54 protein-coding genes and 1 pseudogene (1 of these 55 cut by a window edge) are annotated in these 51329 nt (G+C 67.0%); 47 read left to right on the forward strand and 8 right to left on the reverse strand.

Annotated features, from left to right (window positions below; genetic code table 11):
- The 3 genes in view from modC to modA are tightly spaced (each overlapping or abutting the next) and all read right to left on the reverse strand, a layout consistent with a single transcriptional unit that may run on beyond the window.
- Nucleotides 1-685, reverse strand: the 5' portion of a protein-coding gene (gene modC / locus OC159_RS08945; RefSeq protein ID WP_265500801.1) for a molybdenum ABC transporter ATP-binding protein. The gene continues 323 nt to the left of window position 1, outside the view; 685 of the gene's 1008 nt are visible here — the first part of the coding sequence; the start codon lies at nt 683-685; its stop codon lies off the left edge, out of view.
- Nucleotides 682-1377, reverse strand: coding sequence for a molybdate ABC transporter permease subunit (gene modB, locus OC159_RS08950; RefSeq protein ID WP_265500802.1), 696 nt, complete (start codon nt 1375-1377; stop codon nt 682-684). The genes modC and modB overlap by 4 nt, the downstream gene beginning before the upstream one ends.
- On the reverse strand, nt 1367-2122 hold the full coding sequence (gene modA / locus OC159_RS08955; RefSeq protein WP_265500803.1) for a molybdate ABC transporter substrate-binding protein: 756 nt from the start codon (nt 2120-2122) through the stop codon (nt 1367-1369). Before modA ends, modB begins: the two co-directional genes overlap by 11 nt.
- A 198-nt stretch (nt 2123-2320) precedes the next feature.
- Here modA and rpmG point away from each other — a divergent pair, with 198 nt between their 5' ends.
- The 3 genes from rpmG (at nt 2321) to OC159_RS08970 (ending at nt 3978) form a co-directional block, all read left to right on the forward strand.
- Nucleotides 2321-2488 carry a 50S ribosomal protein L33 gene (gene rpmG, locus OC159_RS08960; protein ID WP_265500804.1) on the forward strand — a complete coding sequence of 56 codons (168 nt, stop codon included), beginning with the start codon at nt 2321-2323 and terminating at the stop codon, nt 2486-2488.
- A gap of 123 nt (nt 2489-2611) precedes the next feature.
- A complete protein-coding gene (locus OC159_RS08965) occupies nt 2612-3445 on the forward strand; it encodes an XdhC family protein (protein ID WP_265500805.1) in 834 nt (277 codons plus the stop codon).
- On the forward strand, nt 3442-3978 hold the full coding sequence (locus OC159_RS08970; RefSeq protein WP_265500806.1) for a nucleotidyltransferase family protein: 537 nt from the start codon (nt 3442-3444) through the stop codon (nt 3976-3978). The genes OC159_RS08965 and OC159_RS08970 overlap by 4 nt, the downstream gene beginning before the upstream one ends.
- 84 nt (nt 3979-4062) lie before the next feature.
- On the opposite strand, the gene OC159_RS08975 is transcribed toward OC159_RS08970, so the two are convergent.
- The 3 genes from OC159_RS08975 to OC159_RS08985 all read right to left on the reverse strand — a co-directional run bounded on the left by OC159_RS08975 (nt 4063) and on the right by OC159_RS08985 (nt 7499).
- On the reverse strand, nt 4063-5433 hold the full coding sequence (locus OC159_RS08975; RefSeq protein WP_265500807.1) for an aspartate aminotransferase family protein: 1371 nt from the start codon (nt 5431-5433) through the stop codon (nt 4063-4065).
- Between the two features lie 11 nt (nt 5434-5444).
- Complete coding sequence (locus OC159_RS08980) at nt 5445-6905, reverse strand: NAD-dependent succinate-semialdehyde dehydrogenase (protein WP_265500808.1); 1461 nt, start codon at nt 6903-6905, stop codon at nt 5445-5447.
- Nucleotides 6906-7019: 114 nt separating this feature from the next.
- Complete coding sequence (locus OC159_RS08985) at nt 7020-7499, reverse strand: Lrp/AsnC family transcriptional regulator (protein ID WP_265500809.1); 480 nt, start codon at nt 7497-7499, stop codon at nt 7020-7022.
- A gap of 72 nt (nt 7500-7571) precedes the next feature.
- On the opposite strand from OC159_RS08985, the gene ehuR reads away from it, so the two are divergent.
- From ehuR to cysE, 40 genes are all read left to right on the forward strand, one after another.
- Complete coding sequence (gene ehuR / locus OC159_RS08990) at nt 7572-8945, forward strand: MocR-like ectoine utilization transcription factor EhuR (RefSeq protein ID WP_265500810.1); 1374 nt, start codon at nt 7572-7574, stop codon at nt 8943-8945.
- A 188-nt stretch (nt 8946-9133) separates the two neighbouring features.
- Entirely contained in the window at nt 9134-10144 is a 1011-nt protein-coding gene (locus tag OC159_RS08995) for a TRAP transporter substrate-binding protein (protein WP_265500811.1), read from the forward strand.
- Nucleotides 10145-10214: 70 nt separating this feature from the next.
- Nucleotides 10215-10868, forward strand: a complete 654-nt coding sequence (locus tag OC159_RS09000) for a TRAP transporter small permease (RefSeq protein ID WP_265500812.1) — start codon at nt 10215-10217, stop codon at nt 10866-10868.
- Nucleotides 10865-12160, forward strand: a complete 1296-nt coding sequence (locus OC159_RS09005) for a TRAP transporter large permease (RefSeq protein WP_265500813.1) — start codon at nt 10865-10867, stop codon at nt 12158-12160. The genes OC159_RS09000 and OC159_RS09005 overlap by 4 nt, the downstream gene beginning before the upstream one ends.
- Entirely contained in the window at nt 12160-12864 is a 705-nt protein-coding gene (locus OC159_RS09010) for a maleate cis-trans isomerase family protein (RefSeq protein WP_265500814.1), read from the forward strand. The genes OC159_RS09005 and OC159_RS09010 overlap by 1 nt, the downstream gene beginning before the upstream one ends.
- Nucleotides 12858-13805 (forward strand): hydroxyectoine utilization dehydratase EutB, encoded by a 948-nt coding sequence (eutB, locus tag OC159_RS09015; RefSeq protein ID WP_265500815.1) that lies wholly within the window; start codon nt 12858-12860, stop codon nt 13803-13805. The genes OC159_RS09010 and eutB overlap by 7 nt, the downstream gene beginning before the upstream one ends.
- Nucleotides 13802-14758: a cyclodeaminase gene (locus OC159_RS09020; RefSeq protein ID WP_265500816.1), complete on the forward strand. Its 957-nt coding sequence runs from the start codon at nt 13802-13804 to the stop codon at nt 14756-14758. Before eutB ends, OC159_RS09020 begins: the two co-directional genes overlap by 4 nt.
- The gene (doeA, locus tag OC159_RS09025; RefSeq protein ID WP_265500817.1) at nt 14759-15955 is read left to right on the forward strand and encodes an ectoine hydrolase DoeA; all 1197 of its coding nucleotides are present in this window, start codon (nt 14759-14761) and stop codon (nt 15953-15955) included.
- Nucleotides 15952-16932, forward strand: coding sequence for a N(2)-acetyl-L-2,4-diaminobutanoate deacetylase DoeB (gene doeB / locus OC159_RS09030; RefSeq protein ID WP_265500818.1), 981 nt, complete (start codon nt 15952-15954; stop codon nt 16930-16932). Before doeA ends, doeB begins: the two co-directional genes overlap by 4 nt.
- A gap of 211 nt (nt 16933-17143) precedes the next feature.
- Nucleotides 17144-18025: a LysR family transcriptional regulator gene (locus tag OC159_RS09035; RefSeq protein WP_265500819.1), complete on the forward strand. Its 882-nt coding sequence runs from the start codon at nt 17144-17146 to the stop codon at nt 18023-18025.
- An 88-nt stretch (nt 18026-18113) separates the two neighbouring features.
- Entirely contained in the window at nt 18114-18587 is a 474-nt protein-coding gene (locus OC159_RS09040; protein WP_265500820.1) for a formate dehydrogenase subunit gamma, read from the forward strand.
- On the forward strand, nt 18584-20101 hold the full coding sequence (locus OC159_RS09045) for a formate dehydrogenase beta subunit (RefSeq protein WP_265500821.1): 1518 nt from the start codon (nt 18584-18586) through the stop codon (nt 20099-20101). Before OC159_RS09040 ends, OC159_RS09045 begins: the two co-directional genes overlap by 4 nt.
- Nucleotides 20098-23025, forward strand: a complete 2928-nt coding sequence (gene fdhF, locus OC159_RS09050; RefSeq protein ID WP_265500822.1) for a formate dehydrogenase subunit alpha — start codon at nt 20098-20100, stop codon at nt 23023-23025. Before OC159_RS09045 ends, fdhF begins: the two co-directional genes overlap by 4 nt.
- A gap of 3 nt (nt 23026-23028) precedes the next feature.
- On the forward strand, nt 23029-23853 hold the full coding sequence (fdhD, locus tag OC159_RS09055) for a formate dehydrogenase accessory sulfurtransferase FdhD (RefSeq protein ID WP_407674080.1): 825 nt from the start codon (nt 23029-23031) through the stop codon (nt 23851-23853).
- Nucleotides 23843-24043, forward strand: coding sequence for a formate dehydrogenase subunit delta (locus OC159_RS09060; RefSeq protein WP_265500823.1), 201 nt, complete (start codon nt 23843-23845; stop codon nt 24041-24043). The genes fdhD and OC159_RS09060 overlap by 11 nt, the downstream gene beginning before the upstream one ends.
- A 66-nt stretch (nt 24044-24109) precedes the next feature.
- Entirely contained in the window at nt 24110-25060 is a 951-nt protein-coding gene (locus tag OC159_RS09065; RefSeq protein WP_265500824.1) for a diacylglycerol/lipid kinase family protein, read from the forward strand.
- Nucleotides 25061-25063: 3 nt separating this feature from the next.
- Nucleotides 25064-25855, forward strand: a complete 792-nt coding sequence (locus tag OC159_RS09070; protein ID WP_265500825.1) for a metallophosphoesterase family protein — start codon at nt 25064-25066, stop codon at nt 25853-25855.
- A gap of 187 nt (nt 25856-26042) precedes the next feature.
- On the forward strand, nt 26043-27722 hold the full coding sequence (rpsA, locus tag OC159_RS09075) for a 30S ribosomal protein S1 (RefSeq protein ID WP_265500826.1): 1680 nt from the start codon (nt 26043-26045) through the stop codon (nt 27720-27722).
- A 235-nt stretch (nt 27723-27957) separates the two neighbouring features.
- The gene (gene ihfB, locus OC159_RS09080) at nt 27958-28242 is read left to right on the forward strand and encodes an integration host factor subunit beta (protein ID WP_265500827.1); all 285 of its coding nucleotides are present in this window, start codon (nt 27958-27960) and stop codon (nt 28240-28242) included.
- A gap of 68 nt (nt 28243-28310) precedes the next feature.
- Nucleotides 28311-28709: a LapA family protein gene (locus OC159_RS09085; RefSeq protein WP_265500828.1), complete on the forward strand. Its 399-nt coding sequence runs from the start codon at nt 28311-28313 to the stop codon at nt 28707-28709.
- Nucleotides 28710-28712: 3 nt separating this feature from the next.
- The gene (locus OC159_RS09090) at nt 28713-29345 is read left to right on the forward strand and encodes a phosphoribosylanthranilate isomerase (protein ID WP_265500829.1); all 633 of its coding nucleotides are present in this window, start codon (nt 28713-28715) and stop codon (nt 29343-29345) included.
- 282 nt (nt 29346-29627) lie between these two features.
- Nucleotides 29628-29987 carry a permease gene (locus OC159_RS09095; protein WP_265500830.1) on the forward strand — a complete coding sequence of 120 codons (360 nt, stop codon included), beginning with the start codon at nt 29628-29630 and terminating at the stop codon, nt 29985-29987.
- A complete protein-coding gene (locus OC159_RS09100; protein WP_265500831.1) occupies nt 29926-31281 on the forward strand; it encodes a DNA-packaging protein in 1356 nt (451 codons plus the stop codon). Before OC159_RS09095 ends, OC159_RS09100 begins: the two co-directional genes overlap by 62 nt.
- 78 nt (nt 31282-31359) lie before the next feature.
- Nucleotides 31360-32544: a phage portal protein gene (locus tag OC159_RS09105; RefSeq protein ID WP_265500832.1), complete on the forward strand. Its 1185-nt coding sequence runs from the start codon at nt 31360-31362 to the stop codon at nt 32542-32544.
- Nucleotides 32545-32547: 3 nt separating this feature from the next.
- Entirely contained in the window at nt 32548-32778 is a 231-nt protein-coding gene (locus OC159_RS09110) for a GTA head formation protein, RCAP_rcc01685 family (RefSeq protein ID WP_265500833.1), read from the forward strand.
- A gap of 3 nt (nt 32779-32781) precedes the next feature.
- The gene (locus OC159_RS09115; RefSeq protein ID WP_265500834.1) at nt 32782-33312 is read left to right on the forward strand and encodes an HK97 family phage prohead protease; all 531 of its coding nucleotides are present in this window, start codon (nt 32782-32784) and stop codon (nt 33310-33312) included.
- A gap of 99 nt (nt 33313-33411) precedes the next feature.
- Nucleotides 33412-34575 carry a phage major capsid protein gene (locus OC159_RS09120; RefSeq protein ID WP_265500835.1) on the forward strand — a complete coding sequence of 388 codons (1164 nt, stop codon included), beginning with the start codon at nt 33412-33414 and terminating at the stop codon, nt 34573-34575.
- Nucleotides 34576-34769: 194 nt separating this feature from the next.
- Nucleotides 34770-35384: a head-tail connector protein gene (locus OC159_RS09125; RefSeq protein WP_265500836.1), complete on the forward strand. Its 615-nt coding sequence runs from the start codon at nt 34770-34772 to the stop codon at nt 35382-35384.
- Nucleotides 35385-35395: 11 nt separating this feature from the next.
- Complete coding sequence (locus OC159_RS09130; protein WP_265500837.1) at nt 35396-35719, forward strand: head-tail adaptor protein; 324 nt, start codon at nt 35396-35398, stop codon at nt 35717-35719.
- Nucleotides 35716-36135 (forward strand): DUF3168 domain-containing protein, encoded by a 420-nt coding sequence (locus OC159_RS09135; protein WP_265500838.1) that lies wholly within the window; start codon nt 35716-35718, stop codon nt 36133-36135. The genes OC159_RS09130 and OC159_RS09135 overlap by 4 nt, the downstream gene beginning before the upstream one ends.
- Before the next feature lie 12 nt (nt 36136-36147).
- Complete coding sequence (locus tag OC159_RS09140) at nt 36148-36561, forward strand: phage major tail protein, TP901-1 family (RefSeq protein WP_265500839.1); 414 nt, start codon at nt 36148-36150, stop codon at nt 36559-36561.
- On the forward strand, nt 36561-36875 hold the full coding sequence (locus OC159_RS09145; protein ID WP_265500840.1) for a gene transfer agent family protein: 315 nt from the start codon (nt 36561-36563) through the stop codon (nt 36873-36875). The genes OC159_RS09140 and OC159_RS09145 overlap by 1 nt, the downstream gene beginning before the upstream one ends.
- On the forward strand, nt 36872-37123 hold the full coding sequence (locus tag OC159_RS09150) for a rcc01693 family protein (protein WP_265500841.1): 252 nt from the start codon (nt 36872-36874) through the stop codon (nt 37121-37123). Before OC159_RS09145 ends, OC159_RS09150 begins: the two co-directional genes overlap by 4 nt.
- A complete protein-coding gene (locus tag OC159_RS09155; RefSeq protein WP_265500842.1) occupies nt 37110-37757 on the forward strand; it encodes a phage tail tape measure protein in 648 nt (215 codons plus the stop codon). The genes OC159_RS09150 and OC159_RS09155 overlap by 14 nt, the downstream gene beginning before the upstream one ends.
- Before the next feature lie 11 nt (nt 37758-37768).
- Nucleotides 37769-38401 (forward strand): DUF2460 domain-containing protein, encoded by a 633-nt coding sequence (locus OC159_RS09160; protein ID WP_265500843.1) that lies wholly within the window; start codon nt 37769-37771, stop codon nt 38399-38401.
- Nucleotides 38398-39225, forward strand: a complete 828-nt coding sequence (locus tag OC159_RS09165) for a DUF2163 domain-containing protein (protein ID WP_265500844.1) — start codon at nt 38398-38400, stop codon at nt 39223-39225. The genes OC159_RS09160 and OC159_RS09165 overlap by 4 nt, the downstream gene beginning before the upstream one ends.
- On the forward strand, nt 39218-39658 hold the full coding sequence (locus OC159_RS09170; protein ID WP_265500845.1) for an NlpC/P60 family protein: 441 nt from the start codon (nt 39218-39220) through the stop codon (nt 39656-39658). The genes OC159_RS09165 and OC159_RS09170 overlap by 8 nt, the downstream gene beginning before the upstream one ends.
- 21 nt (nt 39659-39679) lie before the next feature.
- Nucleotides 39680-43561 carry a baseplate multidomain protein megatron gene (locus OC159_RS09175; protein WP_265500846.1) on the forward strand — a complete coding sequence of 1294 codons (3882 nt, stop codon included), beginning with the start codon at nt 39680-39682 and terminating at the stop codon, nt 43559-43561.
- On the forward strand, nt 43551-44261 hold the full coding sequence (locus OC159_RS09180) for a DUF2793 domain-containing protein (RefSeq protein ID WP_265500847.1): 711 nt from the start codon (nt 43551-43553) through the stop codon (nt 44259-44261). Before OC159_RS09175 ends, OC159_RS09180 begins: the two co-directional genes overlap by 11 nt.
- Nucleotides 44262-44338: 77 nt before the next feature.
- The gene (cysE, locus tag OC159_RS09185; RefSeq protein WP_265500859.1) at nt 44339-45166 is read left to right on the forward strand and encodes a serine O-acetyltransferase; all 828 of its coding nucleotides are present in this window, start codon (nt 44339-44341) and stop codon (nt 45164-45166) included.
- Here the strand turns inward: cysE and OC159_RS09190 are convergent.
- Complete coding sequence (locus OC159_RS09190) at nt 45163-46221, reverse strand: quinone-dependent dihydroorotate dehydrogenase (RefSeq protein WP_265500848.1); 1059 nt, start codon at nt 46219-46221, stop codon at nt 45163-45165. The two genes, cysE and OC159_RS09190, sit on opposite strands and share 4 nt — an antisense overlap.
- On the reverse strand, nt 46218-46553 hold the full coding sequence (locus OC159_RS09195; protein WP_265500849.1) for a DUF952 domain-containing protein: 336 nt from the start codon (nt 46551-46553) through the stop codon (nt 46218-46220). Before OC159_RS09195 ends, OC159_RS09190 begins: the two co-directional genes overlap by 4 nt.
- Nucleotides 46554-46675: 122 nt before the next feature.
- Between OC159_RS09195 and OC159_RS09200 the strand changes: the two genes are divergently transcribed.
- The 4 genes and pseudogenes from OC159_RS09200 (at nt 46676) to OC159_RS09215 (ending at nt 51224) form a co-directional block, all read left to right on the forward strand.
- Complete coding sequence (locus tag OC159_RS09200; RefSeq protein WP_265500850.1) at nt 46676-48277, forward strand: bifunctional metallophosphatase/5'-nucleotidase; 1602 nt, start codon at nt 46676-46678, stop codon at nt 48275-48277.
- Nucleotides 48278-48329: 52 nt separating this feature from the next.
- On the forward strand, nt 48330-48923 hold the full coding sequence (locus OC159_RS09205) for a nicotinate-nucleotide adenylyltransferase (protein ID WP_265500851.1): 594 nt from the start codon (nt 48330-48332) through the stop codon (nt 48921-48923).
- Nucleotides 48923-50308, forward strand: a complete 1386-nt coding sequence (dacB, locus tag OC159_RS09210; RefSeq protein WP_265500852.1) for a D-alanyl-D-alanine carboxypeptidase/D-alanyl-D-alanine endopeptidase — start codon at nt 48923-48925, stop codon at nt 50306-50308. The genes OC159_RS09205 and dacB overlap by 1 nt, the downstream gene beginning before the upstream one ends.
- Nucleotides 50309-50395: 87 nt before the next feature.
- Nucleotides 50396-51224: pseudogene (locus OC159_RS09215) on the forward strand (transposase).
- The last annotated feature ends 105 nt before the right edge of the window (nt 51225-51329 follow it).

Genomic DNA, 51329 nt, shown 5'->3' on the forward strand with positions numbered 1-51329 from the left:
CAAGGGTGACGCCCGGCGCGGCGTGGTCCAGAACCTCGGACGGGGTGCCCTGCGCGGTAACGCGGCCCCGGTCCAGCCGCACGACCGTGGTGGCCAGCCGCGCGATCTCCTCGGCCGAGTGGCTGACATAGAGGATGGGGATGCGCGTCTGGTCGCGCAGCCGCTCGAACCAGGGTAGGATCTCGGACTTGCGGGCCTGGTCCAGCGCGGCCAGAGGCTCGTCCAACAGCAGCAGGCGCGGGCGGGCCAGCAGCGCCCTGCCAAGCGCCACGCGCTGCGCCTCGCCCCCCGACAGAGCGGCCGGTCGACGGTTCAGCAGGGCGCCGAGGCCCAGAAGGTCAGCGACCTCGGCCAGCTCAGGTCCGCCGCCCCTCGCGAACCACCGGCCATAGAGCAGGTTCTGCCGCACGTTCAGATGCGGGAACAGCCGCGCGTCCTGAAAGACATAGCCCGCCCGCCGGCGGTGGGGCGGCAGGTCGATGCCCGCCCGGCGGTCCAGAAGCACGGTGCTCCCGACCTCGATCCGCCCGGCATCCGGGGTCAGCAGCCCCGCCACGGCGTTCACCACCGTGGTCTTGCCCGCCCCCGACGGGCCAAAGAGCGCCGTCACCCCCGGCGGCGCCTGGAACGCGGCATTCAGGCGGAACACGCCCAAGCTGTGGGCAAGACTGACCGACAGGCTCATGCGCCGACCCGGCGGGCGGCGGCGCGGGCCAGCCATTCCGACAGCAGCAGCGCCGCAATCGACACGCCGATGGCGACCAGTACCAGCCGCCCGGCCTGCGCCTCGGCCCCCGGGATCTGCAACTGGGTGTAGATGGCCGAGGGCAGGGTCTGGGTCTGGCCGGGGATGTTCGACACGAAGGTGATCGTGGCCCCGAATTCGCCCATCGCCTTGGCAAAGGCCAGGACCGACCCGGCCAGCACGCCCGGCAGGATCAGCGGCAGCGTCACCGTCGCGAAGACCCAGGGACGGGACGCGCCAAGCGTTGCCGCCGCCTGTTCAAGACGCGGGTCCACGGCCTCGATCGACAGGCGGATGGCGCGGACCATCAGCGGAAAGGCCATGACGGCGGCGGCCAGCGCCGCGCCGGTCCAGCGAAAGGCGAAGACGATCCCCAGCGGCTCCAGCCATTGCCCGATCAGCCCGCGCCGCCCGAAGGCCAAAAGCAGCAGGTATCCGGTCACGACCGGCGGCAGGATCAGCGGCAGGTGGACCACCACGTTCAGCGCCTGCCGCCCCGGAAAGCGCCAGCGCGCCAGCGCATGCGCGGTCAGGATGCCAAGCGGCAGGCTGCAGAGGACCGCCCAGAACGACACCCGAAGGCTGAGCGCCACGGCCTGCCATTCGTCGGCGGACAGCCAGTCAGCGGGCAAGGGCGAAGCCCTGGTCGCGGAAGACCTGCTGCGCGGCAGGGTCCGACAGCGCATCGAGGAAGGCGCGGTCGGCGGGATCGGCCGCGCCGGTCAGCAGCGCCACGGGGTAGGTGATCGGCGGGTGGCTGGCCGACGGGAAGCGGCCAACGACCGTCACCCCGGGATCAGCCGCCGCGTCGGTCGCATAGACTATGCCAAGCGGCGCCTCATCCGTCGCCACCAGCGCCAGCGCCGCGCGCACGTTGTCGGCCTGCGCCACGCGGTCGGCGACGCTGTCCCATAGCCCCAGGCTGGTCAGCGCCGCCTTGCCATATTGCCCCGCCGGCACTGAATCGACCAGCGCCATCGCCAGGCGCCCGTCGCCCAGCAGCTGCCGCAGGTCCAGCCCCGGGCCCACCTCGACCGTCTGGCGGTCGGGGTTGCCCGAGACCAGCACCAGGTCGTTGCCCAAAAGGTCGGCGCGGGTGCCCGGCACGACCAGCCCCTCGGCCTCGACCACGTCCATCCACTGGGGCGAGGCCGACAGGAACACGTCGGCCGGCGCCCCTTCGGAAATCTGCCGCGCCAAGAGGTTCGACCCCGCAAAGACCAGCGTCACGTCGTGCCCCGTCCGGCTCTCGAAGTCTGCGGCGATCCGGTCCAGCGCCGTCTTCATCGAGGCGGCCGCGAAGACCGTGACCTCTTCGGCCAGCACCGGGCCGGCCAAGGTCAGCGTCGCGGCGGTGCAAAGGGCGGCAAGCTTCATCGGCGCGGCTCCGTTTCGTTATGTCCGGGCGGAAACATCGTCTCGAAAGACGCCGCGGGCAAGTCCTTTCTGGCGCCCATGTTGACGAATTGGCCGCTTTGGAGGTTGACTCTGGTGTGGGTGCGTATAGAAGGCGGCACTCATACGAATTCCACGGGGTTTGCGGCGCGCGATTGCCCCGAAGCAGGAGCGATTACCATGGCGAAGCCGACCACCATCAAGATCCGGCTGAACTCGACCGCCGGCACCGGCCACTTCTACGTGACCAAGAAGAACGCCCGCACGATGACGGAAAAGATGACCGTGAAGAAATACGACCCTGTCGTCCGTCAGCATGTCGACTACAAGGAAGGCAAGATCAAGTAAGGTCTGCCCCAGCTTGTGCCTGCGAGGCCGCGTCCCGCCGAGGACGCGGCCTTTCGGTTTTTCGGGGAACGAATCCGGCCCGAACGCGTTGCCAAGGCTGCGCCTTGACCACGGACAGTTCCCATGACGATTTCCTCCCCTGTTGCCGCCTTGCCCCTGTGCCCGGTCAAGGCACTTCTGGCGCGCCCCGGCGGCGCTCTGGCCCTGCTGACGGGGTCCAGCGGCGGCTTTCCCCGGCGTCCCGGGGCGATGATGGCGCTCTGGCCTGATGGCGGGCGCGTCGGGCGGCTTGGTGCCGGCTGCATCGACGCCGACATCGCAACGCATCTGGATCGTCCCGGTCCGGTGACCCGGCTGGTTTATGGCCAGGGTGGGCCGGTGGACCTGCCGCTGCCCTGCGGCGGGCAGGTGCAGATCGCGCTGATCCACAGGCCGGACCCCGATTGGCTGGGCGCGATCTGGGACGACCGCATCCGTCGCCGCACGGGGGAATGGTGCCTCGATTTGCAGACGGGGACACTCTGCCGCGACAGTGCGGGGGGGCCGGGCAACTTCCACCTGCGCCTTCCGCCTCCGCCCGCGTTCCAGATCCATGGCGAGGGCGACGAGGCGCAGGCGCTGACCGCGCTGGTGGCGGCGCTGGACCTGCCCTCCATCGGGGCCGAGGCGCAACCGGATGCCTTCAGCGCAGTGGTGACGCTGTTCCACGACCACGACCGGGAACTGCCCGCCTTGAAGCGCGCGCTGTCGTCCGAAGCCTTCTATATCGGAGCGCTGGGGTCCACACGGGCGCAGGCGGCGCGGCTGGCTTCTCTGACGGATGCCGGCATCCCACCCGAGGCGCTGTCGCGGCTTCGCGGTCCGATCGGCGTCACCGCACCCGCCCGCGACCCGCGCCTGATCGCGGCCTCGGCCCTGACCGAGATCCTGGCCGCCTACGAGGCCGTCACCGGATGATCCGCACCGGCCTGCTGCTGGCGGCGGGCGCATCGCGGCGTTTCGGGCCTGCCGACAAGCTGCTGGCCCTGGTGTACGGGCGGCCGCTGGTGCAGCATGCCGCCGATGCCATGCGCCGCGCACCGCTTGATCACCGCATCGCCGTCATCGCCAACCCGGCGCTGCGGCCGCTGCTGACCGGGTTCCGGATCGTCGAGATCATCAGCAAGGAGCAGTCCGACAGCCTGCGCGCGGGCCTGGCCGAGGCAGGCCAGCCCGACCGGCTAGTTATCGCGCTTGGCGACATGCCTGATGTCACGCCGGATCTGCTGGCGCAGGTTCTGGATCGTACGACCCACGAGAGCCCCGCCGCCAGCCACGACGGGCAGCGGCCGATGCCGCCGGCCTGTTTTCCCCGCGCCTGGTTGCCCCGGTTGGCGACCTCATGTGGTGACCGGGGTGCCGCAGGGCTGCTGCGCGACCTGCCGGAACGTCGGCTCGTTCATGCCCCGGCGCTGCTTCGGGACGTCGATCTGCCGAACCAGATCGTCTGACGTCGTCGGAGCGATCACCAGAAGCCGGGCGACGGCGGGGGGTGCGGGGGGACGCCCAGTCCCCCCGCCGTCGCGGGACGCAAATCAGCCCAGCACCTCGGCAATCGACTCGGCCGTGACCTCGACGATACGGTCGGCTTCGTCGCGCGTCAGGCACAGCGGCGGGGCGAAGCCCAGGATATCGCCCTGCGGCATGGCCCGGGCGATGACGCCGCGCTTCAGCATTGCCGCCACGACCTTTGCGCCCTTGCCCTCGGACGCGGCAAAGAAGCGCCGTGCATCGCGATCCGCGACCAGTTCCACCGCACAGAGCATTCCTTCTCCGCGCACTTCGCCCACATGGGCGTGGTCGCCCACCGCCGCCTGCATCCGGTCATTCAGATAGGCGCCGACGGTGCCCGCGTTCTCGACCAGGCCCATGCTGTCGATCAGCTTGAGGTTGGCGATCCCCGCCGCCGCGCCGATCGGATGGGCCGAATAGGTCCAGCCGTGGCCCAGGACGCCGTTCTCGTCCGTGCCACGCTCCAGCACGTCCCACATCTTCTGACCGACGATCGACGCCGACAGCGGCGCATAGGCGCTGGTCAGGCCCTTCGCGCTGGTGATCAGGTCCGGCTTCATGCCGTAATGGTCAGAGCCGAACATCGTTCCAAGCCGCCCAAAGCCGGTCACGACCTCGTCGGCGATCAGCAGGATGTCATGCGCCTCCAGCACCGCCTGGATGGCCTTCCAGTAACCGGCCGGGGGCGGGACGATGCCGCCCGTGCCCAGCACCGGCTCTCCGATGAAGGCGGCGATGGTGTCGGCGCCCTCGGCCTCGATCAGCGCCTCCAGCTTCTCGACGCAATAGCCGACGAAATCGCCCTCGGACATCGAGGCGTCGGGACGGCGGAAGTAATAGGGCGCCTCGGTGTGGATCACCTGGTCCAGCGGCAGGTCGAACTTCTTGTGGAACAGCTCTAGCCCGGTCAGCGACCCGGTCATCAAGCCAGATCCGTGATATCCCCGCCAGCGGCTGATGATCTTCTTCTTCTTCGGACGGCCCAGGATGTTGTTGTAATACCAGACCAGCTTGATGTTCGTCTCGTTCGCGTCCGAGCCGCCGAGGCCGAAATAGACCCGCGCCATGCCCTCGGGCGCGCGGTCCATGACCATTTTGGCCAAGGTGATCGACGCCTCGGACCCGTGGCCCGCATAGGCGTGGTAATAGGACAGTTCGCGCGCCTGCGTGGCGATGGCTTCCGCGATCTCCTGCCGACCATAGCCGACGTTCACGCAGTAAAGTCCCGCAAAGCCGTCCAGCAGGCGATTGCCGTCGCGGTCCTGAATGTAGACTCCTTCACCCCCGGTGACGATGCGCTGCGGCGCCTCGCCCCGCGCAAATTGCGCCAGATGGGTCGAGGGGTGCATGAAGCTTTCGCGGTCCCATTTCGCCAGTTCGTCATTCGTCAGCATCGCATCTCTCCTCATGCCCAATCGCGGCAAACATACTTGATTTCGGTAAAGGCCTCGAGGCCCTGGCGCGCGCCCTCGCGGCCCAGCCCGGACTGTTTCATCCCCCCGAAGGGGATCGGCGCGCCGGTGACCTTGGTGCGGTTCACGGCGACCATGCCGTATTGCAACGCCCGGCTGACCCGATAGATCCGGCGCGGGTCCTGGCTGTGGACATAGGCGATCAGCCCGTATTCGCTGGCATTCGCGCGGGCGACGACCTCCTCCTCGGTATCGAAGGGCGACAGCGCCGCGACGGGCCCAAAGGTTTCCTCGCGCATGATGGCGGCATCGTCCGTGACATCGGCAAGGACGGTCGGCTTGAAGAACAGCGGGCCCAGATCGGCCGCGACCTCGCCGCCGGTCAGGATGCGCGCGCCATGCGCCACCGCGTCCCGGACATGCGCCAGCTGCTTGGCCACCTGACGCTCATGGATCAGCGGACCCAGGTCCGCGTCCTGCATCCCCGGCGCCAGGGTCAGCCTGTCGACAGCCGCCGTGAACCGTGCGCAGAAGTCGTCATAGACATCGCGGTGGATATAGAAGCGGTTCGCGCCCAGGCAGTCCTGACCCGAGGTCGCGAACTTGGCCTTCACGGCCTCGGTCACGGCGCGGTCCAGATCGGCGCTTGGAAAGACGATGAACGGCGCGTGCCCGCCCAGTTCCATCACCAGCCGCTTCACAGTGTCGGCGGATTGCCGATAGAGGAGCCGTCCAACTTCCGTGGACCCGGTGAAGGACAGCGCCCGCACCCGTGCATCGGCGGTCCATTCGCCCACGATGGTCGCGGCGTCGCCGATGACCGTGTTCACGACGCCCGCCGGAAACCCCGCCCGCTGCGCCAGAACCGCCAGCGCCAGCGCCGACAGCGGCGTCTCGGCCGAGGGATGGATGACGACCGTGCAGCCCGCACCTAGGGCGGCGGCGGCCTTGCGGGTGATCATCGCGCAGGGAAAGTTCCAGGGCGTCACCAGTGCGGCCACGCCCACGGGTTCGCGCCACAACTCCATCTCGGCATCGGGCAGGTGGCTGGTCACGCCTTCGATGTTGGGGCGCAGCGCCTCCTCGGCATAGAACTGCACGAAGCTGGCGGCATAGTCGATCTCTCCGCGCGCTTCGCTGATGGGCTTGCCCTGTTCGGCGACCATGATCCGGGCCAGGTCCTCCTTTGCCTCAAGGATCAGCGCGTGCCAGCGGTGCAGGATGTCGGCGCGGTGCTGCGGCAGCATGGCGGCCCAGGATGGGAACGCCGCCTGCGCCGCATCGACCGCCTTGCGCGCACCGTTGGCGTCGCTGACCGCAACCTGCGCCACAAGGCCGCCGGTGGCCGGGTCGCGCACCGCCAGCCGTCCCTCGGCCGGAAAGTCGCCGCGGCCGGGCAGCAGGCCGTTGTCGCACAGGCGTTCGGGCAGCGGGCTGTGATGGTCGTCGAACATGGTCACCTCCTTGTCGGGGCAAGGATGGTGCGGGCAGGGCAGGGGATTTGCCTGAAGGTGCGGGCCGGGGCAGAGGATTCCTCTGTTCGCCGCGCCAAGGGCCGAGGGTTTCTCCTAGAGAAGCGCGCTGGCCGGGGGTTCGTCCTTAACCGGCTTGGTGACGATATAGCTGAAATACCGCCTGACGCCCGCGCGGCTTTCCAGCAAGCCGTCCATCAGCCCCTGAAAGGCGGCCACGTCGCGCGCCACCACCTGCATCAGGTAGTCGTAGCCCCCGCCGATGGCCCAGCAGCCGGTCACGGCCTCCATCCGCGCGACCGTGCGTTCGAAGACCTGAAAGCTTTCGGCGCGGTGACTGTCCAGTTCGACGGTGACGAAGACCTGCACATGGGGGCCAAGGGCGGCCAAGTCGATCTGCGCGCGGTATCCGCGGATCAGGCCCGCCTGTTCCAGCCGCTTCATGCGGTCCCAGCAGGGCGTCGGCGACAGGTTCACGCGGGCGGCCAGTTCGGTCTTGGCGATGCGGCCTTCGCGCGACAGGGTCGCAAGGATCGCGATGTCGCGGTCGTCGAGGCGGAGGGCGCGCTGTGTCATTCCCCGCTTGTTCCCGCCGCCGCACCCGTTGTCAATCTGGACAACCGGCGCTTGCGCGGTGATCTTGCGGCCATGTCGCACTGGCCCCTCCGACGCGAGGACATCTCTCGCCCCGCCTATCGCAGCCTTGCCCAGGGAATCGCTGCGGCCATCGACGCGGGCAGCCTGCGGCCCGGCCAGCGCCTGCCGCCGCATCGCGACCTGGCCTGGCAGCTGGGCGTCAGCGTGCAGACCGTCAGCCGGGCGTATGAGGAGCTGATCCGCGCCGACCTGATCTCGGGCGAGGTGGGGCGGGGCAGCTTCGTGAAGTCGGGGCCGCGAGAAACGATCGAGGTCCCTTGGTTCCGCGCCCCCACCGACCGCCCGCCGATCGACCTGTCGATGATGACCCCCGTGCGCCTGCCGCAGATCCGCACGGCCTGGTCCGAGACGCTGGTGCGGCTGGCCGACCGGTTGCCCGACCCCGCAATGCTATCCTTTCGGCCGCGCCAGACCATGTCGCTCTATGGCGGGATGGCGGCGGCGTGGCTGGCGCGTTGCGGGCTGGTGGTGCCGGCGCAGCGCATCCTGATTACCAACGGCACCACACCCGGCATGTTCGTCGCGCTGATGACGGTGGCCCAGCCCGGCGACATCATCGCGACCGAATCCGCCACCTGCCACACGCTGCGCCCCGCCGCGCAGGCGCTGCATCTGCGGCTGAAGGGCGTTCCCGGCGACGACCGCGGCATGGACCCCGACGCGCTGATTGCGGCGGCGCGGGCGTCGGGCGGGCGGATGCGGGCGGTCTTCCTGCTGCCGTCGGGCGGGGGGCCGCACGCGCGGATCATCGACCGCGAGCGGCGCGAGGCGCTGGCGCAGGCCGCCGCCGTGGCGGGGCTGATGATCCTGGAGAGCGATCCGACGGGGCCGATGCCGCCCCGTCGCCCGCCGGCATTGTCCAGCTTTGCGCCCGAACGCAGCTTCTATTTCACCGGCCTGTCGAAATGCCTTTCGCCGGGGCTGCGGCTGGGTTTTCTTGCCATGCCCGAAGATTGGGCAGAGGTCGCGCTGAACCGGCACCTGTCGATGGCCTGGATGGCGACGCCCCTGATGGCCGAGATTGCGCAGGACTGGATCTCCGGCGGTACGGCCGACGCGTTGCTGGCGGCGCAGCGGGCGGAGCTTGCCGCCCGCAACCGGCTTGCGACCCGCGTGCTGGGACCGCGTGCGCAAGGGTTCCTGCACGGCCTGCACCGATGGCTGCCGCTGCCGGATGGTTGCGACGAGGCCGTCGTGCTGGCCGAGGCCCTGTCGCACCAGGTGGCGCTGGCCCCCGGCGCGGGCTTTGCCGTGCTGCCGTCGGGACCGGCGCTGAGGATCACTCTGGGTGGTGCGCCCATGCGCGATCTGGAACAGGCGCTGCGCATCGTATCGGCAATCCTGCCGCCCGACAGCCGCATCTGAAACCGCTGTTTCCGGTCACCGGTTTGACACCCCCCGTCAGAATTGTCATGATTTAATCTAGGAATTGACTTGGAATCCGCTTCGCCCGAACTCTCGGGCCAAGCGGGAACGGGCCGGACGGGCCCGAATCCGCAACCCCAGGGGCCGATGGCGCAACCGCCGGAACGGTCCCGAAGCAGGAGGTAACCATGACCATCAAGACCCTGACGACCGCCAGCCTTGCAGCCCTGATCCTGGGATCGGGCACGGCAATGGCAGACACCTGGCGCTATGCCTTCGAGGAGGCGCTGGACGAGGTGCAGGGCGTCTTCGCCCAGAAGTTCAAGGAGGAGGTCGAGGCGAATTCCGACCACGAGGTGCAGCTGTTCCCGTTTGGTACGCTGGGCGAATCCGACAACATCCTGGAACAGACGCAATCGGGCATCCTGCAGTTCGTGAACCAGTCGCCCGGCTTTACCGGCGCCCTGATCCCCGAGGCGCAGGTCTTTTTCGTGCCCTACCTGCTGCCCGAGGACCAGGACCAGCTGGTCAGCTTCTTCCGCAACTCGGAAACCATCAACAACATCTTCCCCGAGCTTTACGCCGAGCAGGGGCTGGAGCTGTTGACCATGTACCCCGAAGGCGAGGTCATGCTGACCACCGACCAGCCGGTCCAGTCGCCGGAGGACCTGAACGACGTCAAGGTCCGCGTGATGACCAACCCGCTGCTGGTCGAAAGCTATCAGGCCTTTGGCGCGACGCCCACCCCGCTGCCCTGGGGCGAGGTCTATGGCGGGTTGCAGACCGGCATCATCGACGGTCAGGAAAATCCCGCCTTCTTCATCGAATCCACGCGCATGTACGAAGTCACCGACCACATCACGCGCCTTGGCCACAACAACTTCACCACCGCGCTGATGGCCAACAAGGACTTCTATGACGGTCTGCCCGATGAGGACCAGCAGGTCATCGACAATGCCACCCAGGCGGCCTTCGACCACATCATCGAATACCAGCAGGGCCTGACGCAGGAGTCGCTGGACAAGATCATGGAGGCCAAGCCCTCGATGACGGTCACGACGCTGACCGAGGAGCAGCGCGCCCCCTTCCGCGAAACCGCCGGAGAGGTCGAGAACACCTTCCTGGAAATCGGCGGCCCGCGGGCGCAGGAGGTGCTGGACCAGATGAAGGCCGACCTGGAGGCCGCCGCAAACAGTTGATTGCGGGTTCGCAGGGAACCGGCCGCCCGCGCGACCGGTTCCGCTGACACATCCAGATGGACAGGTGGCCATGCAGCCAGACACAAACCCGCGTGATGCCGGGTCCGACGATCCCCGCCACTCAGAGCCGGCAACGGCACCCGACGATATCGACGACTCGCTCTATCGTTCGGACCTGCCGGGGCCGCTCGGGGCGCTGGACCGAGGCATCGCGCGGGTCGAGGCGGTGATGCTGGCCTTCGGCGTGCTGGCGATGGCCACCAACACCGTGGCCAACGTGGTGGGGCGCTTCGGCTTCGGCCGATCTCTTTATTTCTCGGAAGAGGTGAACCAGGCGCTGATCGTGCTGATCACTTTCGCGGGCCTGTCCTACGCCGCGCGGCATGGGCGCCACATCCGCATGTCTGCGATCCTGGACGCGCTGCCCCATGGCGTGCGCAAAGCCGGGATGGTCATCATCTCGGCCCTGACGGCGGCGCTGCTGCTGCTGCTGGCGTGGTACGCCTTCACCTATGTTCAGACGCAGGCCAGCCGCGGCCGGGTGCTGCCCGCGCTGCGCATCCCGCAGTGGTGGATCATCGTCTGGGTCCCGGCGGGGTTCTTTCTGACCGGCCTGCAATACGCGCTGACGGCGCTGAAGAACCTGACGCATGACGGCATCTGGCTGTCGACCGGCACGCAGGACGGCTATGACCCCGTTCCCGAAGAGGAGACGCGCCCATGACCGCCGCCATCCTGGGCACGATGGTCGTGCTGCTGTTGCTGGGATTTCCGATGATGGTGCCGCTGATCGTCGGGTCGATGGTCGGCTTCGTCGGGATCTTCGGCGGATTGGGGCAGCTGGAGACGCTGGTCCAGCAGGTGATCGCCGGCATCCAGCCGGCAAGCCTCGTGGCCGTTCCGATGTTCATCTTCGCCGCCGACCTGATGACGCGGGGCCAGTCGGCCGAGCGTCTGATCGACCTCGTGATGTCCTTCCTTGGCCACATGAAGGGCGGACTGGCCATTTCCACCGCAGGCGCCTGCACGATGTTCGGCGCGGTGTCGGGGTCGACGCAGGCGACCGTCGTCGCCGTCGGCGGGCCGCTGCGGCCGCGGCTGCTGAAGGCGGGCTACAGCGACAGCTTCACGCTGGCGCTGATCGTCAACGCCTCGGACATCGCCTTCCTGATCCCGCCATCCATTGGCATGATCATCTATGGCGTCGTGTCGGGAACATCGATTTCCGAACTGTTTCTGGCGGGGATCGGGCCGGGGCTGCTGATCCTGCTGCTGTTCTCGATCTATTCCTACATCTACGCCGTCCGCCACGACGTGCCGGTCGAGGAGCCCGCGACCTGGGCCGAACGCGGCCGCGCCATGCGCCGCGCGCTGTGGCCGCTGGGGTTCCCGGTCATCATCATCGGCGGCATCTATGGCGGCATCTTTTCCCCGACCGAGGCGGCTGCGGCCTGCGTCCTTTACGCGCTGGTGCTGGAATTGATCATCTTCCGTGAACTGAGCCTGAAGCAGCTCTATTCCACTGCGAAGTCCACCGGCCTGATCACGGCGGTCGTCTTCATCCTGGTCGGCGCGGGCACCGCCTTCAGCTATGTCATCAGCTTCGCGCAGATCCCGCAGGCGATCCTGGGCGGCATCGGCATCGACGGGATGGGCCCCTATGGGGTGCTGTTCACGATCTCGATCGCGTTCTTCATCGGCTGCATGTTCGTCGACCCGATCGTTGTCATCCTGATCCTGGTGCCGATCTTCGCGCCGGTGGTGCAGGACGTTGGTCTGGATCCGGTCCTTGTCGGCACGATCATCACGCTGCAGGTGGCCATCGGCAGCGCGACGCCTCCCTTCGGCTGCGACATCTTCACCGCCATCGCCGTCTTCAAGCGCCCCTATTGGGAGGTGATCCGCGGCACGCCGCCCTTCATCGCGATCCTTCTGGGGGTGTCGGTGTTGCTGATCTTCGTGCCGCAGATCGCGTTGTTCCTGCGCGACCTGGCCATCGCGCAGCCGGGGGCGTGATGCGGGACGAGGCTTTGCAACGGTTCGGGCTGGTCGCGCTGGCGACCGACATGACGATCGAGGGCGATGCGGTGCGCCTGATGCCGCCGGGCACGCGGCTGCACGTCACGCGCATCGCCTTCGACAACCCCACGACCGAGGAAAACCTGCGCGACACCGGGCCGCGGCTGCGGGCGGCGGTCGACCTGATCGTGCCGGGGGTCGAGCTTGCGGGGATAGGCTTTGGTTGCACCTCGGCCTCGGCCGTGCTGGGCAGCAGCATCGAGGCGCTGGCGGGCGGGCGCGCGCCCGTGACCACCCCGGCCGGGGCGGCGCTGCGGGGGTTCGGCGCCCTGGGCCTGGACCGCGTGGCGCTGATGACGCCCTATCTGGAGGCGACGACGGATCTGGTCGGCGACCATTTCCAGGCCCGTGGCATCGACGTCGTGCGCCGCAGCAGCATGGGTCACGCCGACGACCGCGACATGGCGCGTCTTGGTGCGGCCGAGATCATCGAGATGGCCGAGGCCAGCGACCACCCCGAGGCGCAGGCGCTGTTCATTTCCTGCACCGCACTTCCGGCGGTCGACGTCATCGACCGGATCGAGGCACGTCTGGGCAAGCCGGTCCTGTCGTCGAACCAGGCGTTGTTCTGGTCCATGATGGACCAGGTCCGCATCCCGGCGGCGGGGCCCGGCGCATTGTTCAGGTGCCGGACATGGTGACGCTGGACGACATCCTGGCCGCGCGCGACCGCATCGCGGGGCAGGTGCTGGAAACGCCGGTCGTGGGTTCGGCAAGCCTGTCGGGGCTGGCGGGTGGTCCGGTCTGGCTGAAATGCGAATACCGCCAGACGACCGGCGCATTCAAGCTGCGCGGGGCCTCGAACGCTGTGGCCCGGCTTGGGACGGTGGCGGGCGTCACGACGGCCTCGACCGGCAACCACGGGCGGGCGCTGGCCCATGCGGCGCGGACGCGGGGGCTGCCAGCGGTCATCTGCATGTCACGGCTGGTGCCCGGCAACAAGCTGGACGCAATCAAGGCGCTGGGGGCCGAAGCGCGTATCGTCGGCGACAGCCAGGACGACGCCTTCAAGGAGGCCCGCCGCCTGCAGCGCGACGAAGGCTTTGCCCTGATCCCGCCCTTCGATCACGCGGACGTGGTGGCGGGCCAGGGCACGCTGGGGCTGGAGATCCTGGACCAGGTCCCGGACGCCGCCGCCATCGCCGTGCCGTTATCCGGTGGCGGGCTATTGGCCGGTGTCGCGGCGGCGGCCAAGGCGCGACGACCCGACATCCGCATCGTCGGCATCAGCATGGAGCGTGGCGCCGCGATGGCCGCCAGTCTCGCCGCCGGAGAACCCGTCGAGGTGACCGAACTGCCGACCCTGGCCGACAGCCTGGGCGGCGGCATCGGCATGGGCAACCGGCTGACCTTTCCGATGGTCCGCGACCTGATGGACGAGCTGATCCTGCTGACCGAGGACGATATCGCCGGCGGTCTGCGCCATCTGGCCCGCGAAGGCCACGTCGTCGAAGGCGCCGCCGCCGTCGGAGCCGGCGCGATTCTTGCGGGAAAACTGCGCAGCAACGGTCCGCTGGTCCTGATCCTGTCCGGTGGCAATATCGATCCCGCGCTTCACGCCAGCCTGCTGGAGACCACATGACGCCGCTGATCCTGTCGGAAACCGAATTGCGCGACCGCGTGCCGCTGGACCTTGCCGCCGTCGACGTGGTCGAGGCCGGCTTCCGGCGGCTGGCCGAGGGCGGCGTGGTCATGCCGCCGGTCCTGTCCATGCACCTGTCCGAAGTGAACGGAGAGGTGGACGTCAAGACGGCTTTTGTTCCGGGGTTTGAGGGCTTTGCGGTCAAGATCTCACCGGGGTTCTTCGGCAATCCAGCTTTGGGGCTGCCGTCGACATCGGGGATGATGGTGGTGCTGGACGCCAAGACCGGACAGGTGCGCGCGGTGCTGCTGGACAACGGCTGGCTGACTGATGTGCGGACTGCCGCGGCCGGCGGCGTGGCCGCGCGGTGGCTGTCGCGCCCCGATGCCAGCCGTGTCGCGATTTTGGGCGCGGGGCTTCAGGCGCGGATGCAGTTGCAGGCGCTGCGGCTGGTCCGACCCATCTCCAGCGCCGTGATCTGGGCCCGCGACCTGTCCCGCGCGCAGGCGCTGACGGATGAAGTCACCGGCATCGACATCCGCGCCACCGCGGACGCGGAGGAGGCCGTGACGCAGGCCGACATCATCGTGACCACCACGCCCGCAACCCTGCCGATCCTGCAGGCCGAGTGGCTGCGCGAGGGTCAGCACGTCACCGCCATGGGCAGCGACCAGCCCGGCAAGAACGAGTTGCACCCCGACTGCCTGGCCCGCGCCGACCTCTATGTGGCCGACCGCGCCAGCCAGACCCGCCTGATGGGAGAGTTGCGCGCCGCCATCGAGGCCGGCACCCATTCCGGCAACCACGTTCCCGAACTGGGCGACATCATCGCCGGGAAACATCCGGGCCGGACCGATCAACAGCAGACGACCATCTGCGACCTGACCGGCACGGGCGTCCAGGACACCGCCATCGCCACCCACGCGCTTGCCGCGTTTTCGAAAGCCACGTGAATGCCAGAACTGCAAAGGACGCCCGAACGCTTCTCGACCGCCGAATACGAGGAGCGGTTGGCCAAGACCCGCGCCAGCATGGAGAAGCTGGGACTGGACCTGCTGATCGTCAGCGACCCGTCGAACATGGCCTGGCTGACCGGCTATGACGGCTGGTCCTTCTATGTCCACCAATGCGTGATCGTGGGGCCGACCGGTTCGCCCATCTGGTTCGGGCGCGGGCAGGATGCGCAGGGCGCGCTGCGCACGGTCTGGATGACCGACGACCACATCATCGGCTATCCCGACTATTACGTGCAGTCGGTGGAACGGCACCCGATGGATTACCTGTGGGCGACGCTGGCCGACAAGGGCTGGCACACCGGCTTCATCGGCGTCGAGATGGACAATTACTGGTACACGGCCAAGGCGCATGAACGGCTTGTCCACGGCCTGCCCGAGGCGCAGATCCTGGACGCGACGGGCCTGGTGAACTGGCAGCGGGCGATCAAGACGCCCAAGGAGCTGCAATACATGCGCAAGGCCGCGCGCATCGTGGAACGCATGCACCGCCGGATCGCGGACAAGATCGAGGTCGGCATGCGCAAGTGCGATCTGGTGGCGGAGATCTATGACAGCGGGCTGCGCTATGACGAATGGTCGGGGCATGGCGGCGACTATCCCGCCATCGTGCCGCTGCTGCCTTCGGGTCCCGATGCCGCCGCGCCGCACCTGACCTGGGACGACCTGCCGATGAAGCAGGACGAGGGCACGTTCTTCGAAATCGCCGGTTGTTACCAGCGATACCACGTGCCCCTGTCGCGCACGATCTTCCTGGGCACGCCGCCCAAGGAGATGCTGGAGGCCGAGAAGGCCGTGCTGGAGGGGATGGAGGCCGGTCTTGCCGCCGCCCGCCCCGGCAATACCTGCGAGGATATTGCCAACGCCTTCTTCACGGTTCTGGACCGTCATGGCATCGTCAAGGACAACCGCACCGGCTATCCGATCGGTCTGTCCTATCCGCCCGACTGGGGCGAACGCACCATGTCCCTGCGCCGCGGCGACCGGACCGAGCTGAAGCCCGGCATGACGTTCCACTTCATGACAGGCCTCTGGATGGAGGGCTGGGGCTATGAGACCACCGAATCGCTGGTCATCACCGAGCGCGAGCCGGAACTGTTCTGCTCGATCCCCCGGCGGATGCTGGTGAAGCCATGAACCCGATCCGGCCCACGATCCCGCTGGATGCGCCCGGCAAGCACCACGGCTTCCTCCGGCTGCCCTATTCGCGCAACGACAGCGCCTGGGGCAGCGTGATGATCCCGCTGACGGTGATCGGCAATGGCGACGGGCCGACGGCGCTGCTGACCGGCGGCAACCACGGCGACGAATACGAAGGGCCCATCGCGCTCCAGCAGCTGGCATGGGAGCTGGAGCCGGGGGACATCACGGGGCGCGTCATCATCGCGCCCTACCTGAACTACCCCGCCTGTCGGGCAGGGACGCGGGTCAGCCCGATCGATCAGGTCAACATGAACCGCTGCTTTCCGGGGCGCGCTGACGGCACGGTCACACAGAAGATTGCGCATTACTTCGACAGCGTGCTGGTGCCGATGGCGGATGTCGTGCTGGACTATCATTCGGGCGGCAAGACGCTGGACTTCCTGCCCTACGCGGCCGCGCACTATCTGGACGACGCGGACCAGCAGGCGGCCTGCGTGGCGGCCATGCAGGCCTTCGGTGCGCCATGGTCGATGATGATGCGAGAGATCGACGCCGTCGGCATGTTCGACACGGCGGTCGAGGAGAAGGGCAAGGTTTTCGTCACCACCGAACTGGGCGGCGGCGGCACGGCCACGGCGGCATCCGCCCGGATCGCCATTCGCGGAGCGCGGAACGTGCTGCGCCATGCCGGCATCCTGGCCGGAGAGATCGAACAAGGCGAGAGCCGCATGCTGGACATGCCGGGCGACGACTGCTTCCACTTCGCCACGCGCGACGGGCTGCTGCATCCGCTGGCGGATCTGGGTGAAGACGTGATCGAGGGTCAGTCCATCGCCCGCATCTGGCCCACCGACCGCACCGGGGTCGCGCCGGTCGAGGTTGTCGCCAACCGCGCCGGCCTGATCGCCGCGCGCCACTTCCCGGGGCTGGTGCAGACCGGCGACTGCCTTGCGGTGATCGCCGTCGGTTGACGGCGCTGCCGAACCTTGGGCAGGCGTTCCTGACATCGCTTGCCCTTGAGTGCCCGCACCTGTGGTTGAGCGATTGCTGCCCGCATCGCTTGTCGCATGGTCCCACGACCCGCCGTGCCGGATCGACAGCCACTGGGATCTGTGCGACGGCAACGGCGATACGCTTGACCGAGGCAGGTGGCTCGGTGTTGATGCCGCCGAAGGGGGCGTCATGATCGACAAACTGGAAATGTTCCTCGCGGTCGCCAAGGAAGGCCATTTCGGCCGTGCGGCGCAGTCGCTGGGGATCACCCAGCCGACGCTGTCGGCCGGGATCAAGCAGCTTGAGGAAACCCTTGGCGTTCTGCTGATCTTTCGCGGGTCGCGCTATGGCGGCCTGACGCCCGAGGGGCAGTCGGCGCTGGTCTGGGCACGGCGCATCGTCGGCGACACCCGTCAGCTGCGGGACGAGATGCGCGCCACCCGTCACGGCCTGTCCGGACGGCTGCGCATCGCGGTGGTGCCCACGGCGCTTACCTGGGCTGCGCGGTTGGCTGCGCGGTACGGAGAGGCGCATCCGAATGTCGGGCTGACAATCCTTTCGCGCAGCTCCAGTGCCATCCTGCAGATGATCGAGGACCTGGAGGTCGATGCGGGCATCTCTTACCTGGATAACGAGCCGCTGGGAAAGGTCAGCGCCGTTCCTCTTTATGATGAAACCTACACGCTGGTCGCACCGCACGGGCATCCGCTGGCGCGCGGCGGCCCGGTGGCATGGTCGGCGCTGAACGGCCAGCGGCTGTGTCTGCTGACGCCCGACATGCAGAACCGCCGCATCATCAACCGACGCCTGGCCGATGCGGGGGTCAATCCGCTGGCGATGGTCGAGAGCAACTCGACCGTGGTGCTGGTGTCGCAGGTGCTGAACGGCGATTGGCTGACGATCCTGCCGCAGGACGTTGCCCGCTTTCTGGCGCAGGGCAAGCCGCTGTCGCTGGTCCCGCTGGAAAACGTCGGGCCGGGCCATGCCGTGGGCCTGATCGCGCCCTGGAGAGAACCGCACACGCCGGTGCTGGAGGCGCTGCTGACCGAGGCGCGGCGGATGGTTCGATAGGAAATTCCTATCAACTGACGGAACTGCGATATTGATTTGCGGATGAAACGGCTGTTCCGTAAGAGACCGGACTTCCGAAAGGCCAGCCATGATCGATCACGCGCCAGCCCCCTCTGCGGACGAGATCCGCGATGTCGTCCTGCCCCTGACCGGGCTGGAGGGGCCGCTTCTGCCGATGCTCCACGCGATTCAGGAGGTGTGGGGTCATGTTCCGCAAGCGGCCGTCCCGGTCCTGGCCGACGTGCTGAACCTGGGCCGGGCCGAGGTGCACGGCGTCATCAGCTTCTATCACGATTTCCGCGATCATCCCGCCGGGCGGCGCGTGCTGAAGATCTGCCGGGCAGAGGCCTGCCAGTCGGTCGGCGGCGCGGGTGTCGCGGCGGAAACGCTGGCGCGGCTTGGCATCGACTGGCACGGCACCACGCCGGACGGTGGGGTGACGGTCGAGCCGGTCTATTGCCTGGGCCTCTGCGCATGCGGGCCGGCGGCGATGCTGGACGGCCGGGTGATCGGCCGGGTCGATGCGGACCGGCTGACGGCCGAACTGGAGGCCGCGCGATGAAGATCTGGGTTCCGATGGACAGCGCCGCCAAGGCGCTTGGCGCCGACCAGGTGGCCGAGGCGCTGGCGCGAGAGGCCAAGACGCGCGGGATGGACGTGCAGATCGTTCGCAACGGTACGCGCGGGATGGTCTGGCTGGAACCCCTGGTCGAGGTCGAGACGCCTGGGGGGCGGATCGCCTATGGGTCTGTCGCGCCTGCCGATGTGCCGGCTCTGCTGGATGGCAAGGCGAATGGGCTGGGACCGGTCGAGGATCTGGAGTGGATGAAGCGCCAGACGCGGCTGACCTTCGCCCGCTGCGGCGTGATCGACCCGCTGGACCTGGACGATTACGCCGCGCATGGCGGTCTGGCCGGTCTGCGTCGCGCGCTGGGCATGAGCAAGGCCGAGATCGTGTCCGAGGTCACGGCCAGCGGGCTGCGCGGCCGTGGCGGCGCGGGCTTCCCCACCGGCATCAAGTGGAAGACTGTCAGCGAGGCCGTCGCGGACCAGAAATACATCGTCTGCAACGCCGACGAGGGCGACAGCGGCACATTCGCCGACCGGATGATCATGGAGGGCGATCCCTTTACCCTGATCGAAGGCATGGCAATTGCGGGTCTGGGTGTCGGCGCGACGCGCGGCTATGTCTACATGCGCAGCGAATACCCGGACGCGATTCGCGTGATGGAGGCGGCGGTCGTCATCGCCCGGAGCCGCGGTGTGCTGGGGCCGGACGTTCTGGGCAGCGGGCGCGCCTTTGACATGCAGGTCCGCACCGGCGCGGGCGCCTATGTCTGCGGCGAGGAAACGAGCCTCTTGAACAGTCTGGAGGGCAAGCGCGGTACGGTGCGCGCCAAGCCGCCCCTGCCTGCGCTGGAGGGGTTCCTTGGCAAGCCCACCGTCGTCAATAACGTGATCAGCCTGGCGACCGTGCCGGTGATATTCGAAAAGGGTGCGCAGCACTACGCCGATTTCGGCCTTGGCCGGTCGCGCGGCACCGTGACGCTGCAGATCGCCGGGAACGTGCGACACGGCGGGCTGTTCGAGACAGCCTTCGGCATGACCCTGGGCGAGGTCGTGAACGACATCGGCGGCGGCACCCTGTCGGGCCGGCCGGTCAAGGCGGTGCAGGTGGGCGGGCCGCTGGGCGCCTACATGCCGGTCAGCAAGTTCGATACGCCGATGGGATACGAGGAGTTCGACCAGAAGGGCGGGCTGATCGGCCATGCCGGTCTGGTCGTCTTCGACGACACGGCCGACATGCTGCAGATGGCGCGATTTGCCATGGAGTTCTGCGCAGTGGAAAGCTGCGGCAAGTGCACGCCCTGCCGCATCGGCGCCGTGCGCGGGGTCGAAACCATCGACCGCATCGCGGCGGGCGACGCTGCCGCGGCCGATCTGCTCACGGACCTGTGCGAGACGATGAAGGACGGCTCGCTTTGTGCGCTCGGGGGCTTTACACCTTACCCGGTGATGTCGGCCCTGACGCAATTCCCCGATGATTTCGCCACCCACAAGGAGGCAGCGGAATGAAAGACTTCGTCATCCCCCAGTTCGCACCCGGCGACGACCGCGACATGGGCACGCCCGCACGCAACGGCGCCCCGGTCAGCCTGACCATCGACGGCTTCGAGGTGACGGTGCCCGAAGGCACGTCCGTCATGCGCGCCGCCTTCGAGGCGGGGATCGACGTCCCCAAACTGTGTGCCAGCGACAACATGGAGGCTTTCGGGTCCTGCCGCCTGTGCGTGGTCGAGATCGAGGGGCGGCGCGGCACGCCCGCCAGCTGCACGACGCCCGTGGTCGAAGGGATGGTGGTCCACACCCAGTCCTCGAAGGTCCGCAAGATCCGCAAGGGCGTGATGGAGCTTTACATCAGCGACCACCCGCTGGACTGCCTGACCTGCGCGGCCAACGGCGATTGCGAGTTGCAGGACGCGGCGGGGCAGGTGGGCCTGCGCGACGTGCGCTATACGCCGGGCGACAACCACTTCGACCCCAAGGGCATCGGCGCGCGGTCCCAGTCCGAGGCGCGGCTGCGCGAGGGGCCGGGCAATCCGCAATACCTGCCCAAGGACGACAGCAACCCGTATTTCAGCTATGACCCCAGCAAGTGCATCGTCTGTTCGCGTTGCGTCCGCGCCTGCGAAGAGGTGCAGGGGACGTTCGCACTGACCATCGAAGGCCGCGGTTTCGACAGCCGTGTCAGCGCCGGAACCGGGTTCGACAATTTCCTGTCCAGCGACTGCGTCAGCTGCGGGGCCTGCGTGCAGGCCTGCCCGACGGCGACGCTGCAGGAGAAATCGGTGGCCGAACTAGGCACGCCCACGCGATCGGTCATCACCACCTGCGCCTATTGCGGCGTCGGCTGCAGCTTCAAGGCCGAGATGAACGGCGACACGCTGGTCCGCATGGTGCCCTGGAAGCACGGCAAGGCGAACCGGGGCCACAGCTGCGTCAAGGGCCGCTTTGCCTATGGCTATACCGCGCACAAGGACCGAATCCTGAACCCGATGATCCGCGATACCATCGACGAGCCGTGGCGCGAGGTCAGCTGGGACGAGGCGTTGTCCTTCGCCGCCGGGCGCATGAAGGCCATTCAGCAAAAGCACGGGCGCCGTTCGGTCGGGGTCATCACCTCGAGCCGCTGCACCAACGAGGAAAGCTATCTGGTCCAGAAGCTGACTCGCGCGGTCTTTGGCAACAACAACACCGACACCTGCGCGCGCGTCTGCCATTCGCCCACCGGCTATGGCCTGGGCAAGACCTTCGGAACCTCGGCCGGAACGCAGGACTTCGACAGCGTCGAGCATACGGATGTCGTGCTTATCATCGGCGCGAACCCGACTGACGGCCACCCGGTCTTTGCCAGCCGCCTGAAGAAGCGGCTGCGGCAGGGGGCGAAGCTGATCGTGGTCGATCCGCGCCGCATCGACATGGTTCGGTCCGCCCATATCGAGGCAGCCCATCACCTGCCGCTGCGTCCGGGCACCAACGTCGCCGTCGTGACGGCGATGGCGCACGTGGTCGTGACTGAAGGGCTGATGGACGAGGCCTATATCCGCGAGCGCTGCGACTGGGACGAGTTCCAGCACTATGCCGAGTTCGTCAGCGACCCGCGCCACGCCCCCGAGGCGATCGAGAGCCTGACGGGCGTTCCGGCCGAGGAACTGCGTGCGGCTGCACGGCTGTTCGCGACGGGCGGCAACGGCGCGATCTACTACGGCCTGGGCGTGACGGAACACAGCCAGGGCTCGACCACTGTCATGTCCATCGCGAACCTGGCGATGCTGACCGGCAACGTGGGCCGTCCGGGTGTGGGCGTGAACCCGCTGCGGGGCCAGAACAACGTGCAGGGATCGTGCGACATGGGGTCCTTCCCGCACGAGCTGCCGGGATACCGCCACGTCAAGCTGCCCGATGTCCGCGCGATCTTCGAGAACGCCTGGGGCGTCGAGATCGACCCCGAGCCTGGCCTCCGCATCCCGAACATGCTGGACGCGGCCGTGGAAGGCACGTTCAAGGGGCTGTACTGCCAGGGCGAGGACATCCTGCAGTCGGACCCGGACACGCATCACGTGGCGGCCGGCCTGCGGGCGATGGAATGCGTCATCGTCCACGACCTGTTCCTGAACGAGACCGCGAACTATGCCCATGTCTTCCTGCCGGGGTCGTCCTTCCTGGAGAAGGACGGCACCTTCACCAACGCGGAACGGCGCATCAACCGCGTCCGCAAGGTGATGCAGCCCAGAAACGGCTATGAGGACTGGGAGGTCACGCAGCTGCTGGCCAACGCGATGGGGGCGAACTGGCGCTATACCCATCCGTCCCAGATCATGGACGAGATCGCGGCCACCACGCCGAGCTTCGCCGGCGTCAGCTATGAGCGGCTGGAGGAGATGGGGTCGGTGCAATGGCCCTGCAACGAGGATGCGCCGGCGGGCACTCCGCTGATGCATGTGGACGGGTTCATGTCGGGCAAGGGCCACTTCATCATCACAGAGTATGTCGCGACCGAGGAACGGACGGGTCCGCGCTTCCCGCTGCTGCTGACGACGGGGCGTATCCTGTCGCAGTACAACGTGGGCGCGCAGACCCGCCGGACCGAGAACACCGTCTGGCACGATCAGGACGTGCTGGAGATCCATCCCCACGACGCCGAGGTTCGCGGCGTGACTGACGGGGACTGGGTGCGCCTGGCCAGCCGGACCGGGGAAACGACGCTGCGGGCGGTGCTGACCGACCGGGTGTCGCCGGGCGTGGTCTATACGACCTTCCACCACCCGGCCACGCAGGCCAACGTGGTGACGACGGACTTTTCGGACTGGGCGACGAACTGCCCGGAATTCAAGGTCACCGCCGTGCAGGTCAGCCCGTCGAACGGGCCGTCCGAGTGGCAGGAGACCTATAACGAGCAGGCGGAGCGGTCGCGGCGGATCCTGTCGGCTGCGGAGTAGCCGATGGCCCTGCCGCCGCCCGTCCGCCTGGCGGACGCCATGCACCTTCGTCCGGGCAGCCGTGTCGCGGTGACGCGCACGGTGCCCGAGGAAACGCCGGTGGCGATGGTCTATGGCGGCTCGACCCAGGCCGTCATGATGGCGACGCCCGCGGACCTGGCGGATTTCGCGATGGGCTTTTCGCTGACCGAGGGGATCGTCGCCGACCCGTCGCAGATCGAGCGGCTGGAGATCCTGGACCACCCCAAGGGCGCCGAGGCGCAGATGTGGTTGGCCGAGGACCGGGCCGAGGCGCTGGCGGCGCGGCGGCGGTTCATGGCGGGTCCGGTGGGCTGCGGCCTCTGCGGCATCGACAGCCTTGACGAGGCGGTACGGGCCTTGCCGGACCTCTTGGGGGTCGGCACGGCGCTGACGCCCGACCAGGTCGCCGGGGCGACCGAGGATCTGCGCAGCTGGCAGCCGCTGCACGACCAGACCCGCGCGGTCCATGCGGCAGGCTTCCTGCTGCCGGGCCAGGGGATCGTCCTGGCGCGAGAGGATGTGGGCCGCCACAACGCGCTGGACAAGCTGATCGGCGCGATGGCGCGGCAGGGGCTGTTGGCGCGTGACGGGGCCTTCGTGCTGACCAGCCGCGTCTCGGTCGAGATGGTGCAGAAATGCGCCATGGCCGGGTCCGGCATCCTGATCGCCGTGTCGGCGCCCACCGCCCATGCCCTGCGCCTGGCCGAGGGCGCCGGCATTACCCTGGCCGCCTTTGCGCGCGGCGAGGGGTTCGATTTGTTTTCCCATCCCGAACGGCTGCGTGCCGAGGTATCAGATGTCGCCTGAAAAGATGGTCATGATGGCCAACCAGATCGCCACCTTCTTCGACAGCCAGCCCGGCAACGCGCCCGACAAGATCGCGGACCACCTGCGCGACTTCTGGGAACCACGAATGCGCGCGCAGCTGCTGACTTTTATGGAGGCGGGCGGCAAGGGGCTGCTGCCGTCGGCCGAAGAGGCGGCCCGAAGGCTCTGATGCAACCGGTTGGCCGGTTCGTGGGTTTCCTGCCGGGAACGTCAGGACAGCGGGAACAGGGCCTTCATGCAGCAACAGAAATTCGACCTGGGTGCGGCCCGGGTCTGCGTCATCATGAACCGCGGATCTGGCAAGAAGAAGCACCGGGACATCGTGGCGCAACTGGACGAGCGGCTGAAGCCCGTCTGCGGCAGCTATGAGCTTCGCCAGAGCCGCAAGGGCAGCGACCTGCCCGCACTGGCGCGGCAGGTGGCGGGCGAAGGGTTCGACCTGGTCATCGCGGCCGGCGGCGACGGGACACAGTCGGCGGTCGCCGGGGCGCTGACAGAGACCGGCATCGCCATGGGAGTGCTGCCGGGCGGGACCTTCAACTATCTCGCCCGGGACCTTGGCGTCGGTGAGACGATCGAGGATGCGCTTGACACGCTGCTGGACGCGCGTGTCGACGATGTCGACGTCGGAGAGGTCAACGACCTGATCTTCCTGAACAACGTCAGCCTCGGCGCTTACCCGCAGATCCTGAAGACGCGCGAAGGGATCTACAAGCGGTGGGGGCGGTCGCGCGTGGCCGCCTATTGGTCGGTCATGGTGGCGCTGCGCCGCCTGCGCCGCCCGATGCAGCTGGTGGCGCGTGTGGACGGGGATGCGCGGCGCTTCGAGAGCGCGTTGGTCTTCGTCGCCCGCAGCGCCTACCAGATCGAGAGTTTTGGCCTTGAAGGGGCGGATGCGATCCGGCAAGGCAAGTTTGCCGTGCTGATCGCCAAGGCGCGACAGCCGCTGCCGCTGATGCGGTCCGCGCTGCGGCTGGCCTTCGGACACAGCGCCAAGGACAGCGATTTTGACCTTATCCTGTCGGATCACCTGCAGATCGAGACGCCCAAGCGCCGGCAGCTGGTCGCCCATGACGGTGAGAAGACCGTGCTTTACAGTCCGTTCCGCCTGCAGGTGCGCCATGGTGGGCTGCGGGTGCTGGTGCCGGCCGACGGGGTCAGCAAGACCGAACGTCTCGGGTCGTGACGCATGGCGCGGATCCTGCATCTCTCTGACCTGCATTTCGGCTTTCACCGCAGGGGGCTGGTCGCCCCGCTGCTGGCGAGGATCGGGGACGCGCGGCCGGATCTTGTGGTGGTCACGGGCGACATGACCCATCGTGCGCTGCCGGGGCAGATGGCCGAGGCCCGCGCCTTCCTGGACCGTATCGAGGCGCCGCTGCTGCTGGTCCCGGGCAACCACGACATTCCGACCTTCAACCCGGTGGCGCGGCTTTTCTGGCCGTTCGCGGGATATCGGAAGCGCTTTGGCCGGAGGCTGGCGCCGGCGGGGCAGGCGGGGGACGTCCGGGTCCTGGGGATCAACAGCGCCGACCCCTATCGCTGGCAGCGCGGCAAGTTCCGCAAGGGCGAGATCAGGCGGCTGGTCAAGGGCCTTGACCGCGACGGGTTCAACATCATTGCGCTGCACCACCCGCTGGAGCAGCTGCCGCAGATGGACAAGCAGCCGGCCCGACGCGCCGACGAGGCGATGGCGCGGCTGCAGGCGGCCGGCGTGCGGATCGCGCTGTCGGGGCATCTGCACCGCTATAACGTCGATGCGCTGATCGAGACGGGCAAGTGGCCGGGCGTGCTGCAGCTGCAGGCGGGAACGGCGCTGTGCGCGCGGATCACCGACGGGCAGAACGAATACGCGGTCCTGGAAATCGACGGAGACGACCTGCGGCTTGAACGGCACGTCGCGCCGATGACGCTCGAGGGCTTTCTGGACCCCGAGATCGCATATTACCGGCGCATCTCGGGCAGGTGGGGGCGCGTTTAGCCGTTGAATTTGCCGTCGATCGGCGGTAAGGGAACACCAGTCAATCGGGCGACATGGTCAGAACAGACCGCTTACAAACGGGTCGGGCGCATTGCCACGACCCTTTGTCGTTGCCGGAAAGGCGTCATAAAGACCGGCGGAGCCAACCGTCAGGCCGGAAAACAGACACAAAGGAAACTGAACACGCATGTGCGCTAAAGCGACCATGGAGGAATTCGAGGCCCTCCTGAACGAAAGCCTCGAGATCGACACGCCGGACGAAGGTTCGGTGGTCAAGGGCCGGGTCATCGCCATCGAGGCGGGCCAGGCCATCATCGATGTCGGCTACAAGATGGAAGGCCGCGTCGATCTGAAGGAATTCGCGAACCCCGGCGAAGAGTCGAACCTGTCGGTCGGCGACGAAGTCGAGGTCTATCTTGACCGCGTGGAGAACGCCCGCGGTGAAGCCAGCATCAGCCGCGAAAAAGCCCGCCGCGAGGAAGCCTGGGATCGCCTGGAGAAGGCCTATGGCGCCGAGGAGCGCGTCGAGGGCGCCATCTTCGGTCGCGTCAAGGGCGGCTTCACGGTCGACCTGGGCGGCGCCGTCGCGTTCCTGCCGGGTTCGCAGGTCGACGTGCGCCCCGTGCGCGATGCCGGTCCGCTGATGGGTCTGAAGCAGCCGTTCCAGATCCTGAAGATGGACCGCCGCCGCGGCAACATCGTCGTGTCGCGCCGCGCCATCCTGGAGGAAAGCCGCGCCGAACAGCGCGCCGAGGTCATCGCCAACCTGACCGAAGGTCAGACGGTCGACGGCGTGGTCAAGAACATCACCGAATACGGTGCGTTCGTCGATCTGGGCGGTGTTGACGGCCTGCTGCACGTCACCGACATGGCCTGGCGCCGCGTCAACCACCCGTCCGAGATCCTGGCGATCGGCGAGACCGTCAAGGTCCAGGTCATCAAGATCAACAAGGACAGCCACCGCATCAGCCTGGGCATGAAGCAGCTGCAGGCCGATCCGTGGGATACGGTCGCCGACAAGTTCCCGATCGGCAGCGTTCACCAGGGCCGCGTGACCAACATCACCGACTATGGCGCGTTCGTCGAGCTGGAAGCCGGTGTCGAGGGTCTGGTCCATGTCAGCGAGATGAGCTGGACCAAGAAGAACGTCCATCCGGGCAAGATCGTGTCGACCTCTCAGGAAGTCGACGTGATGGTGCTGGAGATCGACGAAGCCAAGCGCCGCGTGTCGCTGGGTCTGAAGCAGACCATGCGCAACCCGTGGGAAGTCTTTGCCGAGACCCATCCGACCGGCACCGTCATTGAGGGCGAAGTCAAGAACATCACCGAATTCGGTCTGTTCGTGGGCCTGGAAGGCGACATCGACGGCATGGTCCACCTGTCCGACATCAGCTGGGACACGCGTGGCGAAGATGCGATCCAGGACTTCCGCAAAGGCGACGTCGTCAAGGCCGTCGTTCAGGACGTGGATGTCGAGAAGGAACGCATCAGCCTGTCGATCAAGTCGCTTGAGAACGAGCACATGGCGGAAGCCGTGGATGGCGTGAAGCGCGGCTCGATCGTCACCGCCGAGATCACCGCGATCGAGGATGGCGGCATCGAGGTCGAGTACAACGGCGTCAAGTCCTTCATCCGCCGCAGCGATCTGGCCCGCGACCGTCAGGACCAGCGCCCCGAGCGCTTCCAGGTCGGCGACAAGGTCGATGCGCGCGTGACCAACGTCGACACCAAGACCCGTCGTCTGGGCCTGTCGATCAAGGCGCGCGAGATCGCGGAAGAAAAGGAAGCGATCGACCAGTATGGCAGCTCGGATTCGGGTGCGTCGCTTGGCGACATCCTGGGCGCCGCGCTGAGCCGCAACAACTGATCCGGTCCAAGACCGATCCATGCCCGTCCCGGTTCGTCCGGGGCGGGCTTTTTCTTGCCAACGGCGGCGGCGCGGTCCCGCAAGGCGCTTGCGCGACCTTGGCAAAGCTGGCAACGCTATGAAACCAGTGACTTCTGTCGGGCGTTGACTTGCCTGAGAGGCGGCTTGGCCGGGTTTGTTTGCTCCGGGGTGGTCGACGCGATGGCAGCTACGGTCCGTCCATTTGGGGGAAAGCATGATTCGATCGGAATTGATCCAGAAGATTTCAGACGAAAACCCCCACCTGTTCCGACGGGATGTCGAGAGGATCGTGAACACCGTCTTCGAGGAGGTCATCGACGCTATGGCGCGTGGGGACCGGGTCGAGTTGCGTGGATTCGGCGCGTTCTCGGTGAAGAAGCGCGATTCTCGGACTGGGCGGAATCCTCGCACCGGCGAGGCGGTCGATGTCGAGGAAAAGCACGTTCCGTTCTTCAAGACCGGCAAGCTGTTGCGCGACAGGTTGAACGGCGAGGCGTGAGCGTCGTAAAAGGCTAACGACGGGGCGGACCCTGCTTCGGGGCCCGCAACTAATCGAGGAAACTGTTCATGCGCTTCATCCGGTTGATCTTCGTCGCGCTTCTTGCGCTGATCCTGGTGGGGATCGCCCTGGCGAACCGCGAGATGGTCGTGCTGTCGCTGTTCCCGGCGAATTTCGGGCAGTTCCTAGGCGGGACCTGGTCACTGAGCGTGCCGCTGTTCGTAGTAATCTTTGGCGCCTTCGCCATCGGAATGCTGGCAGGGCTGCTTTGGGAATGGATGCGCGAGGCGAATTATCGCCGCGAGGCGAAGCTGCGCCACGCAGAGGTGTCGCGGCTTGAGAGCGAAGTCGACCACCTGCGCGACCGTCATGCCGCACCCCGGGACGAGGTTCTGGCGATCCTGGATGAGCCGGCGACCCGTCGTCCGGTGGCCGGCACCGGCACGCTGCTGCCGGCGGCTCACTGAGCCGTGGCTGACGTCAAGATCTGCGGCCTGAGGGAGGCGGCGCATGTCGCTGCCGCCGTCGAGGCCGGGGCGCGATATGTCGGCTTTGTTTTCTTCGAGAAGTCTCCTCGGTCGGTGACACCCGAGGAAGCCGCGAACCTGTTGGCCGCCATTCCGGCGGGCGTGGCGAGCGTCGGCCTGTTCGTCGATCCCGACGACACGTTGTTACGCCGTGTGCTGGCGGTCGTGCCTTTGGACGTCATTCAGCTGCACGGCAACGAGAGCCCCGAGCGCGTGGCCGCGGTCAAGGAACTGACCGGGCTGCCGGTCATGAAGGCGGTGGGGATCCGGGACGCCAACGACCTGGCGCAGTTGACGGAGTATGGGTTGGTTGCCGACATGCTGCTGATCGATGCAAAGCCCGCCGAAGGGGCGGCGCTGCCGGGGGGAAACGGGCTGGCTTTCGATTGGCAGCTTCTGGTCGGGCGGCGCTTCTTGCGGCCTTGGATGCTGGCGGGGGGGCTGACGCCAGAGAACGTGGCCGAGGCAGTGCGGCTGACGGGGGCGCAGGTGGTCGATGTCAGTTCGGGTGTCGAGTCGGCGCCCGGTTGCAAGGATGTTGCGCGGATCGGAGCGTTCCTGAAGGCCTTGCAGTAGGTCGCGGCAGGGGTGTTGCGCAGCGCTCTGCGCGGTGTTGCGTAGGCTAAGTTATTGCATGCGCAGAGATTTCTGAAATGCACGTGCGACCGGAGCGATAGTGATTGACTTGGCGAACGCCTTAAAGTAGAACGTATACATGCTGGGAGAAATGGGCAAGCGGCCGGGGGTAACCCTAGGTCGCTTTTTCGTTTCTTGGCTCGTGCGGACAGGTCACGAGGCGGGGCAGATTGCATGAACGATATGAACTGGGGCGGGGTCGGTGATCCCGAAGGACCTTTCATGGCCAAGAGCCAGCTTGCAGGGGTCGGTCTTCAGGCGCCGGATATCGCCGAGGGCGAGGACGAGATCGACGTCCTGCGCTGGCTGTTCTGGGACTATGTGAAGGACCTTCGGGGACACCAGGCCGAGCTTGAGGCGGTCAAGGCGGCGGAGATCGATCCCGCCAAGCTGAAGAAGGCCATGGAGACGGCGAAAACGGTCCGCGAGGCCGTGCAGCTGTTGATGGCGGAGAGGAGCAAGGTTGACAAACTTCGCAAGGACATTGCGGGCGGGGTCGGAGGGGGCAGCCTCGACCTCGATGCCGCACGAGACGAGGTCGGGCGCCGCCTGGCTTGCCTGCGCCGGGCCGGAGGAGGTTGAGGAGTTCCTGGGCGGACTGTCGGAAAATGCGCTGATGAGCCTGCCCTGGCTGTTCGAGTTCTGGGCGCTACCCCACCAGTTGCCCCCCGAGGGTGACTGGAAGTCCTGGGTGATTATGGGCGGGCGCGGCGCGGGCAAGACCCGCGCCGGGTCCGAATGGGTGCGGCGGATGGTCGAGGGACCGACCGCCGCCGCACCCGGGCAGTGTCATCGCGTGGCCCTGGTCGGGGAGACCTTCGACCAGGTGCGCGAGGTGATGGTGTTCGGGGAAAGCGGGATCCTGGCGTGTTCGCCCCCCGACCGGCGTCCGGTCTGGGAGGCGGGGCGGCGCCGGCTGGTCTGGGCCAATGGCGCCACGGCCACGGTCTATTCGGCGCATGAGCCGGAGGCGCTGCGCGGGCCGCAGTTCGACGCGGCCTGGGTGGACGAACTGGCGAAGTGGAAGAAGGCGGAGGATGTCTGGGACATGCTTCAGTTCGCGCTGCGGCTTGGCGAGCATCCTCAGCAGGTGGTGACGACGACGCCGCGGAACGTGGGTGTGCTGAAGCGCATCCTGGGCAATGCCAGCACGGTGGTCACCCATGCGCCGACGGATGCGAACCGGGCCTATCTGGCCGAGAGCTTTCTGGCGGAGGTCGAGAGCCGTTATGGCGGGACGCGGCTGGGGCGGCAGGAACTTGACGGGGTGCTTCTGGACGATGTCGAGGGTGCGCTGTGGACGACGGCTATGCTGGAGGCAGCGCGGGTGACGCAGGTGCCGAAGCTGGACAGGGTCGTGGTGGCGGTTGACCCCTCGGTCACGGGCGGCAAGGCCAGCGACGAATGCGGAATCGTGGTGGCGGGGGTCGTCACGCAGGGCGAGCCGAAGGATTGGCGGGCCTATGTGCTGGAGGATGCCAGCGTGCGGGGCGGCCCGACGGATTGGGCGCGGGCCGCGATTGCCGCCATGGACCGGCACAAGGCCGAGAAGCTTGTGGCCGAGGTGAACCAGGGCGGCGACCTGGTGGAGAGTGTCGTTCGGCAGATAGATCCGCTGGTGCCGTTCAAGGCTCTGCGGGCGTCGCGGGGCAAGGGGCTGCGGGCCGAGCCTGTGGCTGCGCTCTATGAGCAGGGGCGGGTGAAGCACCTGCGGGGCGCGCTGGGGGCGCTGGAGGACCAGCTGTGCCAGATGACGGTACGCGGGTTCGAGGGCCGGGGCAGCCCGGACCGGCTGGATGCGCTGGTCTGGGCTGTCCATGAGTTGATGATCGAGCCGGCGGCGGGCTGGCGGCGGCCGCAGATGCGGGTGCTGTAGGCGTTGAACAAGATGGACTGAATGAAGGGCCGTCCCACCGGGGCGGCCCTTTCGCATGACCGAGGCATGGAGGCGAGCATGGCGTTTCGATTGTTTGCGCGGGAGGACAAGGTCGCTCCTGCACCGGAGAGGAAGGCCAGCGCGACGGGCCGGGTGGTGGCATTGGCGGCCGGATCGGGACGGCCGGTCTGGTCGGCCCGCGATACGGGCAGCCTGACGCGGGGCGGGTTCATGGGAAATCCGGTCGGGTTTCGCAGCGTGAAGCTGATCGCCGAGGCGGCGGCCGCGGTGCCGCTGGTCTGTACGGACCGGGACCGGCGCTATGAGGTGCATCCGCTGCTGGATCTGCTGCGGCGGCCCAATCCGGGGCAGGGGCGGGCGGAGCTGTTCGAGGCGCTGTTCGGGCAGATCCTGCTGTCGGGCAACGGTTATCTTGAGGCGGTCGGGCTGGACCCATCGGGGTTGCCGGAGGAGCTGCATGTGCTGCGGTCTGATCGGATGAGCGTCGTGCCGGGGGCGGATGGCTGGCCAGTGGCGTTCGAATATGCCGTCGGCGGGCGCAAGCACCGGTTCGACATGACGGGAAGTCCCGATCCCATCTGCCACGTGAAGGCGTTCCACCCTCAGGACGACCATTATGGTCTGTCGCCGATGCAGGCGGCCGCGGTGGCGCTGGACGTGCACAACAGCGCCAGCGCCTGGTCGAAAGCGCTGCTGGACAATGCGGCGCGGCCGAGCGGTGCGATCATCTACAAGGGTGTCGACGGGCAGGGGGTGTTGAGCCCCGAGCAGTACGACCGCCTGGTGGGCGAAATCGAGATGAACCACCAGGGTGCGCGCAATGCCGGCCGGCCGATGCTGCTGGAGGGCGGGCTGGACTGGCGCCCGATGGGTTTCAGCCCGAGCGACATGGAGTTTCACGAGACGAAGCTGTCGGCGGCGCGCGAGATCGCGCTGGCATTCGGTGTGCCGCCCATGCTGCTGGGGATACCGGGGGATGCGACCTATGCGAACTATGCCGAGGCGCATCGGGCGTTCTATCGCCTGACGGTGCTGCCGCTGGTCAGCCGGGTTTCGGCCTCGGTCGCGTGGTGGCTGTCCGAGCACATGGGTGCCGAGGTCGAGCTGCGCCCCGACCCGGACCAGATTCCCGCCTTGGCCGAGGAGCGCAACCAGCAATGGGCGCGTGTCGCGGGGGCGAGCTTTCTAACGGATGTCGAGAAGCGTGCGTTGCTGGGGCTGCCGCCGCTGGACGGGGCATGAGCCGTGGAAGGGTCGCGTTTCGTCAAGGACGGGCTGTGGCACGACCAGCGCTTCGATGCTCAGGAACGGATCATGGCGCTGCAGTTCGGCCAGGTCGAGAAGCGCCTGGAGCGGATCGAGGCCATGGTCGAGGGATTGGAGCGGCGGCTGTGGATGACGGTCTATGGCGTGGTCGCCGTGATCCTGACCCAGGCCGTTCAGGGAATTCTGGAGTTTGCGCCGAAAGGAGGCTGAAGGATGGTTCCGGGGCTTGAGGTGAAATTTGCGGGCGGGGCGCCCGTCCTGTCCGAGGGGCAGGTGATCGAGGGCTATGCCAGTCTGTTCGGGCTGACCGACCAGGGCGGTGATGCGGTGATGCCGGGGGCGTTCGCCGCGTCCTTGGCGCGGCTGGCGGCCAAAGGGGACAAGGTGCGGATGCTGTGGCAGCACGATCCGACCCGCCCCATCGGCGTCTGGGACGAGATCCGCGAGGATGAGCAGGGCCTTTGGGTAAAGGGGCGGCTGCTGCCCGAGGTGGCGCAGGCGCGCGAGGCGGCGGCGCTGATCCAGGCCGGTGCGATCGACGGTCTGTCGATCGGCTATCGCACGATCCGCGCAGAGCGCGACCAGAAGGGGCGCCGTGCACTGGCCGAGGTGGAACTGTGGGAGGTGTCGCTGGTGACATTCCCGATGCTGCCGGAGGCCAAGGTCGGCTGCAAGGAGGCAGACGCTTTGAGAGAGGTCGCCGCGCTGTTCCAGCAGGCGGCCCAGGCACTGCGGGACGCATGAGTTTTTGGGCCGCGAGTGTCGCGGCCCGTCAGAGGTTCGGACCCGGATGCGGTCCGGCAACAGGGGCGCGGCCCCGATCATCGCGACGAGGAGAAGACCATGACCGAGGTGAAGGCCGCGGGCGGCGGGGACATGTCCGCCGACCTGAAGGGGGCCATGATGGGGTTCGTGACCGAACTCAAAAGCTTTCGTGAAGACATCCAGACCAAGCTCAATGCACAGGAAGAGCGCATGACCATGATCGACCGCAAGACCGCCATCCGGGGCCGCGCCCCACTGTCCGCCACGGCCGAGGTCGAGGTCCCGCATCAGAAGGCGTTCAGCGCCTATCTGCGCAGCGGCGACGATGACGGCCTGCGCGGCCTGGTCATCGAGGAGAAGGGCCTGACCGTCGCCAGCGACGGCGGTTTCCTGGCGGCGCCGAAGATGGCCGAGACGGTGCAGGCCGTGCTGCGGTCGGGATCATCGCTGCGGGCGCTGGCGAACGTCGTCGCCATCGAGAGCGCGGCCTATGAGGTGCTGGTCGACAAGGGCGACATGGGCGCCGGCTGGGCAACCGAGGCTGCGGCAGCGGAGACGGGCGCCGGCGGTATCGAGCGCATCACCATCCCCGTTCACGAGCTGTCGGCCATGCCGAAGGCCAGCCAGCGCCTGCTGGACGACGCTGCTTTCGACGTCGAGGGGTGGCTGGCCGAGCGGATCGCCGACAAGTTCGTACGCTCGGAAGCGGCGGCGTTCGTCAAGGGTGACGGCGTCGACAAGCCGCGCGGCATCCTCTCCTATCCCGCGGTTCCCTATGCCACCGCGACGGATGGTCAGATCGGCTTCGTGGCCACCGGTGCCATGGGCGCGTTTCACGAGGTGAACCCGGCGGACAGCCTGATCGACCTGATCTATGCGCTTGGCGCCGAGTACCGGTCGAACGCCTCGTTCGTGATGAACTCGAAGACGGCGGCGCGCGTGCGCAAGATGAAGGATGCCGATGGGCGGTTCCTGTGGTCGGACGCGCTGAGCGTCGGTCAGGTGCCGCAGCTGCTGGGCTATCCGGTGCTGATCAGCGAGGATATGCCGGACGTGGAGATCGACGCGCTGGCCGTGGCCTTCGGCGACTTCCGCACAGCCTATACCATCGTCGAGCGCCCCGACCTTCGCGTCCTGCGCGATCCGTTCAGCGCCAAGCCCCACGTCCTTTTCTATGCCACCAAGCGTGTCGGCGGGGGCGTCACCGACTTCCGCGCCATCAAGCTGCTGAAGTTCACCTGATTCCGCGCGGGATCACGTGAGGGGGAGGGGGCGCGTACGGGCGCCGGCCATTCCGGCTGAGCAACTGTCCGCGCGCGCTGATGGCCGGCGTGCGGACGTGCCCCCCTTGACCCCCTTGGCGAAAAGGTGGGCAGGGCCCTTGGGGCTCTGCCCCTGGTGGAACATGCGGACAGGCAGGACGGGAGGTTCGCGAGATGATGCTGATAGAGGAAACGGCGCCTGCGGCGGAGGCGCTGCCGGTTGCCGCCCTGCGCGGGCACCTGCGTCTGGCACAGGGCTTCGATGGTCCGGACGATGCCGCAGAGGCGACGGCGCTGGCGGGCTTTCTGCGCGCCGCCATCGCGACGATCGAGGGCCGGACCGGCAAGGTGCTGCTGAAGCGGCGCTTTCGGATGCAGCTTGACGACTGGCGGGACAGGCTGGGCCAGTCGCTGCCCTTGGCGCCCGTCCATTCCGTCGAGAGGATCGAGATCGACGACGGGGCGGGCACGGTGACGGTGCTGCCGGCGGAGAGCTGGCGCCTTGTCCGGGATGCGCAGCGGCCGATCATCCTGCCGGCCGGTGTCATCCTGCCGAACGTGCCGCGACTGGGCTTCGTCACCGTGACCTTCACGGCGGGCTTCGGCGACAGCTGGGCCGACGTTCCCGCAGACCTGGCACAGGCGGTGATCCTGCTTGCGGCGAGGTATTACGACGACCGGGGCGGCGACAGCGCGCGCCACGCGCTTCCCTTCGGCGTCAGCGCCTTGATCGAGAAGTGGCGCGCAGTCCGCACCCTGGCTGGCCGCGGCAGCCGGGAGTGGCGCTGATGGCACCCCCGATGAATACGCGCCTGGGGCTGGAGGCGCCGGAGCGTCGTCCGGACGGGATGGGCGGTTATCTGACCGAGTGGCGGCAGCTGGGCTGGCTTTGGGTGCGGATGGACGCCCGGTCCGGCCGGGTACAGGGCATGGGGACAGGGATGGTCAGCGTGGTGCACTGGCGCATCACGACGCGCGCGGCGCCTGTCGGCGATCCGCGCAGGCCCCGCCCCGGACAGCGGCTACGGCTTGGTGAGCGGCTTTTTACCATCGAGGCGGTGGCGGAAGGCGATGCCGACGGCCGCTTCGTCGACTGCTTTGCACGTGAGGAGGACCTGACATGAGCTTTGCAGCGAGCGTCGCCCTGCAGGCGGCCATCTATCAGCATCTTCGCGCCGATCCGTCGCTGACCGACCTGGTCGGCGATGCGATCTTCGACGCGATGCCGGTCGAGGCGCCGAGCGGTGTCTTCGTGTCGCTGGGAGCCGAGGAGGTGCGCAACGCCAGCGATGCGACGGCGCGCGGGTCGCGTCACGACTTCGTGGTGTCTGTCATGGCGGGCAGCGACGGAGGCGCAGGCTTTGGAGCAGTCAAGGCCGTTGCTGTCGCCGTAACGGACGCGCTGGAGCAAGGCAGCCTGGCGCTGTCACGGGGCCAACTGGCCGGAATTTGGTTCCTGCGCGCCACGGCGCGCCGGATGAAGAGCGGTTCGGCGCGTCAGGTCGACCTGACGTTCCGTGCGCGCATCGATCTGGGTTGAGGAGACGGAAGAATGGCAGTTCAGAACGGACGTGACTTGCTGATCAAGATGGACATGCTGGGCGACGGCACGTTCGAGACCGTGGCTGGTCTGCGCGCGACGCGCCTGTCCTTCAACGCCGAGACGGTGGACGTGACTAGCCTGGAAAGCGACGGGGGCTGGCGCGAACTGCTGGGAGGTGCGGGTGTGCGCAGCGCCCAGGTTTCGGGTTCGGGCGTCTTCCGCGATGCCTCGACCGATGGGCGGGCGCGGCAGGCGTTCTTCGACGGAGAAATCCCGCGCTTCCAGGTGATCATCCCGGACTTCGGCGCAGTCGAGGGGCCGTTCCAGATCACCGGTCTGGAATATGCCGGCAGCTTCGATGGCGAGGCGACCTATGAGATGTCGCTGGCGTCGGCGGGCGTGCTGACCTTCGTGGCGCTGTGATGGCGAACGCGATGCGGGGCGAGGTGGCCTTGGTGCTGGAGGGTCAGCCGCACGTTGCACGCCTTACGCTGGGGGCGCTGGCGGAGCTGGAGACGTACTTGGGGGCTGCGGGTCTTTCCGCACTGGTTGCACGGATCGACGAAGGGACCTTCGGCAGCCGCGACATCCTGTCGGTTCTTGTGGCCGGCCTCAGGGGCGGCGGGTGGCGCGGCTCTGCCCAGGACCTGATGACAGTCCAGATCGACGGCGGGCCGCTGGAGGCGGCACGGGTTGCCGCAAGGCTTCTGGCGCTGGCCTTTCGGACGCCCGCATGACGGTGGGCAGGGGCTTGGACTGGGCGGGGATGATGCGGGCAGGCCTTCGCGAGTTGCGGCTGCATCCGGACCAGTTCTGGGCGCTGACGCCGGCGGAGTTGGGCCTGATGCTGGGCTTGGGCTTGCTGGCGCCGCGGATGACACGGGACCGTCTGACGGATCTCGCCGCACGATATCCCGACACGCCCGGTCCGCCGGGCGGCGGAACGAAAACGCGCAGAGGGAATGACGACGATGGCGACGAGTGATGGCGCCGGGTCCATGTTGGACCGGCTGGAAGAGGACCTGGGACAGAGCGCCCGGATGACAAGCGAATTCCACGGCGAGCTCGGGCGGTTGCGCCAGTCGATGATGTTCACGACGCGGGAGGCGGGGACGCTATCCTCAGGCCTGGAGCGTGGGCTGGGCCGGGCATTCGACGGGCTGGTCCTGGATGGCGGCAAGCTGTCGGATGCGCTGAAGACCATCGGCCGGTCGCTGGCCGACACAGTCTATGGCATCGCGATGAAGCCGGTCGAGAGCACGCTGGCGGACTCGATCGCCAGTGGGATCGGCGGGTTTCTTGGCGGGGGCGTGACGCCCTTTGCAAAGGGGGGCGCCTTTTCGCAGGGTCGCACGGTAGCAGGCGATGTCGTCTCTGGCCCGACGGCATTTCCGATGCGCGGCGGCCAAGGGCTGATGGGCGAGGCGGGGCCGGAGGCCATCATGCCACTGCGTCGCGGGCCGGACGGCAAGCTGGGTGTTGCGGCGGCCGGCGGGGGCGGCTCGGTCAACGTCACTTTCAACATCCAGACGCCGGACGTCGCCGGTTTTCAGAGAAGCCAGTCGCAGATCGCGGCTCAGATGTCGCGCGTGCTGGCGCGCGGCGAACGTAACAGCTGAGAGGGCCGAACATGGCTTTTCACGAGGTGCGGTTCCCCGCAAACCTGTCGTTCGGCGCGATCGGTGGACCCGAGCGTCGGACCGAGATCGTGACCCTGGCGAGCGGCTTCGAGGAGCGCAACACGCCTTGGGCCCATGCCCGGCGCCGCTTTGATGCAGGTATGGGCCTGCGGTCGCTGGACGATTTGGCCGAGGTGGTGGCCTTCTTCGAGGCGCGTGCAGGTCAGCTGCACGGGTTTCGCTGGAAGGACTGGTCCGACTTCAAGAGCTGCCTGCCTTCGGCAATGCCGCGGTTCGACGACCAGGTCTTGGCAAGGGGAGACGGCCGCGAGCGCTCTTTTTCCCTGTCCAAGGCGTATCGGTCGGGCGAGGCGACCTATCGCCGGCCGATCACCAAGCCCGTTGCTGAGTCGGTCCGCGCCGGGATCGGCGGCGACGAGGTGTTCCTGGGCACGCATTACTCGGTTGACCACCGGACTGGGACGATCACGTTCAGCGAGGCGCCAGAGGTCGGTGCCGACATCACGGCCGGCTTCGAATTCGACCTGCCGGTGCGCTTCGACACCGACCGGATCGCGGTATCGGTGGCCTCGTTCCAAGCGGGGCAGGTGCCGGACATTCCGGTCGTGGAGGTCAGGATATGACGACAACGGTTGCACGCGCCTGGTCCATCCGCCGAGCCGACGGGGTGACCTTGGGTTTCACGGACCACGATGGTGTGCTTGAGTTCGAAGGTATCGCATTTCGCCCCGACTGCGGGCTTACCGCGCGGGCGCTGGTCCAGGCAACGGGGTTATCGGTCGACAACTCGGAAGCCACGGGCGCGCTGAGCGACGATGCTATCACCGAGCGCGACCTAATGGCCGGGCGCTGGGACGAGGCGGAGTTGCGGATGTGGGAGGTAGACTGGACCGACCCGGCGCGGCGGAAGCTGGTGTTCCGGGGCAACCTTGGCGAGGTGTCATGTTCCAACGGCGCCTTCCGCACCGAGTTACGCGGCCTGTCCGAGCGGCTGAACGCACCGCAGGGCCGTGTTTATCATCCGCGCTGCCATGCCCGGCTTGGCGACAACGCCTGCAAGGTCGACCTGTCCGATCCCGGCCTGTCGGTCAAATTGCGGGTCGAGGGTCTTGAGGACGGTCGGATCTTCAGCATCTCCGCCTTACCGTCATTCGCCGCGAATTGGTTCGAGAGCGGTCGACTGCAGGTTCTTTCTGGTGCCGCCGAGGGGCTTCAGGGCCTGATCAAGAACGACATGGCACAGCCGGGCGGTCATCGCGTGATCGAGCTGTGGTCGGCGCTGGGGATTGACCCCAAGGCAGGGGACCAGATCCTGCTGACGGCAGGGTGTGACAAGTCGGCCACCTCGTGCCGTCTGAAGTTCGCGAACTTCATCAACTTTCGCGGCTTCCCCCATCTGCCGACCGAAGATTGGCTGCTGGCGCCGAAGGCGGGCCGTCATGGATGAACCCGTGTCAAACGCGGTCGTCGACGCGGCGCGGGGCTGGTTGGGGACGCCCTATGTTCACCAAAGTAGCGTCAAGGGCTGCGGCGCCGATTGTCTGGGCCTGATCCGGGGGGTCTGGCGGGAGACATATGGCGCCGAGCCGGAAGTGCCGCCAGCCTATACTGCCGATTGGGCGGATTGCGGCGGCAGCGAAGTTCTGCTTGGCGCCGCCATGCGCCACCTGGTTCCCCTTCAGCCAGACGCAGCTCTTGCGCCCGGCCAGGTGCTGTTGTTCCGCATGCGGCAGGGCGCCATCGCCAAGCATCTTGGGATACTGTCGCAGGACAGGGCCGAGCCAAGATTTCTGCATGCATACACCTATCACGGTGTCATCGAAAGCCCGCTGACCACCCCGTGGCGATCCCGGATCGTGGCGCGCTTCAGCTTTCCCTGACCATATTTCGAGGAGGCTCTGATGGCCACGATTGTCCTTTCTGCCGTGGGTGCTTCGCTCGGGTCCGGATTTGGCGGCGCGATGCTGGGCATGTCCGGCGCCGTGCTCGGGCGGGCCGCCGGTGCAGTGGTCGGTCGCGCAATCGACCAACGCCTGCTGGGCGGCGGCACGAGGGCTGTCGAAACCGGGCGGATCGACCGTCTGCGCATTCAGGCTGCAGGCGAGGGTGCGGCAGTGCTTCGGATCTGGGGGCAGATGCGCGTGCCGGGGCACGTGATCTGGGCGTCTCCCCTAGAGGAGACAAGGCGCACCGAGAGTGCCGGCGGCGGCAAGGGTGCGCCTAAGTCGCAGGTGGCGCAGATCAGCTATCGCCTCTCGGTCGCCATTGCGCTTTGCGAGGGGCGCATCCTGGGGGTGGGCCGGGTCTGGGCGGACGGCGAGGAAATCGCGGCCGAAGACCTTGGCATGCGCGTCTATCAGGGCGACGAGACGCAGATGCCTGACCCGATCGTCTCTGCCCATGAGGGAGATGAAGCGCCCGCCTACCGTGGCATCGCCTATGTCGTGCTGGAGAACCTGAGCCTCGAGCGTTGGGGAAACCGCATGCCGCAGCTGAGCTTCGAGGTGACGTGCCCGGCCCGCGATGGTAGCGGTCTGCCGCGGGATGTCCGCGCGGTTGCGCTGATCCCCGGCACTGGCGAATATTCACTTGCGACGACGCCGGTCAATCATGACGACGACCTGGGGCAGGGGCGCAGTTTCAACCGGAACACGCTGATGGGCGGCACGGACCTTTCAGTATCATTGGACATCCTGGGCCGCGAGTTGCCGAATGTCGGCTCGGTTAGCCTAGTCGTGTCGTGGTTCGGTAGCGACCTGCGGATCGGTGAATGCCGGGTCAAGCCAAAGGTCGAGTTCGGTGAGGTCGACGGTGCCGAGATGCCATGGCGGGCAGGCGGCATCGAGCGGGAACAGGCTGACGAGGTGGCGCGCAAGGACGGCAGACCGATCTATGGCGGCACGCCCTCGGACCAGTCCGTGATCGAGGGGCTGCGGTCGCTGGCAGCGTCTGGCCGCAGAGCGATTTTCTATCCGTTCATCCTGATGGAGCAGATCGCAGGGAACGGGCTGCCCGATCCCTATGGCGGTGCGGAACAGCCGGTCATGCCGTGGCGTGGCCGGATCACGACCGGCATGGCGCCGGGTCGTCCAGGCTCTGCCGACGGGACCGCCGATGCGGTTCTTGAGGTCGAGCGGTTCTTCGGGCGGGCCACGCCCGACGACTTCGTGCGGGACCGTGATCGCGTGCGTTATGCAGGTCCCGAGGAGTGGTCCTATCGCCGATTCATTCTGCACTACGCTCATCTTTGCGCCGCAGCCGGAGACGTGGACGCGTTTCTGATCGGTTCCGAGATGGTGTCGATGACGCAGATCCGGGGGCCGGGGAACAGCTACCCCGCCGTCGCCGCGTTGCGGCAGCTGGCTGCGGATGTGCGGAAGATTTTGGGGCCGCGGGTCAAGATCGGCTATGCCGCAGACTGGTCCGAATATTTCGGCCATCACCCTGGCGACGGCGAGCTGTTCTTCCATCTCGACCCGCTTTGGGCTGATCCGCACATCGACTTCATCGGCATCGACAACTACATGCCGCTGTCGGACTGGAGGGACGGCGACGATCACCTTGATGCGCATTGGGGGCGGATCGACAACATCGCCTACCTTCGGAACAACGTCGCGGGTGGCGAAGGCTTTGACTGGTACTATGCCAATGACGCCGATCGAAACGCGCAGGCCAGAACGCCGATCACCGATGGTGCGTATGACGAGGCGTGGGTCTGGCGGTACAAGGACCTGAAGGGGTGGTGGCAAAACCTGCACTATGACCGTCCCGAAGGTGTCCGGCAGCGCGAGGCGACGGCCTGGATTCCGGGCATGAAGCCCATCTGGTTCACCGAGCTTGGCTGTGCCGCGCTGGACAAGGCCACCAACCAGCCCAACAAGTTCCTCGACGCAATGAGCTCGGAAAGCATGTTGCCGCACTACTCGAATGGCACGCGGAACGATGCGATCCAGGCCGCCTATGTCGAAGCGTCGATGGCGCATTGGCGAGATCCCGACAACAACCCGGTGAATGCCGAGGGGATGCGGATGCTTGATGTCGGTCGCGCGCATGTCTGGTGCTGGGATGCGCGGCCGTATCTCGCGTTCCCAAGTCGCGACGACCTCTGGTCCGATGGGCCTGCATGGGAGCGGGGGCATTGGTTGAACGGTCGTGCCGGTGCCGTGACGCTGCGGGCGGTCGTGAAGGACATCTGCCGCGCCGCCGGCGTGACGGCTGTCGACGTGTCCGGCATCTCGGGGGTGGTTCGGGGATACCTGTTGCAAGGCAGCGAGTCTGCCCGGGCGGCGTTGCAGCCGCTGATGCTGGCGCATGGGTTCGATGCCGTCGAGCGCGACGGCATGCTGAAGTTCATCGCGCGTGACGGGCTGACCCGAACGCGGATCGGCACCGAGGATCTTGCGATCGCGGGTGAGGTCAGCGGTTTCGAGACCGTGCGACAGGTCGAGGCTGCGAATGTGGGACGACTGCGCCTTAGCCACGTCGCGGCGGGCGGTGACTACGGCGTGGCTACGGCAGAGGCCCGGCTGGCCGACGATGCGCGGCTTGCGGTCTCGGAGAGCGAATTCGCGATGGTTCTGACGCGGCCTGAGGGGCGTGCCATCGCGGACAGGTGGATCGCCGAGGCAGAGGTGGCGCGTGACACGGTGCGGTTCGCCCTGCCGCCGTCGCGGTCGGACCTGGGGCCGGGTGATGTCATCGTCACCGAGCCGCCGGGCCAGGAACGGCGGAGGTGGCGGATCGACCGGGTCGAACGGGCGGGTGCCATCACTGTGGACGCGGTGCGCGTCGATCCCGGGCTCTATACGCCGCGGCTTAGCCACCACGACCAGGGCAGCATCCGTCGCTATGAACCGCCGATGCCGGTTTTTTCGGTGTTTCTGGACCTGCCCCTGCTGCACGGGGGCGAGGTGCCCCATGCGCCCTACCTGGCGGTGTCGGCGCATCCGTGGCCGGGAACGGTCGCAGCCTATGTCTCGGCAGAGCCCGAGGGGGGATTCGATCTGAACGTGATGGCCGAACGGCGGTCCGTGATCGGCCGCACCGTCACTCCGCTGCCTCGGGCGCGTCCGGGCACGCTGGATCGGGGTGCGCCGCTGCGCTTGCGCCTAATCGGCGATCAGTTGCGATCGGTGACCGAGCGTGCGCTGCAGTCCGGGGCCAATGCGCTGGCGATCGGTGACGGCACGATCGACAACTGGGAGGTCATCCAGTTCGGTCGAGCAGAGCTTGTCGCCCCCGATCAGTGGGAAATCAGCCAGAGGCTGCGGGGTCAGGCCGGCACTGATGCGCTGATGCCCGATGTCTGGCCGGCGGGTAGCCTTGTCGTTCTGCTGGATGGCGCGCCGCGGCAGGTGGACCTGCCGCCCTCGGCGCGTGGTCAGGAGCGGTTCTGGCGCGTCGGACCTGCGCTGCGTGCGCCAGACGATGGCAGCTATCGCAGCCGCACGACGGTGGTGCGGGGGATCGGGCTGCGGCCCTATTCACCCTGCCACCTGCGCATGCAGGGCAGGGGCATCACCTGGGTCCGCCGCACCCGCATCGACGGCGATGGCTGGGACGGTCCCGACGTCCCGCTTGGCGAGGAGGGCGAGCGCTACCTGCTGCGCCTGACGCAGGGCGATCGCGTTCTGGCCGAGTTGCAGTGCAGCACCGCGGCCTGGACCGTTCCGGAGGCGCTTTGGACCGAGTTGCGGCCCGGCGCCGTCACCGTCGAGGTGGCACAACTGTCGCAGACCTTCGGGCGCGGCCCCTTTTCAAGGAGAACATTCGATGTCCAGTGAAACCACGCGCCTGCAGATGCCACTTTTGCAGCCGGCTCAGGCGCAGAAGCACACCACCGTCAACGAGGCGCTGATGCGGCTGGACGGCATGGTGAATCTGGTTCTGGAAAGTATCTCGACCGCAGCGCCGCCGTCGACGGTTCTGGACGGTCAGTGCTGGGGCATTCCTGCCGCCGCTCAGGGACTTTGGGCCGGGCAAGCGGGCCGCATTGCCCTGGGCAGCAACGGAGGCTGGATCTTCCTGCCGCCGGCCCGGGGCATGCGCGCCTTCGTCGCGGACCGGGGGCTTGAAGCCATTCACGACGGCACCTCGTGGTCGGTAGGCGCGATCAGCATGGGCGCATCCGGGTCCGGCTTGGTTACCGGCCTTATGGAGGGCGAGGTCGTTCTCGCCTCGGGTTCCAGTGCCGTCACCGACGTCGTCATTCCCGGCGGAGCGATGGTCATCGGCGCCACGGCGCGCGTCATCGATGGTCTAACCGGCACGTTGACTGGCTGGCGACTGGGCACGGCCGGTGCGGCAAATCGCTTCGGACAAGGCCTTGGAAAGCAGCGAGACTCTTGGGCGCGAGGCATGCTGGGCACGCCGATGACCTACTATCAGCCCGACCCTTTGATCGTGACGGCTGAGGGGGGCACTTTCACGGGCGGACGCATCCGCCTTGCCGTTCATTGGCTGGAGCTTCGGCTGCCGGCGTGACCTTCTGGTGCCTGTCCGGGTTTTCTCGTCCCTTTTTGTAGGTTAGAAGGAGAGTTGAACGACCGGGCAGGCCCATGATGAACATGCAGCATATCGATAAGTCCCCCGTCGCGCAGGATCGCGACGCTATCTGGGCGCAGTTGCGCGATGAGGCGCGGGACGCCGTCGCCGGAGAGCCGCTGCTGGGCGCGCTGGTCCATGCCGGGCTGCTGCACCATCAAAGCCTGGAGGCCGCACTGGCCTATCGTTTCTCGCTGAAGCTGGCATCTGGCGAGATGAGCGAGCAAATCCTTCGCGAGATCGCGGACCAGGCCTATGCAAGCGCGCCCGATCTTGGCGACGCCGCGCGTGCAGACCTGATGGCTGTGTATGATCGCGACCCTGCCACTCATCGTCTGATCCAGCCGATCCTGTTCTTCAAGGGGTTTCAAGCCCTTCAGGCATACCGGATGGCGCATTGGCTGTGGCAGCAGGACCGGCGCGACATGGCGTATTTCGTGCAGATGAGGTGCTCTGAATGCTTCGGCGTCGACATTCATCCCGCTGCGACCATCGGAACAGGCGTCATGATCGATCACGCCCATTCCATCGTCATCGGCGAGACGGCAAGCGTCGGCAATGACGTGTCGATGCTGCATTCGGTCACGCTTGGCGGGACAGGCAAGGAGGATGGCGACCGGCATCCGAAGATCGGCGACGGCGTCCTGATAGGCGCGGGAGCAAAAGTCCTTGGCAACATCCGTGTTGGTCACCATTCGCGCATTGCTGCCGGATCGGTCGTCCTGCACGAGGTGCCATCGTGCAAGACCGTGGCCGGGGTGCCGGCGCGTGTCATCGGCGATGCGGGATGCACCGATCCGTCGCTGACCATGAATCAGTTGCTGGGGATCGAGGACTATACCTAAACCCAGTCCCTTGCGCCGCTGCCGCTCAGTTCCGGCAGCGAGATGCGTTCCTTCGCCAGCCGATCATCGAGCTCGCGCGCAAGCCGCGGCACGAGGGACAGGCCTTGGTAGATCACCGCGGAATAGATCTGCACGGCGGTCGCACCGGCGCGAAGCTTCTGCCAGATATCTTCCACGGTCGAAATGCCGCCGACGCCAATCAACGGCACCTCCCCGCGCGTCTCCCGGTGCAGCAGCGCCAAGATGCGGGTAGATCGCCCGAAGAGGGGCTTGCCGGAGAGGCCGCCTGTCTCTGCGGCATGCGGGCCTGAGATGTCTTGGCGGGACAGCGTCGTGTTGGTGGCGATGATGCCGTCGAGACGGAGGTCGCGGGCCACCGCCGCGATCTGCGATACCTCGACATCGGTCAGGTCCGGCGCGATCTTGACGAAGACGGGGATCCGCTTGGGGAGGGCATCGCGCGCGCCGTTGACCCGGGCGAGAAGGGCGGCAAGTGCATCCGCCCCTTGAAGGTCGCGGAGTTTTTCGGTGTTGGGCGAGGAGACATTCACCGTCACGAAATCGGCCGACGCGCCGGCCACCTGCAGCACGCGCACGAAATCCTCGGCGCGATCCGCGCTCTCCTTGTTTGCGCCGAGGTTCAGCCCGACCGGGATCTCCGTCGGCCGGGCAGCGAGCCGCTGGCCGATCCGCTCGGCTCCTTCATTGTTGAAACCGAAGCGATTAATGATGGCGTTCTGGTCGCTCAGCCTGAAGAGGCGCGGCTTCGGGTTGCCCGGTTGCGGCCGCGGAGTGGCGGCGCCGATCTCGACGAAGCCGAAGCCTGCTCGCATCAGGGGCGCGATGACGCGACCGTTCTTGTCGTATCCTGCGGCTAGGCCGATGGGATTGGGCAGATCCATGCCCGCCAGATTGACCCGCAGTCGGTCCGAGGTGACCGGCCCACCGCACAACGGTGCAAGTCCCAGTTCCAATGCACGGATCGATAGATCATGCGCACGTTCGGGATCGAGGCGATGGAGCGCGGCGAGGCCGAGCTTTTCGACGATCTTCATTGCAAGGGTCCCGTTTCATGACCGGCATCTGTCAGTGCGATGGGGCGCGACCACTTGATGTCGGATAGATGCAGAACCCGGTAGAGATGCGGAAACAGCGCGCCGCCTCGCGAAGGTTCCCATTTCAGGTCGGCGGCAAGATCGTCCGCATCGCAGGCGAGCAGCATCACGTCGTTCTTCCCGGCGAAGTGCTTGGAGAGCGTCCCGTGCACCTGCTCTGCCGTCGAGAGATGAATATAGCCGTCAGCGATGTCGACCGGCGCGCCGGCACTGCTGCCAGCGATCTGCAGATCGGCCCATTCGGACGCGCGGAGTATCTTGTAGATCATCATTGTCGCATTTGCCTTGGCCTGGTCGACCGGGTCAAGATCCCGTCTGCGAGTGCCGCGTTGACCGGTGGCGCCGGCTGCGCCAAGCTGACCCGGCCATTGACCGGGCCGAAAAGGGATCCAGCATGACCAGACGTCTTCTTGTCGCCGCCTCTGCCATTGCGCTTGTCGCCGGAACGGCGCAGGCCGACACGGTGCTGCATATCCTTCACACGAACGACGTGCATAGCCGGATCGAGCCGATCAACAGTTCCGACAGCACCTGCAACGCAGAGCAGGAAGCCGCGGACGAATGCTTCGGCGGCATGGCCCGCATCGCCGCGAAGATCGATCAGTTGCGAGAAGAGATCAAAGCCGAAGGCGGCAATGTGCTGGTTCTGGATGCGGGTGACCAGTATCAGGGGTCGCTGTTCTACACGACCTACAAGGGGAAGGACGTTGTCGAGTTCATGAACGGCATCGGCTATGACGCCCTGACCGTCGGAAACCACGAGTTCGACGATGGCCCGGAAGGCCTGGCGGTCCTTGCTGACGGCGTCGTCTTTCCGGTCCTGTCGGGAAATCTCGACGTGTCGCGATCCAACGTGCTCGCCGGCAAGATCCTGAAGCACGTCGTGTTGGACGCTGGCGACCAGAAGATCGGCATCGTCTCCGCTCTGGCCATGGACACGCCTGAAACCTCGTCCCCCGGAACCAGCTTGGTCTTCCAGGACGATGCGGAAAGCCTGGCGGCTTCGGTCGAAGAACTGCAGGCCGAGGGCGTGAACAAGATCATCGCCCTGACCCATGTCGGCTATGGCCGTGATCTGCAGCTTGCGACCGAGGTTCCGGGACTGGACGCGATCGTCGGAGGGCATTCGCACACGCTTCTGGGCGACATGGACGGGGCGAGCGGGGCCTATCCGACCATGGTCGAAGGGCCTGAGGGCGCCGAAGTGCCGGTTGCGCAGGCTTATGCGTATGGCAAGTACCTGGGGCATCTGAAGCTGACTTTTGATGATGAGGGCAACCTCGTCCAGGCCGAGGGTCAGCCGATCCTTCTCGATTCCTCAGTGCCGCAGGACGAGGCGGTCGCGGCACGTGTCGGCGAAATGGCCGAGCCCATCGCGGCGCTGCGTGAAGAGGTCGTCGCCAAGACAGCAAACCCGATCGGCGGTGATCGCGCGGCTTGTCGCACGAGGGAATGCGAAATGGGCAACCTTGTCGCCGACGCGATGCTGGACCGTACGGCCGAGCAGGGCGTGACCATCGCCATCCAGAACGGTGGCGGGCTGCGGGCATCCATCGACGAGGGCGACGTCACGATGGGCGAGATCTATTCGGTGCTGCCGTTCCAGAACACCCTTGCCACCTTTCAACTGACCGGTGCCGGCGTCATCGAGGCGCTGGAAAATGGTGCCAGCCAATACGAGGAAGAGGCGGGACGCTTCGCCCAGGTTGCGGGTCTGAAGTACACGGTCGATCCCGCCGCCGATGTCGGGTCGCGCATCAGCAACGTGATGGTCGAGAAGGACGACGCGTGGGTGCCCATCGACGAGGAGGCGACTTATGGCGTGGCGACCAACAACTACATGCGCAACGGCGGCGACGGGTACGCGATCTTTGCGTCAGAGGGCCAAAACGCCTACGACTTCGGACCGGACCTTGCCGAGGTCGTCGCGGATTATCTTGGAGTCCGGCAAGATGGCTACACTCCTTACACGGACGGTCGCATTGCGGTGAAATAGGGTGCACACTCTGGCCGTTGGCTTGGCCGCGCTCTTGCGCTAAGCGATGCCGATGAGGACAGGTTTCCCAGTCGCGCAGCCGGGTCAGCGGATCGGTATCCTTGGTGGATCGTTCGATCCGCCCCACGCGGGTCATGTGCTGATCAGCAAGGTCGCGATGCGGAGGCTGCGGCTGGACAAGGTCTGGTGGCTGCTGTCGCCGGGCAACCCCCTGAAGTCGCATGGGCCGGCACCGCTGGATGATCGCCTGGCCGCTGCGAGGCGACTGGTCGTTGATCCGCGGATCGTCGTTACTGACCTTGAGGCGCAGCTGGGCCTTCGGAAGACGGCGGATACGATCGAGGCGCTGGATCGCCTGTATCCGGCCGCGCGCTTCGTATGGCTCATGGGGTCGGACAACCTCGTTCAGTTTCATCGGTGGGAACGGTGGCGGCAGATCGCTGGACGAGTGCCCTTCGCGGTTCTGGCTCGTCCGGGAAGCCGGATGGAGGCGCGGCATTCTGTGACTGCGACAGTTCTGCGGCCGTTCCGGGTCCCTGAGGAGAGGGCCTCAATTCTGCCCAGCACAACGCCTCCGGCATGGGTGATTCTGAACCTGCCGATGTCGCCGATGTCTTCCACGCAGTTGCGGCAAGGTGACGCCTGATGCTCGACCGCCGAGGGTTCATTGCGGCGCTGGTTGCTGCGGTGCCGACGGCCGCTGGCGCGCGTGGACTGGACATGCGTCCGCCGCGAAAGCCCATGCCGGAACCAGGAGACGTGGTCGCTGCCAGTGGACTGCAAGGGAAGATTGCCTTTGCGCTGCTGGATGGCCGGCAGCCGGCTGCCTTGGGCAAGGCGGCGCTGGCAATGGCGCCGGCCAGCACCATGAAGGTCATCACTGCGCTTTTTGCGCTCGATCGACTGGGGCCTGGGCATCGCTTCGGCACAAGGCTGATCCGAGCGGGCGACATGCTGATCCTGGCAGGTGGCGGCGACCCGGTGCTGTCGAGCGACGACCTGGCGCGGCTGGCCGCCACCTTGGCAAGCAGCGGCTCTCCTCCGCCTCGGAGGTTCGCCGTTTGGGGCGGTGCGCTGCCAAGCATCGCACAGATTGCGCCCGAGCAGGCGGTGCATCTGGCCTACAATCCCACCATTTCAGGCATGATCCTGAACTTCAATCGCGTCCACCTGGGCTGGACTCGCGTCGGCGTCAACCATCAGCTGAGCGTCGAGGCTCGCGCGACGGGGCAGTCGCTTAGGGCCTACACGATCAGCGCGATGCCGGCGACGCATGCCGATCTTTTCACCTATCGCCATGATATAGAGCGCGAGTACTGGACCATCTCGCGTGCGGCGATGGGTCCGTCGGGCAGCCGGTGGTTGCCCGTCCGCCTGCCAGAGCTTTACGCGGCAGACGTGTTCCAGACCCTGTGCCGCGCGCGGGGGCTTGTCCTGCCGCAGCCAGAGGTGATCGCGCACCTGCCGCAAGGCGAGGTGATCGCCCGGCACGACAGCCCGCCGTTGCGAACGCTCGTGCACGACATGCTGCTTTATTCCACGAACATCACCGCCGAGACGCTCGGCCTGCATGCAAGCGGCGCCAACACGCTGCCGACCTCGGCCGACGCAATGAGCGGCTGGCTGGGCGGCCTGGGCAAGGGGATGCGGCTGGCCGATCATTCGGGGCTTTCGGAGGCAAGCCGCGTTTCCGCCTTCGGCCTCGCCAGTGTGCTGGCGGGACCGGGCCGCGATCTGGGGCTGGGGCCGCTGCTGCGGACAGATCCGCTGGACGAGGATCTGGGGCCGGGGCAAGCCGACCACCGCGTGTCTGCGAAGACCGGCACGCTGAACTTCGTTTCCAACCTGGCGGGCTATGTGACGACACGATCGGGTCGCGAAGGGGCATTCGCGATCCTGTGTACGGACGAGGCCCGGCGCGCGACGTCGATCGGGGAGGAGCTTCCTGATGACGTCAGCACCTGGACGCATGCCGCCAAGTCGCTGCAGCGCGACCTGATCGGCGCCTTTGCCGGTAGGCTTGGGGGTTAGGCCGTGTTGATAAAAGGGATTCACAGGTCGCGCTGATCATGGCTCAAGCTGGTCTCTGCGATGGAGATCAGCTTGGCATGAGACCTGATGCCGGACGAGGAGTGGGCGTTCCATGAACGCTTCATCCTCGCCGTTCGCGCGCCGAACGGCCGCAAACCCCTGAACCATCGTCCTGGTCTGGACGGCATTTTCTGGATCGCGCGGACGGGATCGCCTTGGCGCGACCTGCCCGAAGTTCGGCAAGTGGTCCAGCGTCTACCGCCAGTTTCGGCGTTGGACCCTCGCGGTGCTCCGGAAGCAGATCATGGGCGCATCGAACGAAAGCGGGCTGGTTCCCGACGCCCTTCAGATGATCGGCAGCACCGCAGTCCGCGCCCATCATCAGGCAGCGGGCGCAAAAGGGGGGGCTCCGAGGCAAGGTTTCGGCCGGTCGAGAGCGTCCGGTGGGAAGACGATCCACCGGACCGTTTTCTGGACCACCTTCCACTTCACGACCAAGATCCACCTCCGGGTCAACGGTGCAGGCCCCACCTAAGGTCGGATATTTCGCCGGGCGAGACGTCGGACCATCTGGGCTTCGATCTGGCCATGGACGACAACCTGCCGGAACCTCGCGTCCTGCTGGAACCTGGCGTCCTGCTGGCCGATCGCGGCCATGCCTCTGATAAGGTTCGCAAAACCATGGAGGCGCGCAACGTCGTGCCCGTGATACCTATGCGGAAGTCACGGAAACTGCGCGTGGCTGTCGACCGCAAGCCCTACCGGCTGCGGAACCTTGCCGAGCGGTGCTTCAACAAGCTCAAGAACGCCCGCCGCGTCGCCTGCCCGCTACGACAAGACCGCAGCGGTTGTCTCACGCAGTCTCGGGCTGACCCACAAAAAGAGACCTGCAAGTCGTCGAGCAGAAGCGGCCTGAGATCCGGCAGGCACGCCATATCTGGATCACACGACGCCCACCGTTCATGCACAACGCGTTGACGCGCATCGATTTCATCGACGAGACGTCGCTGAAGACGAACAC

This window comes from Paracoccus beibuensis (assembly GCF_026162625.1).
Lineage (GTDB): Bacteria > Pseudomonadota > Alphaproteobacteria > Rhodobacterales > Rhodobacteraceae > Paracoccus > Paracoccus beibuensis.

Excerpts from the sequence above, each read along its gene's own strand:
- modA (WP_265500803.1), bottom strand. The coding sequence starts at position 2,122 with ATGAAGCTTGCCGCCCTTTGCACCGCCGCGACGCTGACCTTGGCCGGC.
- rpmG (WP_265500804.1), top strand. The coding sequence starts at position 2,321 with ATGGCGAAGCCGACCACCATCAAGATCCGGCTGAACTCGACCGCCGGC.
- OC159_RS08965 (WP_265500805.1), top strand. The coding sequence starts at position 2,612 with ATGACGATTTCCTCCCCTGTTGCCGCCTTGCCCCTGTGCCCGGTCAAG.
- OC159_RS08970 (WP_265500806.1), top strand. The coding sequence starts at position 3,442 with ATGATCCGCACCGGCCTGCTGCTGGCGGCGGGCGCATCGCGGCGTTTC.
- OC159_RS08975 (WP_265500807.1), bottom strand. The coding sequence starts at position 5,433 with ATGCTGACGAATGACGAACTGGCGAAATGGGACCGCGAAAGCTTCATG.
- OC159_RS08980 (WP_265500808.1), bottom strand. The coding sequence starts at position 6,905 with ATGTTCGACGACCATCACAGCCCGCTGCCCGAACGCCTGTGCGACAAC.
- OC159_RS08985 (WP_265500809.1), bottom strand. The coding sequence starts at position 7,499 with ATGACACAGCGCGCCCTCCGCCTCGACGACCGCGACATCGCGATCCTT.
- ehuR (WP_265500810.1), top strand. The coding sequence starts at position 7,572 with ATGTCGCACTGGCCCCTCCGACGCGAGGACATCTCTCGCCCCGCCTAT.
- OC159_RS08995 (WP_265500811.1), top strand. The coding sequence starts at position 9,134 with ATGACCATCAAGACCCTGACGACCGCCAGCCTTGCAGCCCTGATCCTG.
- OC159_RS09000 (WP_265500812.1), top strand. The coding sequence starts at position 10,215 with ATGCAGCCAGACACAAACCCGCGTGATGCCGGGTCCGACGATCCCCGC.
- OC159_RS09005 (WP_265500813.1), top strand. The coding sequence starts at position 10,865 with ATGACCGCCGCCATCCTGGGCACGATGGTCGTGCTGCTGTTGCTGGGA.
- OC159_RS09010 (WP_265500814.1), top strand. The coding sequence starts at position 12,160 with ATGCGGGACGAGGCTTTGCAACGGTTCGGGCTGGTCGCGCTGGCGACC.
- eutB (WP_265500815.1), top strand. The coding sequence starts at position 12,858 with ATGGTGACGCTGGACGACATCCTGGCCGCGCGCGACCGCATCGCGGGG.
- OC159_RS09020 (WP_265500816.1), top strand. The coding sequence starts at position 13,802 with ATGACGCCGCTGATCCTGTCGGAAACCGAATTGCGCGACCGCGTGCCG.
- doeA (WP_265500817.1), top strand. The coding sequence starts at position 14,759 with ATGCCAGAACTGCAAAGGACGCCCGAACGCTTCTCGACCGCCGAATAC.
- doeB (WP_265500818.1), top strand. The coding sequence starts at position 15,952 with ATGAACCCGATCCGGCCCACGATCCCGCTGGATGCGCCCGGCAAGCAC.
- OC159_RS09035 (WP_265500819.1), top strand. The coding sequence starts at position 17,144 with ATGATCGACAAACTGGAAATGTTCCTCGCGGTCGCCAAGGAAGGCCAT.
- OC159_RS09040 (WP_265500820.1), top strand. The coding sequence starts at position 18,114 with ATGATCGATCACGCGCCAGCCCCCTCTGCGGACGAGATCCGCGATGTC.
- OC159_RS09045 (WP_265500821.1), top strand. The coding sequence starts at position 18,584 with ATGAAGATCTGGGTTCCGATGGACAGCGCCGCCAAGGCGCTTGGCGCC.
- fdhF (WP_265500822.1), top strand. The coding sequence starts at position 20,098 with ATGAAAGACTTCGTCATCCCCCAGTTCGCACCCGGCGACGACCGCGAC.
- fdhD (WP_407674080.1), top strand. The coding sequence starts at position 23,029 with ATGGCCCTGCCGCCGCCCGTCCGCCTGGCGGACGCCATGCACCTTCGT.
- OC159_RS09060 (WP_265500823.1), top strand. The coding sequence starts at position 23,843 with ATGTCGCCTGAAAAGATGGTCATGATGGCCAACCAGATCGCCACCTTC.
- OC159_RS09065 (WP_265500824.1), top strand. The coding sequence starts at position 24,110 with ATGCAGCAACAGAAATTCGACCTGGGTGCGGCCCGGGTCTGCGTCATC.
- OC159_RS09070 (WP_265500825.1), top strand. The coding sequence starts at position 25,064 with ATGGCGCGGATCCTGCATCTCTCTGACCTGCATTTCGGCTTTCACCGC.
- rpsA (WP_265500826.1), top strand. The coding sequence starts at position 26,043 with ATGTGCGCTAAAGCGACCATGGAGGAATTCGAGGCCCTCCTGAACGAA.
- ihfB (WP_265500827.1), top strand. The coding sequence starts at position 27,958 with ATGATTCGATCGGAATTGATCCAGAAGATTTCAGACGAAAACCCCCAC.
- OC159_RS09085 (WP_265500828.1), top strand. The coding sequence starts at position 28,311 with ATGCGCTTCATCCGGTTGATCTTCGTCGCGCTTCTTGCGCTGATCCTG.
- OC159_RS09095 (WP_265500830.1), top strand. The coding sequence starts at position 29,628 with ATGGCCAAGAGCCAGCTTGCAGGGGTCGGTCTTCAGGCGCCGGATATC.
- OC159_RS09100 (WP_265500831.1), top strand. The coding sequence starts at position 29,926 with ATGCCGCACGAGACGAGGTCGGGCGCCGCCTGGCTTGCCTGCGCCGGG.
- OC159_RS09105 (WP_265500832.1), top strand. The coding sequence starts at position 31,360 with ATGGCGTTTCGATTGTTTGCGCGGGAGGACAAGGTCGCTCCTGCACCG.
- OC159_RS09115 (WP_265500834.1), top strand. The coding sequence starts at position 32,782 with ATGGTTCCGGGGCTTGAGGTGAAATTTGCGGGCGGGGCGCCCGTCCTG.
- OC159_RS09120 (WP_265500835.1), top strand. The coding sequence starts at position 33,412 with ATGACCGAGGTGAAGGCCGCGGGCGGCGGGGACATGTCCGCCGACCTG.
- OC159_RS09125 (WP_265500836.1), top strand. The coding sequence starts at position 34,770 with ATGATGCTGATAGAGGAAACGGCGCCTGCGGCGGAGGCGCTGCCGGTT.
- OC159_RS09130 (WP_265500837.1), top strand. The coding sequence starts at position 35,396 with ATGAATACGCGCCTGGGGCTGGAGGCGCCGGAGCGTCGTCCGGACGGG.
- OC159_RS09135 (WP_265500838.1), top strand. The coding sequence starts at position 35,716 with ATGAGCTTTGCAGCGAGCGTCGCCCTGCAGGCGGCCATCTATCAGCAT.
- OC159_RS09140 (WP_265500839.1), top strand. The coding sequence starts at position 36,148 with ATGGCAGTTCAGAACGGACGTGACTTGCTGATCAAGATGGACATGCTG.
- OC159_RS09145 (WP_265500840.1), top strand. The coding sequence starts at position 36,561 with ATGGCGAACGCGATGCGGGGCGAGGTGGCCTTGGTGCTGGAGGGTCAG.
- OC159_RS09150 (WP_265500841.1), top strand. The coding sequence starts at position 36,872 with ATGACGGTGGGCAGGGGCTTGGACTGGGCGGGGATGATGCGGGCAGGC.
- OC159_RS09155 (WP_265500842.1), top strand. The coding sequence starts at position 37,110 with ATGGCGACGAGTGATGGCGCCGGGTCCATGTTGGACCGGCTGGAAGAG.
- OC159_RS09160 (WP_265500843.1), top strand. The coding sequence starts at position 37,769 with ATGGCTTTTCACGAGGTGCGGTTCCCCGCAAACCTGTCGTTCGGCGCG.
- OC159_RS09165 (WP_265500844.1), top strand. The coding sequence starts at position 38,398 with ATGACGACAACGGTTGCACGCGCCTGGTCCATCCGCCGAGCCGACGGG.
- OC159_RS09170 (WP_265500845.1), top strand. The coding sequence starts at position 39,218 with ATGGATGAACCCGTGTCAAACGCGGTCGTCGACGCGGCGCGGGGCTGG.
- OC159_RS09175 (WP_265500846.1), top strand. The coding sequence starts at position 39,680 with ATGGCCACGATTGTCCTTTCTGCCGTGGGTGCTTCGCTCGGGTCCGGA.
- OC159_RS09180 (WP_265500847.1), top strand. The coding sequence starts at position 43,551 with ATGTCCAGTGAAACCACGCGCCTGCAGATGCCACTTTTGCAGCCGGCT.
- cysE (WP_265500859.1), top strand. The coding sequence starts at position 44,339 with ATGAACATGCAGCATATCGATAAGTCCCCCGTCGCGCAGGATCGCGAC.
- OC159_RS09190 (WP_265500848.1), bottom strand. The coding sequence starts at position 46,221 with ATGAAGATCGTCGAAAAGCTCGGCCTCGCCGCGCTCCATCGCCTCGAT.
- OC159_RS09195 (WP_265500849.1), bottom strand. The coding sequence starts at position 46,553 with ATGATGATCTACAAGATACTCCGCGCGTCCGAATGGGCCGATCTGCAG.
- OC159_RS09200 (WP_265500850.1), top strand. The coding sequence starts at position 46,676 with ATGACCAGACGTCTTCTTGTCGCCGCCTCTGCCATTGCGCTTGTCGCC.
- OC159_RS09205 (WP_265500851.1), top strand. The coding sequence starts at position 48,330 with ATGAGGACAGGTTTCCCAGTCGCGCAGCCGGGTCAGCGGATCGGTATC.
- dacB (WP_265500852.1), top strand. The coding sequence starts at position 48,923 with ATGCTCGACCGCCGAGGGTTCATTGCGGCGCTGGTTGCTGCGGTGCCG.